This window comes from Ensifer sp. Root127, from assembly GCF_001425225.1.
GTDB classification, from domain to species: Bacteria; Pseudomonadota; Alphaproteobacteria; order Rhizobiales; family Rhizobiaceae; genus Ensifer; species Ensifer canadensis.
This window is the reverse complement of the sequence record NZ_LMDX01000006.1, coordinates 1-56,404: the sequence shown is the minus strand read 5'-3', so window position 1 is coordinate 56,404 and position 56,404 is coordinate 1. Positions and strand designations below refer to the sequence as shown.

Below are 56,404 nucleotides of genomic sequence, written 5' to 3'. Positions count from 1 at the left end.
CGGTCACGGCCGCTTTCGACCAGCTCGTCTCCGAGGGCTACGTGATCAGCCACCAGGGCTCGGCGTCGATCGTCTCGGATATGGCCGGGCCAGGAACGCGACACAGCCGACAGGCTGAGCATCGCCTGGAATGGCCGATGTCGGACTATGCTGCCCGGCTGATGGAGCTTCCGATCCACTATGCTGAGAGGCGGCCGGCACTGGAGTTCGATTTTCGCTATGGCGATATTGCCGCCGCCGACTTTCCGACGCTGCTGTGGCGGCGGGCGATGAATGCGGCGCTGCTGCGCCGCCGTGATAGCCTTTCCTACGAGCATCCGGCCGGCTCCGCCGCCCTGAAACAACAACTTCAGGGCTATCTCTGGCGTGTGCGTGGCATCCGCTGCGACGCCGATCAGATCGTCGTCGTTTCCGGCTCGCAACAGGCGCTGGATCTCTGCGCCCGCGTTCTCGTCGATCGCGGCGACCGCGTCATTGTTGAGGAACCGTGTTATGCCATGGCGCGCAACGTCATGGTCGCCGCCGGCGCTGAAATCGTTGCCGCTCCCTGCGACCATGCCGGCCTTGTCGTGGGGCACCTGCCGTCCCGTGGAAAATCAGCGCTCGCCTACGTGACGCCGAGCCACCAGTTTCCGCTCGGTGGCGTCCTGCCGCAGAGCCGACGGGACGCGTTGCTCCAATGGGCCTATGCGGTCGGAGCCTATATCATCGAGGACGACTACGACGGCGAGTACCGCTATGACGTGAAGCCGATACCGCCGCTGTTTCAAGCGGATCGTGACCGGGTCATTTATGTCGGCACAGTCTCGAAGACGCTCTCGCCGGCCCTCAGGCTGGGCTATCTCGTGGTTCCCCGGCCGTTGATCGAGGTCTTCACGCGATGCAAGCAGATCGCCGACCGGCATAGCCCGAGCCTTGAGCAGGAGGCGCTCGCAATCCTACTGGAAGCAGGCTCATACGAACGGCATGTCCGTAGGATGCGCCGGTCCAATGCCGAGCGTCGCGCCGCCCTGATCTCGGCACTGACATCATGCTTTGGCGAACAGTTAGAGATCGTCGGCACATCGGCCGGGCTGCATGTCGTCGTCTGGTTCCGTGAGATCAGCGCACAGCATGAGACGCGGCTGATCGAAACCGCGGGGGCTGCCGGGATTGGCATCTACCCCGTGTCGCCGCTCTATCTCGAACGCAAACCGGACCGGGCCGGCATGGTGCTCGGCTATGCCTCGCTGACACCGGACGAATTGCGCCGGGGAACGGAAAAGCTGGCATCCGTCGTTTACGGATTAGGCGAGCTGTCCTACGGCCCAAACGACGGTTGAGTTGCCCACAGGCCTAGATTTCTGCCACCAGCTTCCCCAGCGCTAGGGATGCGGTGAGGCCGGGCGACTCGATGCCGAACAGATTGATCAGTCCGGGCACGCCGTGCACGCTTGGTCCTTGCACGACGAAGTCCTGGCTTGCCACCTCCGGCGGCACGATCTTTGGCCGGATACCGGAATAGGCCGGCACGAGCGCGCCGTCCTTCAGGCCAGGAAAATAGCGGCGAACACCGGCGTAGAATGATGCGGCCTTCGCCGGATCGACGTCATAGCTCAATGTATCGACCCACTCGATATCGGGGCCGAAACGGGCCTGGCCGGCCATATCGATGGTTAGATGGATGCCGAGTCCACCCTTGACCGGCACGGGATAGATTAACCGTGAGAACGGCGCCCTGCCGACATGGGAGAAATAGTCGCCCTTGGCATAGTACTCTTTCGGCACGAGCCCGAGAGGCATGCCCTCAAGCTGGCGCGCCAGCATCGGTGCGCCGAGGCCGGCGGCGTTGACGAACAGCCGGCAGGCAAGGCTCATGGGTTCGGCGCCGCCGACGTCGATGACGATACCGCCATCGGTCACCTTGCCTCGCTCGACGGGGCTGTTGAGCGCCAAGACCGCGCCGGCATTCTCGGCATCGCCAAGCAGCGACATCATGTACGCGTGGCTGTCGATGATGCCGGTTACCGGCGACAGCAGCGCGCCGGTGGTGGCAAGCGCCGGTTCGAGGACGCGCGCATCCGCGGCCGAGATTTGCCGGAGATCCGGCACGCCATTTTGCGCCGCGCGCACCGCGATATCGGGGAGCTGCTCGAGCTCCAAGGCCGAGGTCGCCACGATCAGCTTTCCGCATTGCCGATGGGGGATGCCGCGTTCGCGGCAATAGGCATAGAGCAGGGCCCGGCCTTCGACGCACAAGCGCGCCATCAGGCTGCCCGCCGGATAGTAGATCCCGGCGTGGATCACTTCGCTGTTGCGCGACGACGTTACGCTGCCGATACGATCGGCCGCTTCGACGATGATCACCTCACGGCCGGCTTGAGCAAGCGCGCGAGCGACGGCCAACCCGATGACGCCGGCTCCCGCGACAATGCATTCCACTTGCTCATGGGACATAGCGGACCTCAACAGCGTCGCGCGTCAAATGGGACGCCAAGGGCGCTGCAAGACGATGCAGTAGCACAGCATGACGGGATACGTCAGGCAGCACAGGAACGGATGATCTGAACCATCGATATCCCCTGCTGCCTGACGTCATATGCTGCGGACCCGCTTTCAGGCTGCCCGTGCACCGGCGGCGAGCGGGATCTCGATGTCGACTTCCAGCGTCGTCACGTGTTCGCCGCGGTCCATCTTGACTGTGACCTTGTCGTCGTCGATCTGAACGTGCTTGGAGATGACCGCAAGAATCTCCTCCCGCAGCAGCGCAACGAGATCCGATTGGCCGACGGAGGCGCGCTCATGTGCCAGCAGGACCTGCAGGCGCTCGCGCGCCGTCGGGGCCGAGCTCTGCTTTTTGAAGAAACTGAAAATGCTCATGCTGCCCTCCGTCCGAAGATCTTGCCAAACAGACCGCGTTTTTCACCCGGGATGGTCATCGGCACGGTTTCGCCTGCAAGCCGGCGAGCGGCGTCGAGATAGGCAAGCGCCGGCGCAGACTTGCTGTCGGCGAGCGTCACCGGGGCGCCGATGTTGGATGCCCTGAGCACGTCCATGCTCTCGGGAACGATGCCGAGCAGCGGAATCGACAGGATCTCCAGGACATCGTCGACCTTCAGCATGTCGCCACGTTCGGCGCGCAGCGCATCGTAGCGGGTCAGGAGCAGGTGCTTCTCGACCCGTTCTCCCCGCTCGGCCTTCTCTGTCTTGGCGTCGAGCAGGCCGATGATCCGGTCGGAGTCGCGAACCGAGGAAACTTCCGGATTGGTCACGATCACGGCCATGTCGGCATGGCGCATGGCAAGCGTTGCACCGCGCTCGATCCCGGCAGGGCTGTCGCAGATGATCCAGTCGAAATGCTTCTTCAGGTCGTTAATGACACGTTCCACGCCTTCCGGCGTCAGGCTGTCCTTGTCACGGGTCTGCGATGCCGGCAGCAGGAAGAGCGTCTCCAGGCGCTTGTCGCGGATCAGCGCCTGCGGCAGCTTGGCGTCACCCTGAATGACGTTGACCATGTCATAGACGACACGGCGCTCGGCACCCATGACGAGGTCGAGATTGCGCAGGCCGACATCGAAATCCACGACGACGGTCTTCTCGTTGCGCTGCGCGAGCGCTGCGCCGAGAGCAGCGGTCGACGTCGTCTTGCCGACGCCGCCTTTGCCCGATGTAACAACAACTACTTTCGCCATCTTCCGCTCCTGTTTCCTGGCCGGCACCGGCTCAGTTAAGTCTCTCTGCCATGATCGAGTCGTCTTCGAGCCAAAGCTGCACCGATTGTCCACGAAGCTCGGACGCCATGTCGTCGGCGGTCTTGTAGACACCGTCGATGGCCAGCAGTTCTGCCTCCAGCCGGCGGCAGAAGATCCGCGCCGAGGTGTTACCTACGGAACCCGCCAGCGCCCGCCCCCGGAGCGCTCCGTAAATATGGATCGAACCGCCGGCGATGATTTCGGCGCCGGATGCGACCGACCCGATCACGGTGACATCGCCTTCCGGAAAGATCACCGATTGTCCGGAACGAACCGGCTCCCTGACGATGATCGACGCGCTCGCTCTGGCCGCCGGCGTTTCCTGGCCGATGACGGAGACAGCCTCAGGTGCCTTCGGCTCACCGGCGATCAACTCGCCCGCTGCCGCCTCGAATTCCGGCGCCGGCCGCCCGCCTCTCATTGAGGGTGGCATGCCCGGCTCGAACAGCGAGGGACGTCCGCCCTCGATGCCCAGGACGCGGACGTTCCTGCTGGCGAGTTCTTCGAGCAGGCCCTTCAGCTGCGGCCGGTCGATTTCGAGGTCGACGATATCAAGCACTACCGGTCGGCCGAGAAAAAAACCCGCCGAGCGAGCGGCCAGATCGTCGAGCCGCGTCAGCCACGAATCGAGTGGAAGCTCGGGCGACAGCGCGAGGCTCAGGAACGAGCGGCCCTTGATACGGATCGAACGAGCGTCTGTTAGCACTTTGATCATCTTCGTTAATTTTTCGTTGCCGTGATCTAGGCGACGGATGGTTAACAATTGGTTAACAGGCGGCTGCCGCTTCTCGCAGGCGGGCTTTTCGAACGGCTTGCCTCGACACAACTTCGGCAAGCAATCCCTTGTACGCTCCATCGCGAATGATCTGCCATCGGGTGCACCACGGCCGATTGAACCGGGCACGCCGGTGCCCTATTGGTGCCGACGGCGGCTTCTCGAAAGCAGCATGAATGAAGCACTTTGTCATCGATTGTCAGGGGATTGCGACCGATGCGGATCTCTGGCGCCGCTACCTTGCCGTGACGAATCCTGCGGCTGGTCGAGACTTTGGCTGCAACCTCGACGCGTTCTGGGACGCGGTCGAGGGCGGCGGGCCGGGCTATCCCGGGCGATGCAAACTGACGTTCAAAAATGCAGCAACGCTCAGCCACATCAAGACCGGTAGTGGCGTATCCCTGTTGGATGCCTTGCAGAATATCGCGCGGGCCGCGACCGTCGTCGTGATTGAGTTCAAGTAGTCGAAATCATCAAAGGCGAGCACTGGAACAGTGCTGCATCTCACCTCTCACGCGAGACCCTTGTTGCGGGGTTCGGCATCGATCAGCGACACGCTCAGCGCCGCAAGCAGTAGCAGGCCCGAAATGACGCCGAGCGCGGTCGTGAAACTGGTCGCCATGATCGGGGCAACCATCGACGGCGCAAGCAACCCGCCGACACGGGCGATTGCGCCGGCCGTGCCCATGCCGCTTGCGCGCAGGCTCGTCGGATAGATTTCCGGCGTCAACGCATAGATCGCACCCCACGTGCCCAAAAGGGCAAAATTCATCAACAGCGTGGCCGCAACGACAAGCTCCGTGCTCTGCCCAAGAGCATAGGCCAGGGAGCCGGCCGCGCTGAGGAGGAGAAAGCCGATCAATGTTGCCTTCCGCCCCCAGCGTTCCACGCCATAGGCAGCCAACGCGTAACCGGGCAGCTGGGCGATCGCCAGAACGACGAGAAAAACCTCGCCGCGTATGAAACCGAAGCCCTCGCCGGCAAGCTTGACCGGCAAGTAAACGAAGATGCCGTAGTAGGATATGGAAATGAGCAGCCACGCCAACATCAGAAAGATCGTCCGGCGGCGAAGCGCAGGCGAGAGAAGTGCTGTGATCGATTTGCGCTCGGCAGCCTGAGGGACGATCGGCGGGATCGTCACATCCCGTCCGTTCGCCCCGGCGATGCGCTGCAACACGCTGCGGGCCTCGGTCGAATGTCCCTGCCGGTTCAGGTAAAAGGGCGATTCCGGGACGTAGAAGCGCAGGACGACACCGATCAACGCCGGAATGCCTGTGATGAAAAAGATGGTCCGCCAAGCCTCGCTGCCATGACTGCCAGCCACAAGCGCCAGGATTGCCAGTGCAACGGTCCCAATGGCCCAGAACCCCTCCAACAGCACCAGCCAGCGCCCCCGTCGGTTGGCCGGCAGAAATTCAGCCATCATGGCGTAATCGACCGGCAGCGTGCCGCCAACCCCAAGCCCGGTGAGGAAACGGGCCACGAATAGCCAGGTAAGGTCGGGTGCAAAGGCCGACGCGATGCCGAAAATTGCGTCGATGATGATCGCGATGAACAGCACCGGTCGCCTGCCGATGCGATCGGCGAGCCGCCCGAAAACAAAGGCACCGACGAGCATGCCGAGAAAGAAGAACGTGCCCGACTGCAGAGCCTGCGGGATGGTGACGCCGAACGTCGCAGCAATTGACGGCGCGCTGAAACCGATTGCCAGCACCTGCATAGCATCTGCCGCCCAGACAAGGCCGAAGATGACGAAGAGGCGACGCTGGAACAGCCCGACGCCGGCGGCCTCGATGCCCTGTTCGATGCTGACTGACTGCATGGGAGGCCTTTGTGCTTATCGTTAATCGGTGGCGCGGCTGTTCGGGCGAGGATGCATCTGCGGTATCGCACCCGAGAGATGTCCGTCTTTCGTGAAACCTATCCGCGCCGACGCACAATCGCCAAGCCTTCAGCCCGCCCGCGAGCGATAAACGACAACGATGCCCGCCGCACTCAGCAGTGCCAGCACATACCAGGTTACCGCATAAACGAGATGACTGTTGCGGAAGCTGACTACCGTCAGCCCGCCGACAGGGAGACCACCCGCATTGGGCGTGGCGTCGGCATCGATGAAATAAGGTGCGATATTCGCCAGGTCCTCGGCCCTGGCGATCGCAACGACGTCACGCGAATACCAGCGATCGGCTGTCGGGTCGTTGGAACGCAGGAAGCCGCCACCCGGTTCCGGCATTCGCAAGAGGCCGATAACCTCGACAACACCGGAAGTCCGGCTCTGGGAGCGGGCGGCAGCATCGCGCCGATCGAGCGGAACAAAGCCACGGTTGATCAGGATGGTCGACCGGTCGTCCTGGACGATCGGCGTCATCACCCAGAAGCCGGCGCCACGCTCGGTGACCGCCTGGACCAGCACTTCCTTCTCGTGCTCGAAGACGCCGGTCGTGGTCACGCGACGGTATTCGTCCTTTTCCGCGCTGATACCGGGCCATTCGGCCGGGGGCGGAGCCGGAACAGGTTCGGCGTGAACCCGGGCATCGACGCGGGCAATCAGCTCGAGCTTCCAGAAGAGCCTCTGCACCTGCCAGGAGCCGAGGGCGAAGAAAGCCACCATCAGCACCGACAGGGCGACGGTGAAAATGGTGCGAGCGCGGACAGGCTCTGCCCCCACTTCGATCTTCGCCGCTCCCCCATTCATCGCCATGCCGTCAACGGGCCGTCATGGCATGTTCTTCATCATTTCGTGCGTCATCGGCATCATGTTGACGTTCAGATGGTGCATGACCCACAGCGAGCCGGCGAGCGCGATGCCGACGATAATGAGCGTGAAGATCAGCGCCATCATCGTCCAGCCGCCTTCCGAACGCGGGTTCATGTGCAGGAAAAAGGTCATGTGCACGACGATCTGGATGGCCCCGAGGCCCATGACGAAGACGGCCGTCGTCAGCTTGCTATCGAACACGCCGCCTATGACCAACCAGAAGGGAATGGCGGTCAGGACGACGGAAAGCGCGAAGCCGATCATGTAGCTTCTGAACGAGCCGTGGCCGGCTTGGTGGCCGTGGCTGTGGCCGTGATGGGCCTGGCCGGCATCTTCATGGGTGAGGCTGTTTGGCTGTGAGCTCATCCGATGGCTCCGATCAGATAGACGAAGGAGAAGACGCCAATCCAGATGACGTCGAGGAAGTGCCAGAACATCGACAGGCACATCAGGCGGCGACGGTTCTCGGGGATTAGACCATGCATCTTGACCTGCACCATCATCGTCACGATCCAGATGATGCCGAAGGTGACGTGCAGGCCGTGGGTGCCGACGAGCGTGAAGAACGACGACAGGAACGCGCTGCGTGTCGGGCCTGCCCCCTCAAGGATCAGGTGATAGAACTCGTAGAGTTCCAGCCCGAGGAACGCCAGGCCGAACACGGCGGTCACGCCAAGCCAGAAGATCGTCTCCATCTTGGCGTTGCGCTCCATCTGGAGCATGGCAAAACCATAGGTGATCGAGGAGAACAGCAGCATTGCCGTGTTGATGGCAACAAGCGGCAGATCGAACAGATCGGCCGGCGACGGACCGGCCGCATAGTTCCGCCCGAGCACGCCATGGGTGGCGAAGAGGACGGCGAAGATGAGGCAGTCGCTCATCAGGTAGATCCAGAAGCCCAGCATGGTGCTGCCTTCCGGATGGTGCTCTTCCTCCAGATAGAACTGCGGCGCTTCGGTTGCTTCGACTTGGGTCTTGTTCGCCATCTCAGGTGCGCTCCGCCAGAAGTTCGGACCGGGCGTCCTCGGTTGCGGTGACGGTCTCGGAAGGGATGTAGAAATCCCGCTTGTAGTTGAATGTGTGGCCGATTGACACGACCAGCATGGCAACGAACGAGACGATCGCCAGCCACCATATGTACCAGATCAGCGCGAAGGCGAGGACGACGCTGAGACCCGCGAGGATGACGCCGGTTCCGGTATTCCTTGGCATATGGATCGGCTTGAAGCCGCCGAGCGGACGCTCGTAGCCGCGAGTCTTCATGTCGTACCAGCTGTCGTGATCGTGCACGACGGGCGTGAAGGCGAAGTTGTAATCCGGCGGCGGCGAGGAGGTCGACCACTCCAGCGTCCGGGCGTTCCACGGATCGCCCGTCGTGTCGCGCAGCTGATCGCGCCGGAGGTAGCTGACGACGAGCTGGACGATGAAGGAGGCGATGCCGAGCGCGATCAGCACGGCGCCGAAGGCGGCGATGACGAACCAGATCTGCAGCGACGGATCCTCGAACTGCGACACGCGGCGGGTAACGCCCATCAGGCCGAGCACGTAGAGCGGCATGAAGGCGAAGAAGAAGCCGATCTGCCAGAACCAGAAGCTCATCCTGCCCCAGAACGGATCGAGCTTGTAGCCGAAGGCCTTCGGCCACCAGTAGACGAGGCCGGCCATCAGGCCGAACACGACGCCGCCGATGATGACGTTGTGGAAGTGCGCGATCAGGAACAGCGAGTTGTGCAGCACGAAGTCTGCCGGCGGGATGGCCAGCATGACCCCGGTCATGCCGCCGATGACGAAGGTGACCATGAAGCCGACGGTCCACAGCATCGGCACCTCGTAGCGGATGCGGCCGCGATACATGGTGAAGAGCCAGTTGAACATCTTCGCCCCCGTCGGGATCGAGATGATCATCGTGGTGATGCCGAAGAAGGCGTTGACCGATGCCCCGGACCCCATGGTGAAGAAGTGGTGCAGCCAGACGAGATAGGACAGGATCATGATCACGCAGGTCGCATAGACCATGGAGGCGTAACCGAAGAGCCGCTTGCCACAGAAGGTGGCAACGACTTCCGAGAAGATGCCGAAGGCCGGCAGAATGAGGATGTAGACTTCCGGGTGGCCCCAGATCCAGATGAGGTTCACATACATCATCGGGTTGCCACCAAGGTCATTGGTGAAGAAGTTGGTGCCGGCGTAGCGGTCGAGCGACAACAGCGCCAGCGTCGCGGTCAGGATCGGGAAGGTGGCGACGATCAGGATGTTGGTGCAGAGCGACGTCCAGGTGAAGACGGGCATCTTCATCAGCGTCATGCCCGGCGCACGCAATTTGACGATGGTCGCGATCAGGTTGATGCCCGATAGTGTCGTTCCGACACCCGCGACCTGCAGGCCCCAGATGTAATAGTCGACGCCGACGCCGGGACTATAATCGGCGCCCGACAGCGGCGGATAGGCAAGCCATCCGGTGCGCGCGAATTCGCCGACGAACAGCGACATCATGATGATCACGGCACCGGCCGTCGTCATCCAGAACGAGAAATTGTTGAGGAACGGAAAGGAGACGTCGCGCGCGCCGATCTGCAGCGGCACGACATAGTTCATCAGGCCGGTGACGAAGGGCATGGCCATGAAGAAGATCATGATCACGCCGTGGGCAGTGAAGATCTGATCGTAGTGATGCGGATTGAGATAGCCCTCGTTGCCGTTGAAGGCGATCGCCTGCTGCAGGCGCATCATGATCGCGTCGGCAAAGCCGCGCAGCAGCATGATGAGCGCCAGGATCACGTACATGACGCCGATCTTCTTGTGATCGACACTGGTAAACCACTCGGTCCAGAGGTAGCCCCAGAGCCTGTATTTCGTGATCAGCGCCAGGACGGCGATGCCGCCGATCGCCACAGCGATGAACGTCGCGACCAGGATCGGCTCGTGATAGGGGATCGCTTCCCAGGTGAGCCGCCCGAAGATGAATTGTGTGAGGTTGGTGTTACCAAACATAGGGCTATCCAAATTCTCTTGAAATGCGGGCCTCAGGGCTTCGTGGTGCCGGCGTTGTTCAACTGTGCAGGCGCCGGGCCGGCTTGGTTCCCGGCAGGCGCTGCGTGGTCGCCGTGCGTGTTGTGCATGTCGTGGTTCATCGACTGCGGCTCTTTGTCGATACCTTCGGCCGGCCCTTCGCTCTTCGAAGGATTGCCCGTCGCCGGGAAGGTGGCGCCGGGTGCGGCTTCGCCCGCATGGCCCGTTTCCCCGGCATGACGGTTGTCGTGCTCGAGCTTGGCGCGGTTCTCATGACTTTCGACGCCGGCACCGCCCATCATGTCGATGTGCATCATGTCGTTCATGCACATCTGGCCCGTGCGCACGCACATGTTCAGCACCGCTTCGTAAAGCCCGTTCTCGACGCCAGCATAGTAGCGGACCGGTTCCTTCGTGCTCGGCTTTTCGAGCTTCAGGTAGGCGTCGCGATTGAGCATGGTGCCGTTCTGCTTGACCCTTGCGACCCACTGATCGAAGCCCGCCTGGTCCAACCCATGGAACTTGAAGCGCATGTGCGAGAAGCCGTCGCCGCTATAGTTGGACGACAGGCCTTCATACTCACCCGGCTTGTTGATAACGGCGTGCAGCTTGGTCTGCATGCCCGGCATTGCATAGATCATGCCGGCAAGGGCGGGGACGTAGAAGGAGTTCATCACCGAGGATGCGGTGATCTTGAAATTGATTGGCACGTCCACCGGTGCTGCCATCTCGTTAACGGTGGCGATTCCGTAGTCCGGATAGAAGAACAGCCATTTCCAATCGAGCGCCACGACCTCGACGGTCAAAGGCTTCGTCTCGGCGGGAACAGGCCGATTGGCGTCAAGCCGGTCGAGCGGCCTGTAGGGATCGAGCTTGTGGGTGCTGATCCAGGTGACGGCCCCGAGCGCAATGATGATCGCCAGCGGCGCTGACCAGATGACGACTTCCAGCCCGGTGGAGTGATGCCATTCCGGATCGTACTTGGCGGCCGTGTTGGACTGGCGGTAGCGCCAGGCGAAGAACAGCGTCAGGAAAAGCACCGGCACGATGATGATCAGCATGAGGATCGTCGAAACGACGATCAGATCTCTCTGCTGTGCCGCAATGTCGCCGGAGGGCGACATCACGACCAGGTCGCACCCGGCAAGGGCCAGGGTCGATAGAAGAACGGCCGATCGTCCGGCGAGCTTCAATGGAGTGGGCATTTCGGGCTCCATTTGCGTTTTGTCTAGTCGGCACTAATCGCGTATCGGGCTCGGCGGAATGAGGTCGTTCGTCGCACTGCAGCATTCTGTCGCATCGCAACAGAATGGACAGCGACGTCCGCAAGTGCCCAATCTAGTGCATCCTCGCCGGCTGACCATTGGGAAGATGCCGACGAGTTTACGTTTTTTTTCGCCGCTTCCTTGATCTCGGGCGTTGATTGATCAACATTTCGACGAGGCGGCACAAATCGCCGGGAGGAATTCATGAGCTCGGTCGTCAATCCTACGTCTTCAGGCCTTGAGCGGGACGCCCGCCGCATCCATGACGACAAGCCACTGTCGCCAGGCAGCATCGCCATTGGCGTGGTCATCGGCCGCATGTCGGAGTTCTTCGACTTCTTCGTCTACGGCCTCGGCTCGATCCTGGTCTTCCCGAAGCTCATCTTCCCGTTCGCTCCCAGTCCGGTCGCAGCCACGCTGATGTCGTTTGCGATCTTTCCGCTGGCCTTTATCGCGCGCCCGGTCGGCTCCCTCGTCTTCATGTGGATCGACCGCAACTACGGCCGCGGCACCAAGCTGACCATCGCCCTTGTCATCCTCGGAGGCTCGACGGCATCGATTGCCTTTCTGCCCGGCTATGAGACGATCGGTTACTGGGCGGTGGCACTGCTGGCGCTTTTCCGACTTGGACAGGGTTTTGCTCTCGGCGGCGCATGGGACGGACTTGCGTCCCTGCTCAACCTTAACGCGCCCCCGAACCACCGCGGCTGGTATGCGATGATCCCGCAACTCGGGGCACCCATCGGCTTTGCGCTCGCCAGCATCATCTTCTGCTATTTCGTTGCCAATCTTTCCGAGGAGGATTTCCTCTCCTGGGGCTGGCGCTATCCCTTCTTCGTCGCCTTCGCGATCAACGTCGTGGCGTTGTTTGCCCGGCTGCGCATCGTCGCCAGCAAGGAATTCGGCGCGGCGATGGACGCACAGGAGCTGCAAGCCCGGCCGGTGTTCGAAATGCTGAGCAAGCACGCTCTGGACGTGGTGCTCGGCGCCTTCGTGCCTTTGGCGAGCTTTGCGATGTTCCATCTGGTGACGATCTTCCCGCTGAGCTGGGTCATCCTGAATGGCGGACAGTCGGCTGCCCGGTTCCTGCTGGTCCAGGTCGCAGGCGCAGCCGTCGGCGTGATCGGCATTATCGTGTCGGGCCTGATCGCCGACCGCGTCGGCCGCCGCAACGAGCTGATGATCGGCGCGACACTGATCGCCATCTTCAGTTTCTCCGCACCCTTCCTTCTTGACGCCGGCGGAGCCGGACAGGACGCCTATATCCTGATCGGCTTTGGCGTCCTCGGCCTCACCTTTGGCCAGGCCTCCGGCGCTGTTTCCTCGCGCTTCACCCAGTACTACCGCTACACCGGAGCGGCACTCACCTCCGACCTGGCTTGGCTCGTCGGCGCGGCGTTCGCACCGCTGGTGGCGCTTGGACTTGCGACCAGCTTCGGCATCGTCTTCATCGGCGGCTATCTGATCTCCGGTGCAATCTGCACGCTGGTAGCGCTCAGCCTCACCCGGGCGCTCGACCAGAACTGAACCGCCCTTGGGGGCGGCTCGACCCCGCATCTGACGCTGCCGTCCAGCCTGCCTTTGCGTTCTTCTGAATGAACGGGGAATAATCCCCGACGCCGACCGTTCTTCCGCCCATCCGAACGGAGAACGAGCATGTTGCACTTTTGGAAGAAAGAACCGCCACGCATCCAATTCCTCTGCCAGCCGGAAGACCTGGGTGTCATCGCCCCGCCCGTGGCTGCCAAAACCAGTCTGCCGGAATGGTATCGCAGGCTGCCCGCAGTTGACCCGCAGCACCTTTCCGCCAGAGACAACGGCCTGACCATCAAGCGCTGTCTGCCATTCCTGGACGCGATGACATCAGGCTGGATCCTGCCATTGGCCGCCACGGTGCGTCTCGAAATCCGCGACGACGGGCGAAACGTCGAGGCTGGCTGGGAATTCGACAAGGTGATGGTCAGCAATCACGGCGCGCACCAGGTTGCCGGCAACCCGAAGGAACCGAGCCCGCCCTGCAAGTTTCACAACTACTGGTCCATCCGCACCCCTCCCGGCTGGAGCCGCCTGTTCGTGCCACCGTTGAACCGACCGGCGCAGCCATTCGAGTGCGTGGCCGGTGTCGTCGATACGGATACCTATTCCGCCAACATCCACTTCCCGTTCTTCGCGACCGCACCGGACGGTGTCCACGTGATCGAGAAGGGCACGCCGCTCGTTCAGATCATTCCTTTTCGTCGGGATGATGCCGCGATCAAGGCAGACATTCGGGCTGAAACGAACGAAGAAGCGGCGATCCGCAACGCGGTCTACCGAAACACGATCGCCTGTCCTGGCTGGTATCGAAAGATGGCACGGGCCACGCGCTGACCTGTTGCCAACGTCAAAAAGCGGGGACCGGTCCACCGGTCCCCGCTCAATTTTTTTGATCGTCTGTCAGCGCGTATGCCACAGCTTGCCGGAGCGATACGTGCGGTCTGAGCCGTTCGAACTGGAGTTCGACGAGCTGTTCGATGAGGAATTGGAGCTCGAATTTGACGAACTGTTCGATGATGAATTCGAGCTGGAGTTGCTCGACGAGTTGGAGGAGCTGTTGCCAGCAACGATGATCGTGCTGTCGTTGTGGCCGCCCGCCTGCCTGCCGACGGATTGCACCGGCGCGGTGCTCTGCTTTGCCTGCGCCTCAGTGCCGGCAAGGGCGGTTACGCAGGCGATAAGGGCGGCGCTCAGTTTCCAGTGGTTCTTCATGCCCGTGACTCCTTCTTGAAAAAACGAACCGGTATCCCCGGTCCGAAGGAATAACGGGCGTCACGAAGCTCTATTCCATCGTGAAACACATTCCTCGCTCGAACTCAGGCGTCGACGATCAATCACGAAACCGCCGACACCCCTGCCCGGCGCTCGCGGCTTGCCATCAGCCCTCCAACCGCGGTGACGATGATGACGGCGGCGTAGATGTCGGTGGTCGTTTGATAGCCCAGTGTCTTGGCGAGAAACCCAGCGGCCATCGCCGGCAGGCTGAAGGCAAGATAGCTCTGGATGTAGAAGGCGGAAAGCAGCCCGGCGCGCTCATCCGCCTTGGCGAGCGGCATGATCGATCCCATGATGCCGAGGAAGCTGGTGCCGAAACCGGCTCCGGTCAGCAAGGTGCCAAGGATCATGACCGGCACATTTGCGAGGTGCGTGCCGGCAACCACGATGAGCATGCCGGCGGTCGTGGCCGAGACGCCGAAGGCCACGTTTGCCCGGGGACTGCATGCACGGCGTAGAAAGACACTGACGGCACCGGCTGCCATCAACGTGGCGACAACGGCTCCACCGGTCAGCGGCGCCCGGCTGCCGGTGACGGACGCGACGAGCGAGGGCATCAGCGAGAGATAGAAGCCCCCAAGCGCCCAGTTGGCGATGTTGATCGGCGTCACCAGTGCCAGCGGTCGCTTGATCTGAAGCGGAATGGCGATCGTCGGCTTCAGTGAAGACAGCGCGCCGCTGCGTCTGCCGCCCGTCTCCGGCGTCAGCCATATCGCCGCTGCCTGCACTGCAAAGCCGATCAGGAGCAGGCCATAAACGAGGTGAAGCGGAAACGGCCCGTATTGAATGAGCGCGCTGGTGCCCAATGCGCCAACGGCCATGCCGATCAGCGGCGCGAGCGAATTGACGAGCTGGCCCCTGCCGCGATCGACGTCGACCAGCGACGCACCGATCGAGGCGCCGGCGATGCCGGTCGCAAACCCCTGGACGATACGCGCGGCGATCAGCCAGGACGGTCCGTCTGCGAGAACGAAGAGCGCCATCGCCACGATTTCGAGAAGCAGCGCGGCGAAAATCACCGGCTTCCTGCCGAGATGGTCGGATATCGAGCCGGCGATCAGCAGCGCGGACAGAAGCGCGAAGGCATAGACCGCGAAGATGCCGGTCATCATCACAGGCGAGGCAGCAAAGCTCTCCTGGTAGATGCGGTAAAGCGGTGTCGGTGCCGCCGACGCGCCGAAGAACGTGGCAAGCGTGACCGCGTGGAAGGCGATGGGGTTGGCGGTCGGACCGTCACTCTCACTGGATTTGGCAGAGGAGAACATCTATATAACCCTTAACGCTAAATCGTTGCGTTTAGGCGATGTAGGGACGAACGCCCATAAAAGCAAATAATTTGCGTTTATGGTGCAGTGAAAGTTTCTGATCCATGCGCAGCACACCGAAGGAAGGGTCGAAATGGCAGGCAGGGAAGGTCCCCGTCCGGGCGGGCGAAGCGCCAGGGTGCAGGCATCGGTGCACGGGGCCGCGCAGGCCCTTATGACACGAATGGAGCGCACGGAGATCACCATTCCGATGATCGCCGTCGAAGCGGGCGTCACGCCCTCGACCATCTATCGCCGTTGGGGCGACATCCAGGAACTCCTGGCGGATGTCGCTGTCGAACGGCTGAAGCCCGACATGGAACCCGTCGATACCGGAAGCGGTGGCGAAGATCTCCTCGCCTGGGCCGTCCAATATGCCGAGGAGATGTCCTCGAAACCCGGGCGCGAGATGATACGCGACGTGCTGGCGGCGCAGGACGGGAGCGGCGCCTATCAGTGCTGCAACTTCACCAAGCAGCAGATCGAGGTGATCGCAGCACGCGCTGCGGACCGTGGCGAAGCATTTCCTGAGGTCGACGCCGTCATGGACCGCGTCGTCTCACCGATCATGTACCGCATCCTTTTCGGCGAGGCGCCGGATACGGCACATGTCGCGCGTCTGGTCTCGGGCGCAATGGGACTGGTTTCGAAAGCGCCCGCTTCCGTCTGATCAAAGCGCGTATGCACCGACGTGACGGCGGTGCCGGAAGCGGCCGAGCATTGCGATGGCCAACACGAGGACCGCACCCAGCGCATAGGCGAGCACATCCCACCAGTCCGGCGTGGCTCCAAGCACGATCCTCAAGACGGGATTGGAAATGCGGATATCGAAACTGGCCGCCAGATACTGCGCAAGCTCGATCGCCACGCCTAGCAGGAAGGCGATACCGGCGAGCAGCTGGGGTCGAGCTTTCACCGCCGATGCAAGCGTGCAGTACACCCACATCACGGCAAGGACATCGCCGGAAAAACTGCGGACCCAACCCCATCCGGCCCCACGCGTCGCCAGCACGACGAGGACGACGAAAAGAAGGATGGAAAACAAGAAGGCGGTGCGGTCGAAGCGGAGTTCCATGGCGAGCGATGTAACGGGATGCGACCCGCCTGTCGAGCGGTGAGGCTCGGCAAATGGCGCGATGGCCAAACCGAGGATCACCGTATCCATCAACGAACCTTCGTGCCGGCCAACCCCTATTTCAAATATACGTAAAGTCACATTCTCGTACCGTTAGCCTGTTTTTAACAAGCAGGGTCGGCAGCGCCTGCGGGCGTTGGCTGGGCGCAAAAGGCTGGTGTCTGAAAGTCGCGGCCAGGCGGCGTTGCTCTTTCGATGAGGGCATCGGCCTGAAACGCCTATGCCTCTCTTCAGACTGTCGAAACCACAGAATGGGGAATTGGAGAACCCGGCACGCCTCAGCGACGACCCTGCCGCCCGAGGTGCCACTCAGCCAGTGACCGCCCCTTCATTGGCCGGGCGGGCCAGTGCGGCAAACTTTGCCAGCACACCGCGTTTGTAGCGCGGTTCCGGCTGCCGCCACTGGGTGCGCCTTCTTGCCAGCTCTTCCGGATCCACTTCGAGTTCCAGCAACTGCCGATGGGCATCGATGACGATCCGGTCGCCCTCCTCCACCAGCGCAATCGTGCCGCCTTCGAAGGCCTCCGGCGTGACGTGGCCGACGACCATGCCCCAGGTTCCGCCCGAGAAGCGGCCGTCGGTGATGAGACCGACGCTGTCGCCAAGGCCCCTGCCGATGATCGCCGAGGTCGGTGCGAGCATCTCCGGCATTCCCGGGCCACCTTTCGGCCCGAGATATCGCAACACCAGGATGTCGCCGGGCCTGATCCTGTCCGACAATATGGCGTCCATTGCCGATTGTTCGTCCTCGAACACACGCGCAGGGCCGCTCATGACAGGGCTCTTCAACCCGCTGATCTTGGCGACAGCACCGCCTTCGGCAAGATTTCCCTTCAACACGGCGAGATGCCCCTCGCGATAGAGCGGTCTTTCATAGGGCCGGATAACCTCCTGGTCTGAGCGGGGCTGGTCCGGAACATCTGCAAGTTCCTCACCGATCGTCCTGCCGGTGATCGTCAGGCAGTCGCCGTGCAGAAGGCCGGCATTCAAAAGGATCTTCAACACCTGCGGCACGCCGCCCGCCCGGTGCAGGTCGACGGCCATGTATCTACCCGACGGTTTGAGGTCGCAGAGGACGGGCACGTTGCAGCGAACGCGTTCGAAGTCGTCGAGTGTCCACTCGACCTCTGCCGCATGCGCGATGGCGAGGTAGTGCAGCACGGCATTGGTCGATCCGCCCGTCGCCATGATCAAGGCAACGGCATTTTCGATCGACTTGCGCGTGACGATGTCCCTGGGCTTGATGCCCTTCTTGACCGCTTCGACCAGGACTTGAGCCGACTGAGCGGCACTGTCCGTCTTCTCCCGGTCGGGATTGGCCATGTTGGAGGAATAGAGAAGCGACATGCCGAGCGCCTCGAAGGACGAACTCATCGTGTTGGCGGTGTACATGCCGCCGCAGGAGCCGGTCGACGGACAGGCATTGCGTTCGATGCCGTCGAAATCCTCTTGGCTCATCTTGCCCGCCATGAAGGCGCCGACGGCTTCGAAGGCGGAGACGATCGAAAGGCTCTGCCCCTTCCAGTGGCCAGGCTTGATCGTGCCGCCATAGACATAGATCGCCGGAACATTGGCGCGGAGGATGCCGATCATGCCGCCCGGCATGTTCTTGTCGCAGCCGCCGAGCACGAGCACGCCATCCATCCACTGCCCCTGCACCGAGGTTTCGACGCAGTCGGCGATGACCTCGCGGGACACGAGCGAATATTTCATGCCTTCGGTGCCCATCGACATGCCGTCGGAAATCGTCGGCGTGCCGAAGATCTGCGGATTTGCACCGGCAGCCTTGATGGCAGCGACAGCGGCGTCGGCCAACGGCTGCAGCCCGGCATTGCAGGGCGTGATCGTCGAATGACCGTTGGCAATACCGATCATCGGTTTGTCGAAATCGGCTTTCTCGTAGCCGAGCGCATAATACATCGCCCGGTTGGGGGATCGCGCGACACCTTGCGTGATGTGTTTCGAGCGCTCGTTGTAGGCCATGATTTGCTCCCTCGGTTCATTCAAGGTCGAGTTTACTGGCGTTCAGCAGGCCTGTGAAATATACTTTTTTCGCACAAATAAGTCGTAGAACATATCAATCGGAATGCATCATGGATTTGAGGCAACTTCGCCAATTCGTCGCCGTCGCCGAAGAGCTGCATTTCGGCCATGCGGCCGCTCGCCTCAACATGACCCAGCCGCCGCTCAGCCAATCGATACAGGCACTGGAGGGGGAGCTGAAGGTACAGCTGTTCAAGCGCACCAAGCGGAACGTGGAACTGACATCCGTCGGCAGGCAATGGCTCGCCCATGTCCGCCAGGTGCTTGACGGGGCGAACGGCCTTGCCGACACCGCAAAAAGGCTGTCACGCGGCGAGATCGGCCACCTGCGTTTGTCCTTCGTCAGCACAGCCGACTATAGCGTTCTGCCCGACATGGTCAGCCGCTATCGCGCGGCCTATCCGCATGTGGAACTGACGATGCGCGAAGCCACCAGCGATATCCAAATCGAGGCGTTGCTCGACGAAGAAATCGATGTCGGGCTGATCATTGCCCCCAGCCAAGCGTCGCTTCATCCTGCCCTTTCCTACCAGGCTTTGCTGCGGGAACCGCTGGTTGCCGCGGTGCCGACGGCCTGGATCAACGAAGGACGAAAGGGGTTTGCTGGAAAAATCCTGGAGCCAGCCGACTTCTTCAAGGCGCCATTCATCGTTTTTCCACGGCGGGCGGCACCGGCTTTTCACGATATCGTCTCGGGATATTTCGCCGAACATGGGCTGGCGTTCACCGCCTATCAGGAAGCCATCCAGATGCAGACGATCGTCGGTCTGGTCGCATCCGGGCTGGGGGTGGCGCTGGTGCCGCAATCGATGACCAATCTTCAGCGGCGCGGGGCAACCTATCTGCCGCTGGCCGGCAGCGTACCGGAGGTGGAAACCGGCCTTGCGTGGCGCAGTTCGGACCAGAATCCGGCACTCGACACCTTCCTTGCCGCGGCGGTACCGGCCGATAACAGGTGACCGCGCGTTGTCGGCTGGTAGGGCGCGCAGCGCAACGGCATCCCTGGAACATCAACTGCACGCTACCGCATCAGGCCGCGCAGGTCGGGCATGCGGTTGCTGATGATGGTTTCCATCGAAAAGAAGCCGGTGACCGTCATCAGGTCGAAATCGGTGATGAGCTTCTGGTAGAAGGCGTCATAGCCAGCCATGCCACGCGTCACCACCTTGATCAGATAGTCCCAGTCGCCGCCGATCCGGTAGAGGTCCGTCACCTCCGGCAGACGCTCGACATGCTTGCGGAAGTTGTCGGCCCATTCCTTGGAATGATGGCGGGTGCGGATCATCACGAACACGGTAAGGTCGAAGCCGAGCGCTGCGACGTCGATTGCGGCATGGGTACCAAGCACAAGCCCGCTGGCGTTCAACCGTTGCAGGCGCCGCCAGCAGGCGTTCTGCGACAGTCCGACTCGGTCGGCCAGATCACGCTGCGAAATCGTGCCGTCCTTTTGCAGGCAGGACAGGATCCGCATATCAATTTCGTCAATCTTTTCCATTTCAGCGATCACATGACCCGATTTTGACTCGCAGAAGCATAAGAATGATGAAGTTTGCATGCAACCGATCGATTAGACTTATCGTCTGTCCGACTCCGGGAGGAAACGATGACGACGCCGTGCCCACGCCAGCCCTATCTTACCGGCCCGCTCGAAGCATTTCGGGAAAGCCTCGCCGGCGACAACGCAATCGCTGACCTGCGGGCTGGGCTCGTCGGCAAGACTGCAAAGATCGACGGTCCCTTCGGCGTCAAGAACCTCGTCTATGCCGACTATGTCGCATCGGGCCGGGCATTGATGCAGATCGAGCATTTCATCCTCGAACAGGTCCTGCCCTATTATGCCAACAGCCACACCGAGGCGTCCTACTGCGGCGGCTCGATGACCAGGCTCCGCCGCGATGCGCGCGCTGTGATCGCCGCCTGCTGCGGCGCCGGACCTGAGCATGCCGTCATTTTCGCCGGCTCCGGCGCCACCGCCGGCATCAATCGGCTGGTGAGCCTGCTGGGTGTTACCGAGGCGGTCGCCACCGGTCGGCGCGTGCGCATCCTGATCGGGCCCTATGAGCACCACTCCAATATCCTGCCCTGGCGCGAAAGCGGCGCCGAGGTGGTCGAGATCGCCGAGTGCCCTGCCGGCGGGCCGGATCTCGTCGCACTCGACGACGCGCTGAAGCAACCGGCCGATCTCGTCGTCTGCGCCTTCTCCGCCGCCTCCAACGTCACGGGCATCGTCACCGATGTTGCGGCCGTCACCCGGATCGCGAAGGCGGCAGGCGCAAAGATGGTGTGGGACTATGCCGGTGCTGGGCCCTACCTGCCGATCGACATGTCGCCCGACGGCGCTGCCGCGATCGACGCCGTGGTCATCTCGCCGCACAAGTTCATCGGTGGTCCCGGCACGTCAGGCATTCTGATCCTGCGGCGTGACGCGGCCGTCACCGCCAAGCCATCCTGGCCCGGCGGCGGCACCGTCAAGTTCGTTTCGCCCACCGGCCATGACTATAGCCAAAGCCTGGAAGCGCGCGAGGAGGCCGGCACGCCGAACGTCGTCGGCGATATCCGCGCCGCACTCGCTTTCCTCGTCAAGGAAGCGATCGGTGCCGAGGCAATGCAGGCCAGAAACGCCGAGCTGACCCGTCGCGCTATCGCCGCATGGCAAGGCATCGAGCGGCTGGATTTGCTCGGTCCTCTCGGGCCACAGCGGCTGCCGATCTTTTCCTTCCGCGTCAAGGACGGCAAGGGCGGCCATGTCCACCAGCAGCTCGTCACCCGCATGCTCAGCGATCGCTTCGGCATTCAGGCGCGCGGTGGCTGCGCCTGTGCCGGTCCCTATGTGCACCGGCTGCTCGGCATCGATGACGAGGAATCGCAACGCCTGCGCGACGCCATCCTTGCCGGACAGGAAATGCTGAAGCCGGGTTTTGTCCGGTTGAACTTCAGCGTCCTGCTCGCCGACGAAGAGGTGGCGTTCATCCTCGACGCCGTCGCCAAGCTCGCCGCCGACGCAGCCAGCTACGAGCAACACTACGATTTCGACCCGGCGCGCGCCATCTTCTTCCCGCGTGCAGCGCTTGCAGCGGAGGCCTGAGGCATGGCGAGGCCTGACATTGCGGCTTTCTTCGACCCGCGAACCTGGTCCGTACAATATGTGGTCAGCGACCCGAAAACGCGGGCCTGTGCGATCATCGATCCGGTGCTCGACTTCGACGAGAAATCCGGCGCGATAGCGACAGGCAATGCCGACCGGCTGCTCGACTTCGCGCGAGCGCAGGACCTGGACGTCCAGTGGATCCTGGATACCCATCCGCATGCCGACCACTTTTCCGCCGCCGCCTATCTGAAGGCCAAAACCGGCGCGCCCACGGCCATCGGCACGCAGATCGTCAAGGTCCAGAAATTATGGGCCGACATCTACAATTGGCCAGGCCTGAAAACGGACGGATCGCAATGGGACCGGCTGTTTGATCGTGGCGATACGTTTCGGATCGGCAGTCTCGAGGCCGGGGTGATGTTTTCGCCGGGACACACGCTGGCATCGATCACTTACCTCATCGGGGACGCTGCCTTCGTGCACGACACGGTGTTCATGCCGGACAGCGGAACCGCGCGCACCGATTTCCCCGGCGGCAGCGCCAACGCGCTGTGGGCGAGCATCCGCGACATCATGGCCCTGCCGGACGATACCCGTATCTTCGTCGGCCATGACTATCAGCCTGGTGGACGCGAACCGCGCTGGGAAAGCACTGTTGCACTGCAGAAGGCGGACAACATCCATTTGACACGCTATGTCTGCGAAAGCGAGTTCGTCGCGTTCCGCGAGGGACGGGACCGAACGCTGCCGATGCCCAAGCTCATCCTCCATGCCCTGCAGGTCAATATCAACGGCGGCCGGCTTCCGGAGCCGGAGGAAAACGGCCGGCGCTACCTGAAATTCCCCATCGACGCCCTGCAAGGTGCCGCATGGTCCTGACGGCGCCCCGTTCGCGGGCACGTTCCGTGTCCCGGCCATCTTCCGGCTTCGGTGCATCTCGGGCGACAGCGTTCGCCCCCCAGCCCGGCGCCGAATGATGACGCTAGACCTCGTCCAATACATTCTGGCAGCCTTGAGTGGCGGTCTCGTCGGCTTCAGCCTCGGACTGTTCGGCGGCGGCGGCTCCATTCTCGCCGTGCCCCTCCTCGTCCAAGTCGTCGGGGTGAGCAACGTGCACGTGGCGATCGGCACGAGCGCCGTCGCAGTCGCAGCCAATGCGCTTTCGGGACTGGCAATGCATGCGCGGCACGGGACGGTGAAATGGCGCTGCGCGGCAATGTACTGCGTCACCGGCATCGGCGGCGCCTGGATCGGCGCAGCACTCGGCAAGGCGCTGGATGGCCAGCGGCTCTTGCTGTTGTTCGCGGCACTGATGGCCGTCGTCAGCGTGACCATGTTGCGGCGGCGCCACATGGTTGGCGATCCGGCGTCGAGCTGCACACCAAGAAACGCACCGAAGGTGCTCTCCTTTGGCGCCGGAACCGGCATCATCTCAGGCTTCTTCGGGATCGGCGGCGGGTTCCTGATCGTTCCGGGCCTGATGGTTTCAACCGGCATGCCGACGATCAACGCAATCGCCACGTCGCTGGTTGCCATTACCGCTTTCGGCCTTACAACCGGGGCAAGCTACACCTTCTCCGGTCTGGTCGACTGGCCACTCGCTCTCTCCTTCATCGGCGGCGGAGCCCTTGGCGCGCTTACGGGCTGTCGCGCCGCCCACAGTTTCAGCAAGTACCAATCGACGCTGAACCTGTTGTTTGCAGCCCTCACCTTCGCCGTCGCCATTGGTCTGGCGTTCTACGCATGGTGATAGGGCCGTCGGCGCGGCGCGTATGGCTCTTCGACGACACGCGGACCGAACAACCTGTTTGCCGGAAATTCTCTATCCTCGGCTTCATGTTCGGCCACAAATGTAGCTAATCTACATTTCTTTTGACATATGTAGATTTGTTCATTATCACGATGAGGACGCACGGCGAGTGAGACCACGAAGGCCCAGGCAGGGTTCTCGGGAGAGGCCGATGCGATCGTCTGGAGGAAATCAATATGTCACGCCGTTTCGCGCTGGCTTCAGCGCTTGTCTCCCTACGCTCAGTTTTCTCGACCGGCAGTGCCTATGCTGCCGGAATGACCGTCTATTGCCCGATGTCGGAAGACGATTGCGCCTCCGTGCTGAAGGCATTCAAGGACGATAGCGGCATCGAAGCACCGTTCGTGCGCATCGGCGCCGGCGAAATCCTCGCCCGCATCCGCGCGGAAAAGAGCAATCCCCAGGCTGGGCTGTGGCTGGCAGGTGCGGCCGACAACTTTATCCAGGCCGCCAACGAGGGCCTGCTCGCGCCGCACAAGAACGCCGGCATCGACAAGGTAGACCAGCGCTACACCGACAAGGAAGGCCGCTGGACCCCCATCTCGATCTCGCCGATCGTCTTTGCCTACAGCCAGGCGGTTCTCGACGAGACCGGCGCCAAGCCGCCGACAAGCTGGAAATCCTTTGCCGACCCGGCCTTCAAGCAGAGCGTCGCCCTTGCCCACCCCGCATCCTCGGGAACGGCCTACGTGGCTCTTGCCTCGATGGTCCAGCTTTTCGGCGAGGAGCCGGCCTTCGAGCTGATGAAGAAGATCGACGAAAACGTGGTTCAGTACACGCGCTCCGGCGTCGCGCCATCCCGCATGGTCGCCAACAACGAGATCGCGCTTGCCATGGCCTATACTCAGGATATCGAGGCCGCACTCGCGCAGGGTTATCCCGTCGGCTACGCGTTTCCCGAAGAGGGCACCGGCTTCGAGGTGAATGCGGCAGCGGCAATCGCCAACGCATCCGAGGAGCAGTCGAAGGCCGCCGCCAGCTTCCTCGACTGGGTGCTCACCGAGAAGGGCCAGGCCGCCATCGGCGCAACGTTCCGCGGGCCGATCGTGCCGGGCTACAAGAATCCTGAAGCCAAGATCGACCTCTCCAACGTGAAGATGATCGACTACAACTTCAGCTGGGCCGGCGAAAATCGCGCTCGCCTCCTGGAGCGCTATGAAAACGACGTGCGCCACAAGGCTGACGCCAAGTAACGCCGGCAAGGAGCCCCGCCATGACCCTCGTCTCGCAAGCGACCCCGTCCGGGCGGACGGGGGCATCGCCGGCCTTCCTGCGCAAGATCGTCGTCGATCCCTGGCTGTTCGGCATTTTCGCCGTCGTCACGCTCTCGGTGCTCGTCTTCGCCGCCTTGCCGATCTTCACCGTTCTGAAGCAGGCTGTGATCACCGACCGCGGCTTCGATCTCGCCGCCCTCGCCGACGTCCTGTCGAAATCCTTTGTCTGGGAATCGTTGTTCAACACGCTGCTGCTCGGCGCGACTTCAGCAGTGATCGCCACCGTGATCGGCTTCGTGCTTGCCTTCTCGGCAACACGCACGACCATGCCCGGCAAGACCTTCGTGCACGGCGTGGCGCTGCTGCCGATCATCTCTCCACCCTTCGTCATGGCGCTCGCCGTGGTGATCCTGTTCGGGCGCTCGGGCCTCATCACCCGCGAACTGCTCGGCATACGCAACGCAAACGTCTACGGCTTTCACAGTCTGGTTCTGATCCAGTCGCTCGCCTTCACGCCGATCGCCTATCTCAACATCCGCAGCATGCTGCAATCGATCGACAGCGCGCTTGAAGATGCTTCCGCCACGCTCGGCGCCTCACGCTGGATCACCTTTTCACGGGTGACGCTGCCGCTCGTCACGCCGGCGATCCTGAGCTCGGGATTGCTGGTCTTCGTCAAATCGGTCGAGGATTTCGGCAACCCGATGCTGATCGGCGGCAACTTCAACACACTCGCGGTCGAAGCCTATTCGCAGATGGTCGGCTACTTCGACCTGCATTCCGGCGCGCTGCTCGCAAGCCTCATGCTGGTTCCCTCGATCACAGCCTTCCTTATCCACCGCTACTGGGTCAGCAAGCGAAGCTACGTGACCGTAACCGGAAAGCCGACGGCTCAGACGATCCGCATTTCCGGCATGGCCGTGGTGCTGCCGCTTTCGATCCTCTGCTACGCTATCGTCTTTGCCATCCTGCTGTTCTATCTGACGGTCATCTACGTCTCCTTCACCCGCCTGCCGGGCATCGACAACACGCTGACGACCGACCACTACGCAACGGTGTTCACCGCTGGCTTCCAGACGCTCGCCAACTCCTTGCTGCTGGCCGGCGTCGCCACGCCTGTGACGGCCATTGCAGGCATGCTGATCGCCTATCTGCTGGTCAGGAAGGCGTTTCCCGGCAGCTTCCTGCTGCGCTGGGGCACGCTCCTTTCCTTCGCCGCACCGGGCACCATCCTCGGTATCGGCTATGTCAGCACCTTCAACGCGCCGCCGCTGCTCCTGACAGGAACCGCCTTCATCGTGGTTGCCGCCATGGTGGTGAAGAACCTTCAGGTCGGTATCGAGGCAGGCTCGAACCAGCTTCGCCAGATCGACAAGTCGATCGAGGAAGCCTCGATGACGCTCGGCGCGTCCAATACGCGGACCTTCTTCCAGATCACGTTGCCACTGCTCAAGCCGGCGCTGTTCACGTCACTTTCCTATGCCTTCACGCGGTCGCTGACGACACTGAGCGCGGTGATCTTCCTGGTTTCGGCCAACTGGACGCTGATCACGGTCACGATCCTGTCGCAGGTGGAAACGCTCAAGATCGGCGTCGCAGCGGCTTACTGCAGCATCCTCGTCTTCGTCGTGCTCGCCATCCTGGCGCTCATGCAGCTTCTCCTGTCGTCGACATCGCCCAAGAGGTAATCCCATGTCGAAAGTCATCTTCTCCAATATTTCCAAGCGTTTCCCCGGTGCTTCCGGTACGGCCGCGGGCCTTGCGGTCGACCGTCTCAACCTCGTCATCGAAGAAGGTACGCTGGTGACGTTGCTCGGCCCCTCGGGCTGCGGCAAGACGACGACTCTTCGCACGCTTGCCGGTTTCGAGACGCCCTCGGAGGGCACCATCACCATCGGCGGACGCGACGTCACCAATGTCCCCGTCAACGCGCGCAATGTCGGCATGGTGTTCCAGAGCTACGCCCTCTTCCCGCATATGACGGTACGCGAAAACGTCGAATACGGCGTGCGTCTTCTCAACCTGCCGCGGCATGAGATGAAGGATCGCGTCTCCTCCGTTCTTGCGACGATGGCGCTCGAAACCTACGCCGACCGCTCGCCGTCACGTCTCTCGGGCGGCCAGCAGCAGCGCGTGGCGCTTGCGCGTGCCGTCGTGACCCAGCCGAAAGTGCTGTTGTTCGACGAACCGCTCTCCAACCTCGACGCGCAGCTTCGCGAACGCATGCGCGACGAATTGCGCGCCATCCAGCTTCGCCTCGGCATCACCAGCCTCTACGTCACCCACGACCAGAGCGAGGCCATGGCGATTTCGGACCGGGTCGTGGTGATGCGCAACGGCGTCATCGAACAGGACGACACCCCGCTCAACGTCTATTCGCGTCCCGGCACCGGCTTCGTCGCCGAATTCATGGGAAAAGCAAACATCCTGATAGGCAGCGTCGAAACGACGGATGAATCCACGGTGTCGATCCGCATTGCCTCCACGGTCGCCTTCACGCTGCCGCGCGGCAACCGTGCCTTCAAGCCGGGCGAACAGGTGCGCTGCGTCGTGCGACCGGAACATATCCGTGTCGACGCCAAGGGCGCGACGCAGGCAAAGGTGCGCCGCGTGGTGTTCCAGGGCGCATATGTCGAATACCTGACCGATCTGGAGGGCGGCCAGGAATGCGTCTTCCTCGACAGCAATTATTACCGCACGGGCGTGGCCGAAGTCGGCCAGATGCTGGGCCTGTCGGTCGACACTCGGCCGGTCTGGATCCTGCCGAACAATGAAGCCGCCGAATTGGGAAAAGCTGCATGACCATCAATCAACCCATCCTCCGCGATCTCCACGAGACGATCGTAAGCGTTGCCAGGGAGGCCGCGCTTGCAGCAGGTGCCGTGGCGCGCAAGGGCTTCATCGAAGCAAGCCCCGAGAACCTGCAGACCGAGCAGAAGGCAGGCTTCTTCGACATCGTGACGGCCTGCGACAAGGCGGCGGAGGCGGCGGCCTGCGACATCATCTGGTCGCGTCTGCCGCAATCGCGCATCCTCGGCGAGGAAAGCGGCTGGCAAGGTGAAAGCGAGACGACCTGGATCATCGACCCGATCGACGGCACCAGCAATTTCGCTTCCGGCCTGCCGTTCTTCTGTGTCTCGATCGCCGCCTACCATGCCGGTGAGCCGGTCTGCGGTATCGTCTACGATCCGATGCGGGAAGAGCTGTTCATGGCGAATGCCGGGCGTCTGACGCTGAACGGCGACATCGTCTCGCCCTTCTCGCGCGCAAGTAGCGACCGTCACGTCGAACTGCTGAGCAACGCCCCCTATGAGGGCGAGCGGCCCGATCTGGCGGCACTCGAGGCCTATGCCGATCTCGTCACCTCGTTTCGCGCCGTTCGGCGGCTGGGTTCCTGCGCGCTCCACCTCGCCTATGTAGCGGTCGGGCGGGTCGCCATCGCCTATGAGTCCAAGTTCAGCGCCTGGGACATTGCAGCCGGCCTTCAGCTGGTTGCCGCAGCCTCCGGCCAGATTATCGCTCAAGACGCAAACGGGCAGCGTATCGAGCCGAGCGAACAAGCGCTTGGAGCGGTGAAAAGGCTCGTTGTCGCGCAGGCCGGTTTTGACTATCAATCGTCCTGCCTGTCGAAGCTGATGGCAGATGGCAAGTTGTAGTCCAATTGCGAAAGACGCTTTATGACACGTGCACTCAAGCTGCCAATACGATGGGTCCCATGCTGGATCTGATCAGGCAATCCCTGTCCCAGTTCACGCCCGCCGAGCGCAGGATCGCGGAAGCGATCCTCGACACGCCGAGCACGGCGATCACCTGGTCGATAACGGATGCGGCGCGCGTCGCCAAGGTCAGCGAGCCGTCGATCATCCGCTTCTGCCGCAGGCTCGATTGCGATGGCTTTCCGGATTTCCGTCTGAAGCTCGCCCAGCAGCTTGCCGTTCGCCAGTCCACGGCAGCCGTGGCCGAAAGCGGGACCGATCCATTCTCCGGTATGGTGGACGACATATTCAACCGCGCAGCAGAAGCCTTGCGCGAGGCGCGGCATGACCTCGACCTCGATTCCCTGCGTCGCGCCGTGGACCTTCTGGCGAAGGCGCGCCGGATCGACGTCTATGGCTATGGTGGATCCGGCTTTCTGGCAGGCGAAGCGCAGCATCGCATGGCCTCTCTCGGGATCGCGAGCGTCGCCTATTCCGATCCGACCTTGCAGATGGTCTCGGCTGCGCGCCTCTCCCCCTCAGATGTGCTGTTCGTCCTCTCCTTCTCAGGCCGCACGAGCTACCTGATTTCCAACATCGAGATCGCCAAGAAGTCGGGCGCCCGCGTCGTCGCCATCTCTCCCGGCGGCTCCATCGTCGCCTCGCTTGCTGACGAAAACATCAATCTCAATGCCTATCGCACATCCGCGGGCCCCCTCATCGTGCCCACCGGCCGCGCGCCGATGTATGTGATGCTGGATGTGCTCTTTGCGCTGCTGGCACCTGAACTCGACAAGGCCGATTGAACCGCGCCGGGTGAGGCGCTCCGGTCGCCGTCGTGATGCCCGGCACGACGGCGACCGGAATGCCGTCATACTTGTTACTCCCATCGTTTCGGCTTCGGTGCGAAACTACCTCCTGAGCAACAGCGCACAATCTTGGGCGAAGTCGCCCGTGCCAACGAGGAGGTTTCAAGCGCCATGACGACATCAGCGGAAAAAGGCGGACACCCCGCCATGCAGACACCACCGGTCGTATCTCCACAAGCCTGGGAAGAAGCCCGCCAGCAACTGCTGGTGAAGGAGAAAGCCCAGACCCGCGCCCGCGACGCACTGGCCGCCGAGCGTCGGCGAATGCCATGGATGGCCGTTGAAAAGGCCTATGCCTTCGACGGCCCTGCGGGCAGAGCCAGCCTGACCGACCTGTTTGCCGGCCGGCGCCAGTTGATCGTCTATCGCGCCTTCTTCGAACCGGGCGTGTTCGGCTGGCCCGATCATGGCTGCAGAGGTTGCTCCATGGTCGCCGACCAGGTTGCCCACGTCGCCCACCTCAACGCCCGCGACACCACGCTCGTCTTCGTTTCGCGCGCGCCGCAGGCGGACATCGCGCGGCTCAAGGCGCGCATGGGCTGGGAGATACCGTGGTTCACCATCACCGACGATTTCGATGCCGACTTCGGCGTGGCCGAATGGCACGGTACCAACGTGTTCTATCGCGACGGCGAGCGCGTGTTCCGCACCTACTTCATCAACAACCGCGGCGACGAACAGATGGGGAGCACCTGGAACTACCTCGACATCACACCGTTGGGCCGGCAGGAGGTCTGGGAGGATTCACCGCAAGGCTATCCGCAGACGCCAACCTACAAGTGGTGGAACTGGAACGACAGTTACGTCGCAGATGCCGCGCCCGACAAGAAATGGGTCGAAGTGTCGGACGCGGGCGAAGCGGCGTTCCGCGACCGACAGGCGGGCAACAAGCCTTGAGCTTTAGCATCGTAGACAAGGCGAAACTGGCGGCAAGGGTCGTGGGGCGTCGCCTTCGTTTCGCTAATTGCTGGGAACGATTGTCGGGCTCGGGGGCGGAGCGACGTCGGCGCCCGGCCTGATGGCGAGAATGCTCAGCGCGATTGCGACGAGCACGCAGATAAGGATGAGGAAGGCGATACCGGTTTTGTCCATCGCCTTACATCAAGCCTTCAATGTGGGGAAATCGAGACGAGAGAAATGTTCCTCTCCCAATTGGTTAGGCAGCGACCGTAGGACATGTTCCGCACCCGAACCGTTCTGCACCTGTTCGGGGGATGTTTAGAATTTGCTATTTCCCGGCGCGGAACGGCCGGCCTCATCGGCATGCCCTGCAGCGGAGCGCTCTCTTCAGGCCTGGACAAGCATTGCGGCATCGATACTCGCCCGCCCCCTCCACGAGAAACGGGCGAAGGGAAGCGGACAAGGTAGGGTGCTACAGCACTTCCAGGAAAAAGTGCGAAGCGGCTCTTAGACAGGAACGTCTAAGAACAAGGAGGTAGAGCGTTTCTGCCACTCAGTCTAAACTGGAGACATTCTGCAGCGCCGCGCGTCTTTTTAAACGTGCAAAGGTCGCTGTAGGACTTTGAATTGTTCCATGTTTTTATCCTTAAAGCGAATACGATTTAACGAAACATGCGGTAGTAGCCGGCTAGTCGGCGTCCATGGTTTCATCGCCGGTGCCGGTAGGATCGATATCGGGGTCGACCCCTTGTGATTGCGCGTAGGTCGTGTTGCCGGAGCCACTGGTCGCGCATCCTGAGATCGCCAGAAGCGCCGTGACTGCAATCGCCGTAAGAAATCTGGTGGGCATGGTTTTCTCCACTTGGGGGCTGCCGTTGCAGCCTGGGGTATCCGGCAGCGACCTAAGCCTGTTTTGTCCTGATCCGGAGATTCTCCTACGCTGACGGGAAACGCAAGTGGTATTCGCGCAGGATCACAGCTGTCGCGAGCGCCAGGTCGACTGACCGGAACCCTTTGCACTCTTTGCCGAATCGCCCGCACACCGCTACAGCATACTTCCTGCGTGCAAAGGGCGCGCGAAGGATGCTGTAGGGCTTTACCCTTGCCGCGCAAGACCAGTCGGGACACCACGTTGAAGACCATCGCCATTGATTTCGAAACCGCCAACGAGCAGCGCGGCAGCGCCTGTTCGGTCGGTCTGGCCTGGGTCGAGGATGGCCGGGTCGTGCGGATCGAGGAGCGGCTCATCCGTCCGAAGACCATGCGCTTCTCCTCCTTCAACATCGCAATCCACGGCATCCGCCCGGAGCATGTGGAGGACGCAGGCGAGTTTCCCGAAGTCATGGACGAATTCGCCGACGACTTTCGCGGCGCCACCATGATCGCCCACAATGCGGCCTTCGACTTCAGCGTCTGGCGCTCCTGTCTCGATCTCTACCGGCAGGATTATCCGGAACTGTCCTATCTCTGCTCGGTGAAGATGGCGCAAAAGGTCTGGCCGCATCTCGGATCGCACAAGTTAAACATCCTGGCCGGTCATCTCGGCTTGACCTTCGCACATCACAACGCTGCCGAGGACGCGGCGATCTGTGCCGAGGCAGCGATTGCGATTGCCGGGTCTCTGGGCATTTCGCAGGTCCGCGACATTCCGACCATGATCGGCATGCGGGCCGGACGGCTGTTTGCCAACGGCTACGACCCTTGCACCTGCCGGAAAAAATAAGCCCGCTGGGCAGGCATGCCCGGAGTGGTTCAGCCCGATACACCAGATCGCCCGCGAGATATGGCTTCACCCCATGATGGCTTCACCCCATGGGTGCGGCCTCGACCGAGATCCGGTAGCGCGTGACGAACGGCTGATCGGGATAGAAGGGCAGTGACGTGGGCGCGGCTGGCGATGCCAAGGGGTTGTCGGCTGACGAGACCGCCGGGCCGAAATCGAAGGCCGAGCAAACCGGCTCAACGCCAAGGGCGAGATGTTTCCCATCCCATGGATAGGCCTTCCGGCCGCGATTGCTGTACCAGAGCAACAGGCTTGGGAAATGCTCTTTCTGCCATTCAAGGCGGGCACGAAACCCCTCGTCACGGTAGTGCAAGGCGATCGCGCCATCGATGCCGACCAGCTGCAGCAGTTCCTCGGCATTCTGGTCAAGCGGAACGGACGCCGCATCGATGGTGGCGCCATCGCGGGCGTCGACGCTCTCAAGCTTCGACCATCGTCCGCCCGGCGCAAACAGCGTCGCCACCGGCTCCACGTCGCCGGGAAAACTGCGAACCTCGCCATAGGCTCCGGGCTCGAGCCTGACCGATCCGGGCCGGGGTGACAGGCGGAAGGTGGGGTGCAGGCCGATCGGCAGCCTGCAGGGTCGCCGCACCTCGATCTCGAGCGTGATGTCGACGGCGGCGGCCCGCGGGTCCGGCACGATGCGCCGGCGCAATTGGCGCACGGGATGGCCGTCCGGATAGCTGCACGTCAGGACGATCTGCCGCTCGTCGCAGTCGCCCCAACTCCAATGTGCGTTCGAGCCGTGGCCGTGCGGCACATCCGCTCCAGCGAAGGTCTCGCCAGCGTCCGACCAGCCTTTCGGCAGCGGGCGCGAGCCGTCGCTGCCGAAGGGCACGCAGGGCCATTCGCCGCGCAATTCCTGCAGGATCGGCGGCAGCGTCGTTCTGTCGGGATCCGAACCCCAGGGTGCGACATGCAGCGGGCTTACCTGTCGTCCATCAGGCAAAAGGAAAGTGACCGGCCCCAGCATGCCGCCCAGGGATTGCACCGCCAGGCATCCATGCGCCCAGGCCAGGCCGCGCCTTGTCGTCTCAGTCATCTCGATGCCGCCCCGCCAAAACGGTTCTCCGCCAGTCCGGGGGTGTCGACCGTCAGGGCATAAAGGCTGCCGGCGAGCCGTTCCCCGGGCTTTGAGAGGATACTGGCCGTCGTGACATAGAGCGTCTTCAGGTCGGCACCGCCGAAGGTGCAGGTCGTGATATTGGTGACCGGCATTTCGATGATCTCCGCCACGGAACCCTCAGGCGATATGCGCGCGATGCAGCCGCCGCCGAAACGGCAGTTCCAGAGATAGCCATCGCTATCGATCGCCGAGCCGTCAGGTGAACCGCGGGAGAAGTCAGCAAGGAATGTCCGTTCGTTCGAGATCGAACAGTCCGCTATTGCGTAATCGAAGGCGTAGATCTCGTTGGCGAGCGTATCACCGAAATAGAAGGTGCTGCCATCGGGACTCCAGCAAAGCGTGTTGGAGATGCCGAGCCCATGCCGCCACTCGCTCACCGTTCCATCAGGCGCGATGCGGTAGAGGATGCCCTCGCCTTCTGCCGTCTCGCCAAGCTCGCCGTCGGGCAGAACATTGTTCTTCATCGACCCGACCCAGAAGTTTCCCGCCGGGTCGGGACGACCGTCGTTCAGGCGCACGCGCGGATATCCGGGCAAGCGGAAGCCGTGATCCTCGCGCCGGTCGGTTTCCGGCCACCACCAGACGAGTTTTGAGGCTAGCGCCAGAAGCAACCGCCCTGGCTCGTCGGTGAGGGAGACCGCCACCACCGGCTCGTCGAATATCCAAAAGCGGACCGAACCGCTCGCCTCATCATACCGATGGACGAGAAATCGATTGACGTCGCTCCAGTAGAGCGCCTGCTCGGATGCCGACCAGACGGCGCCCTCGCCGCATTTGTCGCCGACCGGGGCAACACAGGTAACCGACCTCACCATCCGCGCCTCCTATTCAGCCGCGAGATCGTGGACAAGCGACCGCGACGGTCCGAGGGCATGGGCGTTCTGCACCAACGCGCGCATGTACCCAAGCGCAAAGGCCTTGCCCGCATGCCAAGAGGCAGCACAGGTCATTGCCGGCGTATGGTCGGGGATCATCACGCCCTGATAGTTTTCATCGCGCAGGATGCGCACGATTTCGGCCATGTCGATATCGCCTTCGTCGACGAAGGTTTCGACGTAGCGCGGCATCTTGCCCTTCACATTGCGGAAGTGGATGTAGCCGATGCGCCCTGATCGCGCGAAACGGCGGACATGTTCGTAGATATCGCCGCCGGGCATTTCCTGAAGCGAGCCCAGGCACAACTCCAGCCCGTTCGACGGGGAATCGACGATCGACATCAACCGATCGTACTTTTCCGGCCGGTTGACGAGCCGGGCCGTGCCACGCAGCGCCTCGGCCGGCGGATCGTCGGGATGAGCACCGAGCATGACACCGGCTTCCTCGGCGACCGGAACCACATCCTTCAGAAAACGCGAGAGGCGATCCCAGATCTCGGCGTTGCTGACCGATACCGGTTTGGCGCCGGGCACGGCGCGGCGATACCGCATGTTCCAGACCATGCCGTCGGGGATGGGCGCGTCCGGATCGGGCACGGCGCCCGGCGCATCTTCGACGCCGAAGCCGACGGATTCAGCACCGCCGCGCGCATAGGGGCCACGGGTCCAGCCATAGACGCCGGCGAGCGAGAAATTGTAGCCGATGCAGGGAACGCCTGCGCGCCCGGCATCGCGGATCAGTTGCTTCAGCGCGTCGATCTGCGCATCGCGCTCCGGTCCGTCGAGCAGGATGTCGTGCCAGAAGCGCGGCGAAAAATTCTCGATGGCGGCAAGTTCGAGCCCGCCTGCCCGCACGTCCCGAACCAGAGCCGACAGCTCCTCATAGGTCCAAATGCGGTCGGTGGAGCAATCGCCCCATCCACCATTGTCGCCGCTGTCGATCTTCGGATCCTTGCCGGCGAAATAGTTGGTCAGATGCGCGACGATGTGGGTTGCGCCGGACTGGAGCGCGAAGCGGTAGTTGTCGGGCGTGAGCTGTTCACGATAGAGGCCAAGGCCGATTTTCATCTTGTTCTTTCCCTGTGCGATTATTTCACGCCGATGCCGGCGGTGAGCCCGCCGTCGATGCGGAAGTCCGATCCGGTGATAAAACCGGCACGATCGGATGCGAGATAGGCGACGAGGTCCGCGACTTCCTCCGGCTCGCCGATGCGGCCAATCGGATGGGCGGCGCCGAAGCGGGCGAAGGCTTCCTCCTCGCTGACGCCCTCGCCGCCATAGGTGCGCGCGGCCAGCGACAGGAGCGGAGTGCGGACGGAACCGGGGCTGACTGAATTCACCCGCACCTTGAGGTCGGCATGATCGAGCGCCATCGCGCGGGTCAGCGCATGGATGGCGCCCTTGGTGGCGACATAGGCGGCGACATTCTGCTGACAGCTATGGCCCTGGACCGAGGAAATGTTGACGATCGCCCCACCGCCGCGCTTGGTCATCTCGGGGATGGCGAAGCGCCCCGTCAGGTAGATCGAACCGACATTGACGGACAAGCACCGGTTCCAAGTCTCGAAGCTGGTGTCGAGCACGGTGCCGAAGGGATGAACGGCGGCGGCGTTGACGACGATATCAAGACCACCATCGCGCGACACAACCGCCGCGACGGCAGCCGCCACATCTGCCTCGACCGACACATCGACCAATCGTGAGGCCATTGCCAGGCCACGCTCCTGTGCGATCCGGTCGAACGTCTGGTTGGCCGCGGCATCGTTGCCGCAAGCCAAGACCTTGGCGCCGGCCGTGGCAAGCCTTATGGCCGATGCCAGCCCGATACCGGAGGTTCCGGTAACCAGCGCCACTTTTCCTGCAAATTCAGTCATGATCGGCTCCGAACTCCCTAACGCACACGTTCCAGGACTTGATTGAGAAGCACGGCGCCAAGGATGATCCCGCCACGCACGACGTACTGCCAGTACTCGCTGACGTTCATCAGGGTCATGCCGTTGGAGATGCAGCCGAGAAACAGCACCCCGATCAGGGTTCCCCAAATGCGGCCCTTGCCGCCGAACAGCGAGGTGCCGCCGATGATGACGGCCGCAATTACGTCAAGCTCCATGCCGGTGGCGGTCGTGCCGGTACCGGCTCCGATCTGCGAGGCGATCAGCGTGCCCGAAATCGCCGTCAGTGCGCCGGTGAGGCCGAGCGTCAGCGCCTTGACCTTCCAGATGTCGATACCCGAGAGCCGAGCCGCCTCCATGTTGCCACCGACGGCATAAACCTCGCGGCCGAAGCTGGTGTATTTCATCAGGAAGTGCATGGCCGCGAAGGTGAGCACGAAAATATAGACCGGGAAGGGAATGCCGAAGAGGTAGCCGCCACCGAGGAAATCGAAGCCGGTCGGAAACGTCGACAGCGGAAATCCACCGGTGATGAGGTTCGCAACACCGCGAAGGGCGGCAAACAAAGCGAGCGTGGTAATGAAAGTCGGGACGTTGAACCACTGCCGGAAGCGGCCGGTGAGGTAACCAAGCGAAAAGCCGACGGTAAGCGCGACGGCAAAGCCGAGGATAACGGCGTTCCAGCCGCCGATTGCGTCCGTGTAGGCGTCGGCGAACCAGGCAACGATGCATCCCGCCAGTGCGACCCCGGCGCCAACAGAAAGATCGATCTCGCCCGAAATGATCACGGCCGTCATGCCGAAGGCGATGATCCCCAGCATCGCCACGGTTCGCAGCACGTTGAGGATATTGGCGGTCGAGGCAAAGCCCGGCGCCATCAGGATGAGGAACAGGACCAGACCCGCGAGGATAATCTCCATCGGATAGGTCTTGAGGAGACGCAGCGAGACGTTCTGTCCGCCGCCTTCAGCTGTTTGTTGGCTGACAAGTGTCATTGGGAGGCCCCTTCCATGCATAGGCCGTAGAGTTGGGTAAGATCGGTCCTAGTGGGATCCACCTCCGCCACCACATTACCGTGGTGCATCACGAGAATGCGGTCTGCCACTTCGAGGACCTCCTCGAGTTCGGTCGAAACGAAGATGCTTGCCAGGCCGTCCGAGGCTTTTTGCCAGATGATGTCGAAGATCTGTCGCTTGGCCTGGACGTCGACGCCGCGGCTCGGCTCATCGAAGAACATCACCGAGGGAGCCCTGTTCAGCCACTTGCCGATCACCACCTTCTGCTGGTTGCCGCCCGACAGGGAAGACACCGGCAATTCCGGATCGCCGCACTTGATATGCAAATCGGCGATCTGCCGATCGACATGTGGCTGTTCGCGGCGACGGGAGATCAGTCCGTTTCGCGCAATGGGGCCGAGACTTGCCATGCAGAGATTGTCGGCCGTCGGCAGCGATTGCACGAGACCGACCTCCTTGCGGTTCTCCGGCGTATAGCCAAGACCGGCGGCGCGCATCTGGCGCGGCGTGGCGCCCGTCATCGATTGCCCGGCAAGGTGCACCGTGCCGGCGTCTGTCCGGTCGGCGCCGAAGATCGCGCGCATCAACTCGGTCCTGCCCGAGCCTAGCAGGCCAGCGATCCCGAGAATCTCGCCGCGATAAAGGTCGAAGGAGACGTCGTTGAAGTGTCCTGCACGGGTCAGGCCGCGCACTTCGAGCAGCGGCTTGAGCCTGTCGATCACCTGGCGCGGCGGCCGTTTCGTGCGGGCGGCGTCGCCAAACATCATGCCGACGATCTCGGCGGGCGAGGTCACGGACATCTCGACGGCACCGATATAGTGGCCGTCGCGAATGACGGTGCAGGTGTCGGCGATCTCGAAAAGCTCGCTCATGCGGTGCGTGATGTAGATCATCGTCACGCCGCGTGCCCGCAATCGCTCGATCAGCGCGAAAAGCTGCTTGACCTCTTTCGAGGCGAGCGCCGATGTCGGTTCGTCGAGCAGCAGGATCGATGGGTTGAAGGACATCGCCTTGACGATCTCGACGACCTGCTGTTGCCCGACGCTGAGGCCCGAGACCGGCTGGCGGGAATCGATCGAGAGCCCCATGTCGGACAGAAGCTCGGTCGCGCGCTTGTGCAAACCCTTCCAATCGACGACACGCAAGCCCGCGCGCCTGGTGTGCGGCAGGCGACCGAGAAAAATGTTCTCGCCGACGGACAGTTCGGGAACCAGCGAGAGTTCCTGGTGCACCGTGACAATGCCGGCATCAAACGCGTCGTGCGGCGAAGTAAAGCTCTGGTCTCTTCCGTTGACGCTGATCGTGCCGGAGGTGGGCTCGGTCACGCCGGCAAGAAGCTTGATCAGGGTCGATTTGCCGGAGCCGTTCTTTCCCATCAGGGCATGAACGCGCCCTGGGGTAAAATCATGGGTAAACTCCGACAGGGCAACCGTCGGGCCGTAACGCTTTGTGACGGATCGGAACTCGAGCCGCCCTTGGGCGGTATCTGTCCGGGGCTGAGAGTAGGTCATCGGTGGTTCCCGGTTGGCGCAGAAAATGGTGGCAGGGCCGAGTGGCCCTGCCACGCAACCTTACTTCAGAGCCTTCAGGCCTTCCTTGTAGGCGGCGACCCCGTCGGCATTCGCGCGCGTCAAGGGAAGGACGGGAACATTGACCTTGGTCTCGAACGTCTTGCCTTCGAGCAGTTTCTGCGCTGCCTCGATCGCCTGCTTGCCGACCTCTAGAGGCTGCTGCGCCGTCGTTGCCTGGAGCACGTTGTCCTTGTCGAGAAGCATGTTGGCGAGCTGCTCGGAGCCATCGGTGCCGAAGACGAACACTTTGCCCTCAAGCCCGGCCTTCTTCACCGCCTGGACCGCGCCGATCGTGCCGCCTTCGTTGGCGGCATAGATCACCTTGATATCCGGATTGGCGGTCAGCATGTCGCTGGCAACAGCCAAGGCCTTCTCGGCGAGCCAGGCATCCTGCTGCGCGACGATCTCGACCTGAGAGGACACCACGTGAAGGAAGCCGTCGACACGAGCGTTCGACTGTTCCGGCAGGAGCGCCTTGAAGGCGAGCGTACCGATCTTGACCTTCTCGCCATTCCCGAGGGTTTTCAGAAACGGGGCGGCCGCCTCGCCGGTGCCGATGCCGATATCGCGGTCCGAACTGGTCACCGTCGCCTGGGCAACGTCACCATTGGCAGACGTGCCGTAGGTGACCACGGTGATGCCGGCATCGCGTGCCTTCTTGAGCGCGGGAACCGACGCGTCGGCCGACAGCGGCGCGACCACGATCGAGTTGACGCCGCGGGCGATATAGGTGTCGATCAGCTGCGCTTCCTTTTCGAGCTTGCTGTCGCTGTTTCCGGCGAGAAGTTCGTCGCCGGCGGCTTCCGCCGCCTTCTCCATCCCGATCTGAATGCCGCGGAAATACTGGTCCTGCTGGAAGACGATGCCGGCGATGGCCTTGCCGTCGGCAAGAACCGCGCTCGGCGCGAAGCTGACACTCACCAGAAGTGTTGCGAGCGTCAGGACGTGGCGTTTTGTTTTGATCATAACGGGTCTCCTCCCCTATGCCCTTGATCGTGTTGCCGGCCCGCGGGCTAAGGGGCCGGTTCTGACTGAATGCGGAACACGATGCCGTCGCAGCCTCAAGTCTTGGTCGCGGCGGACTGTCCACTGGTCGGCGCGCCGACGAATTTGAGGCCGAATTCGAGATGGCGGCTCATGAGATAGGCATAGGCAATTCGGTCGCGCGCCCTCAGCGCGCCGATGATTTCGGCATGGGCCTCGTAGGTCGCCGACTGGACCGGCCGCTCCGCCTTGCCGAGGCGCATGACTTCCTCGATGACGGTGCGCATCATCCGGTAGGCAGCAAGGGTTGTCCTGTTGCCTGACAGTTCGACGATGGCCTCGTGGAATTCGTAATCGTAGCGGGCCGCTTCCTCGACGCTCTCAGCCGTCCGGATGCGAGCATTGGCCGCCTCCAGCCTGTCGAGGTCGGCTTCGCTTGCATGAAGAATGATGTGGTCGCCGACGCCGGTCTCGATGATGCGGCGGAAACCCTGAAGATCGCGGAAGGAATCGGGCGATATGCCGTTGTGAAAGGCAAAAAGCCGGCGGATCGCCTCGCCATGACCACCGCTGATGACGGCACCGACTTTGGGCCGCGTTTCGACGAGGCCATAGGCGCGCAGCACCTGCAGCGCCTCGCGAACCGTATTCCGTCCGGCCTGAAACTGCTCACCAAGATCGCGCTCGGTCGGCAGCGCATCGCCAATCCCGAGGCCGCGTTCGGCAATCAGATCCCTGATCTGTTCGACGAGCCTGTCGACCGCCGACGTCTTGCCGACCTCAGCTGGCTCGACACCTGTCGAATGCTCCGGTTTTGCCAAATTGTGCGCCACGCTCTCCTCCTGTGTGCGGTTCTATTTGTTGGTCCAGATTGAATGATAAGTCAAGGGTAGCGTCAGAATTTTCGCCATCCTTTCAGAAAAACGACGATGTAAGCGTATTTTCGCTTGAATTTGCGCCCACGCCGACCCTTAATGCATTATCTGGTCCAACAATAGAGATCATCCCGAGATCGCAGGAGTTTAAGAGATGAGGCCGATGGAAGAGTGCTTTCGCTGGTATGGCCCGGATGACCCGGTGCCGCTCAGCCACATCAGGCAGGCAGGGGCGACAGGCATCGTCTCAGCGCTTCATCACGTCTATGACGGCTCGCCCTGGTCAGACGATCAGATCCTGAAGCACAAGGGCTTGATCGAGGCTGCGGGTCTGCGCTGGAGCGTGGTCGAGAGCATTCCGGTGCACAATTCGATCAAGCTGGCATCGTCAGACAGCGCACGCTACATCGGCTGGTACAAGGACACGATGCGCGCGCTGGCGCGCTGCGGCATTGGCACGGTCTGCTACAATTTCATGCCGGTGGTTGACTGGACCCGCACTGAACTCATGCATCCGCTGCCGACCGGCGGATATGCGCTGCGCTTCGATGCTATCGATTTCGCCGCCTACGATCTCTTTGTGCTGAAACGGCCGCGCGTCGAGCAGAGCTATTCGCCCGCCCAGATCGACACGGCACAAGCTCGCTTTGCAACAATGGATGCTGCAAAGGTCGACCGGATCGAACGCAATCTGATTACCGGCTTGCCGGCGTCCGAGCGCAAGTTCGATCGCGCCGGCTTTCTTGGAGCGCTCGCGGAGTACGATGGCGTCAGCGCCGAGGACCTGCATAAAAACCTCGCACGCTTCCTGCGCGAGATCGTGCCGGTCGCCGAGGAGGTCGGGGTGAAGCTCTGCATTCATCCTGATGATCCGGCCTTCCCGCTCTACGGCTTGCCGCGGATCGTATCCACTGCGGATGACGCGCGCCGCATCCTGGCAGCCGCCGACAGTCCCGCCAATGGCCTGACCTTCTGCACCGGATCCTACGGCACCCGCGCCGAAAACGACCTGCCGGCCATGGTGCGTGAGTTCGGCTCCCGCATCCATTTCGCCCATCTGCGCAACGTTCAGCGCGAAGCTGACGGGTCGTTTCATGAAGCCGACCATCTTGGTGGCTCGAGCGATATTCCGGCCGTCATTCTCGCCCTTCTCGAGGAGCAAGAGCGCCGGCGTACCGAGGGGCGCGACGATTGGCAGATCCCCGTTCGTCCAGACCATGGGCATCTGCTTGCCGACGACATCGGCAAGGAACGGATCAATCCCGGCTACTCGCTCATCGGCCGACTGAAGGGGCTCGCCGAGATCCGCGGCGTGATGCACGGCATTTCAGCGGTCGAGGCCGCACGGAACAAACAGGTGACACGATGAAGACTTTTGAAGACGATGCCGACTTGTTCGCGGCGATGCGAAGCCGGCTCTTCACCGCCGTTGTCGGCGATATTCTTGATACGATGGGGCTGCAGCATCAGTTCCTGCCGCCGAAGATCCGGGCCCTGCGCGACGACATGGTGACAGTCGGCCGTGCCATGCCGGTGCTTGAGGCGGATTTCTTTGCGACCGCGGGAGCCGGCGGCCACGCCGAGATCAGCTCCAAGCCCTTCGGCCTGATGTTCCATGCGCTCGACAGCCTGAAACCCAACGAAATCTACGTATGTTCAGGCGCCTCGCCGCGCTACGCTGTCTGGGGCGAGTTGATGTCGACACGCGCGATTCAGCTGAAAGCCGCAGGTGCGATCTGCGACGGATACTGCCGAGACAGCAGCGGCATCCTCGCCCTCGATTTCCCGACCTTCTGCTACGGATCCTATGCTCAGGATCAGGGACCGCGCGGCAAGGTCGTCGACTATGCGGTTCCGATCGAGATCGGCGGCATCCGCATTCGGCCCGGCGACATGCTGTTCGGCGACCGCGACGGCGTTCTGGTCATTCCGCGCGAGGCGGAACGGGAAGCGATCGCGCTGGCGTTCGAAAAGGCAGAAACTGAAAACAAGGTTCGCCTTGCCATCGAGGCCGGCATGTCCACGGTCGAGGCATTCGAACGCTTCGGCGTCATGTAGCCGCTCAGTGGCGGGACGACGTCGTCATCGTCCTTACGAGCGGTAAATCTATGGCACGAACGCGTCCATCTCTCTGCGAGGTGACGCCCGTTGGGTTGGGCGCGCCGTGGATTACGGCGCGGCTGGATGTCGGTTGCAAACACCCATTCCCGGAGGCCGGAGGTCACACCGAAATTGCCCTCCGGCGTCACGTGGTGGTGCAGCGCATGGCGTCGCTTGAGCGTGAAAAACAGCGATCCTTGGCGTCCCGGTCGATAATGCACGAGATGATGAACCGTGGCATAGCAGAGATAATCGAACAGGAAGCCCGCGCTGAGGCTGTGCAAATGCGGAGCCGCCGATCCACCACAACGGAGACATCAACAGAAGGAAATATGCGGGCACGCTGACAAATGTCGCCGACATCATCACCACCGGCGCACGAGCGGCATGTCGAACGCGCCGAAGGGTGGGGCACGGCCGGCAATGGTTTCACGCTTTCTTAACAACGAATTGTGAAAATGCGGCCCATCCGGTGGGCATGATGCCGACCGTTCGTTTGGGGTAATGAGTGCATGCGTAAGCCGCAAGATCAGGCGCTGTCCTCCGGCGCCACCAAACCGGAGTCCGGCTACTTCGTCTCCCGCCGCGCCGTGCTTTCGGGCCTCGGTGTCATGACACTGCTTGGCGCCTCCGGCTGCTCGCAGACGCTCGAATTCCCGGAGCTGGGATCAATCGAGCCGTCGGGTGGTATGCCGCCTGGGGGCGTTGACCGCATGCCGACCGGTTCGATCCCACCGCTCAGCGTCGACAGCAACATCACCGATAACGGCACGATGTATGCCTCGCTGATCGACAATGGCCTCGTGATCCCGGCAGTTCCATTCCAGAAGATCAGGCCGGAATTCCGCCGTCAGATCGTTATCGATCCGACCGGCGAGGCGCCGGGCACGATTGTGGTGCGGCTCAACGAGCGGCATCTCTATTGGGTGCAGGAAGGCGGCGAAGCGATCCGTTACGGCGTCGGCATCGGCAAGGCCGGCTTCGAATGGAGCGGCCGCGCCGAGATCCAGTACACCAAGGAATGGCCGACCTGGACGCCGCCCAAAGAGATGATCGCACGCAAGCCGGAGCTGGTGAAATGGACGGGCGGTCAGCCGGGTGGCCTCGACAACCCGCTCGGCGCCCGCGCACACTATATCTACAAGGACGGCCACGACACTGGCTATCGCGTGCACGGCTCACCCGAATGGTGGACCATCGGCACTCAGGCATCTTCCGGTTGCGTGCGCATGATCAACCAGGACGTCATCGACCTCTACAACCGGGTCAAGGCGTCGCCGACCAAAGTCCCGATTGTGGTGGCGTGAAAGGCGCTTCGCGCCGAGCGAGTAGGGAATCGAGAAGAGCCACGACAGTCCCTACCAAAAAAATTCAGTCGTTCAATCCTGCCGCACCCGTCTGCCCTTCGCGACAAGCTCTCTGACCGCGATCTTTAGAGGGAGGCGTGCCGGATCTCTCCTAGTGTCTGAGGACGCAACGCCTCTTGAGCCGCAAGAGCGAGGGGTCAAGCGTCGGTCCGTTGCAGGCGCGATGTCAGCCAACAACATGTTAACCCAACGCGGTAATCCGATGCGCCCGTCGAAAGCAGTGCTGCCGGAAAAACGAAATACATAGGCATGGGTTTCGATCCCATACGCAACAAGATGCAACGCCGACGTCAAACGACTGCCGGCGCTGCGTTGACGAGGATCTATTCGGCCTTTGCCTCGATATCGAGCCGCTCCAGGAAACCTGCCGGATCGTCGGAGGCTGTCATCAGTTCAATCGCACCAATGCCTGCGGCGTCCTTCGATTTGACAGACAGGGTGAATGTCCCCGCTCTTCCCAGGAAAGTTGAGGCTGCCCCGGCGACACTTTGAAGCTTCGGCTGATCGGCCACGAACTGCTGCAGCATGGTGGATCCGACCAGCACCAGCATGCCGCGCGCCTGCTCCGCCGTCATGTCGTTTTGCCGGGCATACAAAGTCAGCGCCTTGTCGAAGAGCCCTTTGTCCTCGATCCGGAGCTTCAATTCCCGTGCAGTAACGCCGAGTGCTGCGGTTTGCATGCGTATCGTGTCAGCAGAAAACAAATCGTTTGAGACGCCGGCCAAGACACCAGACAGCGAAACACTGCCCATCCCTTCGCCCCCAAGGGAGATATCCTTGATGACGAAGCTTTTGCCCGCTTCGTCCCAATGTCCCTCAACCCCTGCCGACAAGGTGAGCTTGTCGTAGCCGAGCTTTCGCAATTGCTCAAACGTCTCGTCCTTGGCGTCTGGCGGCATCGGGACACTCAAGTCCTCGTAGACAATACGAATATCGGTAGGGATTCCGTTGTACGGTTTGCCGAGCGCCGCTTCATAAGATTTCAGCGAAAATTTCACGCGCTGCGGAACGAGCGATGCGATGTCCGACGACATTGTTTCAGAGGCTTCAACTTCACCTGCATCATCGTTGAGCGCAGTCTGAGGAAGGGCATCGTCACCGGCACCATCCACAGGATCAGGATCTCTCGCCTGATCGGCAGCATCGTCCGCAATTTCAGCAGCGGCCACATCTGCCGCAGCGTCTGCGCCATCATCGATGGCCGAACCGTCCTTGTCCGCGTCAACCGGTACAGCTGAGACTTCGGGCCCGGCGTCCGCGCCCTCAACGGCGACATCGCTGCCTTGGCTGCTATCGCTGGGATCGGGCGCGTCGATTGCCGGTGCAGCGGTTGCAGCATCCAGACGATCGTCAGACGTCGTCTCGCTCGGCGCCGTCGCCTCGTCATCGACCGCTGCGATCTCTTCAACGTCGGCCGGCCCGCTCGGCAGATCGACATCGAGACCGGCAAGCCGGAATGTCCCGAACTCGGGCAGCAATGTGGAATAGGCAAATTCTTGAGCCTGATCTTCGTTCAAAACAAGGAGTTGTTTCAACGCCTCCATTGTCGGGTGCCAGGAAAAACCGCTGACGCTGGCTTCAGCGAGCCGGAAATGATCATCGCCTTCTTCCATCGAGATCCCGTTGAGGCTCGCGTTCACTTCGCGCCCGTTCAGGTGAAGCGACGTGCGTTCGACATCAAGGCTGATCTGCTTGCCAATGTCCTTGCCCGGGGATTTGACCTTGAGTCCAAGCAATTGGATATCGCCCTGGCCAATCATATCGGGCAGGGAGAGAACCTTCATGTAAAAGGCGTTTCGTTCGGCAGCAGGCAATTCGTCGGGGGCTTTGACCGAACGCAGCATGCCCAGCGTGTCCAAAAGCGGCTCAGCCGGCATACGAATGCTAAGACCATTGCTGCGCAACTCACCATATTGGAAGCTGCCCTCGCCTATTGTCTGAGTGACGTCCTTGATCGACAAGGGGCCGTAAAGGGCCTTGGCCTGCTTGTCCTGTGGCCCGGCCACTTGCGTATACAGACGTGCCGCATAGGCCACGTCCAGGTCCTTGCCGGTCATCGCCCCAAATGAGCCGTTCATGCGCGCGTTTTTCGTCTTCCCGTCTTCAGTCGCCTCAGCCACATGCATGTCCAGGCTGGCATTGGATGAGCTGTAGCGTGCTACGCGGCCATCCCTGATATCCTCGAGCGCGATGTTTTTGTAGACGATCCTGTCTTCATCCCCCTCAACGATCTTGGTCATCGCGACCTCGGGCAGAAAGATGCGATTGGCCTGGAAGCGCTGGATACGCTCCGGCAATGACAGACCGCTCTTGTTTGCGAATATCTCGGCGACCGTCTGACGGTCGAAATTTGGCTGCTCGACACTCGCGCGCGGCACAGCGATTTTGTAACCCGCAAGCTCGGCGCTCAGGTTGGCGATCTCGAGCTCGGCATTCAGGAAGAGAAATTTTGGGCGACCGTCGATGCCGGCGATCTTTGCGCTAAGGCCGTCCTTTAGCGGCAGCATCACGTCACGCAGATGAAATCGGCCGAGATAATCCACATGGACGGAGCCGACTGTTCCCCCGCGCGCTGTGATATGCTGCTTGACGCCGCGCTCCAGCGTGATCTTGTAACCCGTCGCCCCGGCAGCCAGCACCGCCACAAACGCGGCGCTCAACCACAGCGCCTTGCGCCGACCTTTTCCTGTGACCGATTTTACCTGTTCCAAATCATCCATCCTTTCACCGCCTCCCTGTGTGACGGCGACTTTGCGACCGACATCACGACGGTCCATTGCAATCACTGCGAAACGATTGCCTTTCGACATCAGACCGTCCCGAAATGTTTCGTTGAAACCGCTGCAACCGCGACGTCGCCTAGATGCGCGCTAGGCCACTAACCGGAATGAAGGCAGATGAACTGGCAATCATGCTACGGCGCCCGTCGACCAGTCCAACAGGCGTAGCGACCAGCGAGAGTGAAGTTCCTCTAAGTCGGTCTTGGCGCTCTGCCTATCTTCAAGGGCGGCACATCGTCGATTGATGTTTTGAGCGCCCGGCTGAAGACAGTTTCGCCTAGCGCAATAATGCAGCCGGAGATTGCGATCAAGACCATTAATGTACCCCAGATCGCCGTGAGGGCCAGGTTTCTTTGAGCATTGACCCGGATGTGCCATTCATGAGCCTACGTAGGCTGCCGCATCGTCGGGCCTGGAGAAACATCTGCCATGCGGGTCAGGCCGAGATTGATGCCATCGCCAAGATGGCGGTGAGCAGCGCAAGCCTGTTGTCGGGCGGACCGGCCCGTGCGCAGGTGGGTGAACGCGTTCGCGATCGTGCTAACCTATGTTGGCCCCGCAGCTGATCCCGAGATCGCAGCGCGTGTCAGGCGACACTCTTTGAAGGCGAGTGGAAGATCGTTGGCTTGATATGCTGCGATCCCTGCACTGAAATCGGCAACTGCTTTTGGATCGTCCTTGGCTTGGGACAGACACTCTGAATGATTTCATGGTGACACGACCTGATGGGTACCTGTCTAACTGAAAGACTTCGCGATCGGACCGGCGGAGCGCTTGCAACCTGCCCCAAAGCAAATTCCATCAGGTCGCAAATCACTGCAGCGATTATCGCCTGGGTGAGGGCGTGGCGCTGCTCGCTCTTGTTAAGGCTGGCCTGACAGCGTCGCCGGCGTGATGGGTTCACTATTCAGTACCTGGACTGTTCAAAACGTTGTGACCTGCGCTTGCTAGTGATTTCCGTCTCGCGAAGCGCAGGACCACACCCAGCGAAGCCGCAATAGGTATCGCCAGCAAGACACCGATGAAGCCGAATAACCACCCGAAGGCGAATAGCGCAAACATCATCCAGACTGGATTGAGGTTGACGCGCCGACCGATGAGGCGCGGAGACAGAACATAGTCGGCAAGCATTTCACCGACAATGAAGATGCCCCCCACAACAGCGACAGGTGCCCAAGTGGGCCAGAACTGGTCCACCGCAACGCATACCGATATCAAGATACCGGTGGCTGCCCCAAGGTAGGGAACGAAACTGATGAGGCCTGCAGCTATACCAATCAAAATGGCATGGTTGAGTCCGGTCAGCTTCAACGCTGCCGTATAAAGCACGGCAAGAATGAGACAGATGGCAACCTGACCGCGCACGAAGCCGGCAACAGTATCGTGGATTTCGCGCCCGAGCGCCCGACCATCATCGCGGTACTCCGGAGCGAGCCAGCCATCAATTGTCGCAATCATTCGGTGCCAGTCAATGGCGAGATAGATGGCGATGATTGGAGTGACAACGAGGAGCGAAAGAAGGGAAATCAATGCTCGTCCGCTCGACCACAGCGAACTGAGGAAACCGTCGAGCCATTTGCTGCCCATCGCCCTCACGACATCGACGGAAGATTGCTCGATGTGAAGATTCTCACCCATGATGTCATGCATCCAGGGTCCGCTTGCTTCAGTCATAAGGGACTGCAGACGCGTGATGTAGCGGGGAAATTCATCAATAAAAAATCTGAGCTCACCAATGATAACCGGGAACATAACCAGCATGACCGCGATAATACCCACGATCAGCGGCAAGATGACGGCTAGTGCCGCAAAGCTTCGATTGATCCCGAACCGCTCTAACCTGTCGACTGCGGGAACGAGAAGATAGGCGAGCAATGCGCCAACAACAAATGGCAGCAGGATTTCGCGCAAAAGCACTAGTGCAACCAAGGCGACTGCGGAAACCGCAATCCAGAATGTAGCTGGTTGCACAATTCTCATGGGACCCCTGCGCAGTCTTGTTTCGAGTTCTGCCGGACTTTGCTGATCTCAGCGCATCGATCCTCGGATCCAAGGAGGGTAGAGACGGTAAGGATCCTCCTTGTCAATTATCCATCAAGCTGGCGAAGGCGATCTCACCATCGGTAATGTAATGGTTGACCTTTCCGGTCTGTAGACGTGAGCCGGATTGATGCAAGACGACATCCCCGATCACCCGCTTTGACTTCAACTGGGTGACTATGTGATCTCGTTCAGCATTCGTATCTGAATCGGTAGCGTGTGTCACTTGGAGCGTCAGTTTGGTCAGCGATAATCCAGTATCCCTGGTGCCCGCCCCAACCCACAAGACGCGCTGATCAGTCGATGGCCTATCCGTATTCAGCCAGAAGCTTGCTGCTGTGATATCGTCGCCCGTATGAGCGGGGCTCAGCGCCCAGAAGCGGATATGGTGGCGCTTGCGCGGACTGTTGTCGATGGGCTGCTGGAAACCTATGTCCTGCTTTCGTCCGAAGAGATAGAGCGTGCTGAAAGGAGCCGTCGGATACGGAGTGTTGAGCAGAAACGCTCGTACCATTCGCCACGAGCTTGCAACCCCCAAACTGTCGGCTGTTGACCAGCCCGCTGTTGCAAACGCATCGCAAAGTTGTTGAAGAGTGCCTATCAGCACGAGATTCACTGGATCCCCGGGCAAGCCGTCGCCAGTGATGGTGTATCTAGGGATGAGTCTCCGGTGGAGAATCTTTAAGCCCATTCGGACCACGTTTGGCAAAATGACGTAGGCAGCAAGCCCATAGGTAAGACCTACCGCCAGGATCCAGGGAAGTCTGTGGTCCGCAGTGTCAAAAACGACAAAGACGATCAGCCAAACGCTAACTGCCCCCAGACAGAAGATGAGAAACCTTTGGAAAAGGCGCGTAAGCATTCTCAAAATTTCTTATCCCGTGCAGGACCTTGGTTCGCTATCGACTTCGCTGCTCGTACCTTGTCCCGCCGGCCGAACAGAGACGCTGTAGGCTAAGTTCTACGCCACATGTCGTCGAAACGATATTGTTCTTTGGGGAAGCGCGGGTCTCGTTGAGCGAGGATGCACCGCCCGGCAGCGTCGAGCCGCCGCCGGTCTGGGCCTGAGCAACCTCGAACCGTTGCGGGGCCGGATCGCTGATCCGGCCCGTCGTCGATCCGGCCTGCGTTGGATTGAAGACCGCAACGCCCGGCTCGGCATAGAGCGCCACGCCCGCGCCGAGCAGGAGTGTTGCGACCGTGGAGAGGCCGAAGATTCGTTTCTGGCTCATCATGCGAGCACCTATCGTTCGTTATCGTGCTGCGCGTTGAGGTCGAGCAGAGCCTGGAAGCTCTGCAAGGAAGCGAGATGTTTAGTCCCGGCATTTGATGGAGCAAAGCGTCGCTGACGTCTGCTCGAGGTTCATGGAATGAGCCGTCACAGCAGATCTTGTCGCAGCGCGAGAGCTGATGTCGAGACTGGAGCAGCGATAACCGGAGCGCAGTTCGTATGTGTGCCACTTACTGAGACATCCGCCATACAACTTCGGACGGCTCGCCGATGCAAGCGCTGCAACGCCGCCAGCGTGCGGGTGGATGCCCCGTTTGACGTCGGAACACTGTGATAAAATGGGTCTGTGAACGAAAGCCGACATCAATCGCAATTTCGTCGATGCTCAGGTCTTCGCTCAACAATTTCGTTTTCGCGCGCTCTATTCGACGGTCGCGCAGATAGGCATGCGGGCTCCGGCCTGTCGCGAACCGGAAGCCGGCAGCGAAATGCATGGGGCTGAGGCCCGCGGCGCGCGCGATGTCTACGAGTTGAAGCGGGGTCGCTAGGTTCCTTTCGATGAACTCTACGGCGCGCTTGAGCCGCCATGGTGCGAGCACGACGGAGTTTGTCTTGCGATCCTTCATCTTTGCTCGTCTCCACCGGTCGCCGCAATAAGCCGGGACTGGATCCGCTCTAGGGTTCGTTCGAAGACTTCCGGTTCGTCGAGCGCCCTGGCGAGCACCAAGGCCCCCTGGACGGCAACTACTGTCTCCTCGGCAAGCGCAAGGGCGTCACGTTCAGGGCATCCGGCCCTCTCGAGAGCAGAGGCGAGCGCACCACGCCACTCGGCGAAGTAATCCCTGACCCGATCGCTGAAGCGGTTCCGGACGTTGTCCAGTGCAAACGCGCCAATGAGGCACACACGGCGGCCGGAGCGAAAGTAGCCGGCAACCGAGCTACACATGCTGGTGATTGCGGAACGCGGATCATCCGCGCTCCGTAGCGGTTCGAAGACCTGCGTCGCGAACCATTCGTCGATCTCGCCGAGCACGGCTGCGGCCATCTCTTCCTTCCCACCGGGAAAGAAGTGATAAAGGCTTCCCTTTCCGAGGCCGGTCTTTTCGGTGATGGTCGATAGGCTTGCACCGTCGAAGCCATACTCCCGAAAGATCTCGGCGAGGGATGGGATTACGTCCGAGCGCTCGGCGACGATCTTTGGCATGTGCTACAGTCCCAATTCGGAAAGTCCCGGGTGGTCCGCTGGCCTGGGCCCAGACCGATCCCAGAAGAATTTGCGTTCAGATTCTTCGATCGGCAGATCATTGATGCAGGCATAACGGTGGTGCATCAGCCCGTTTTCGTCGAACTCCCAGTTTTCGTTGCCGTATGCCCGGTACCAGTTCCCGGAGTCGTCGCGGTACTCGTAGGCGAAGCGCACCCCGATACGGTCGCCGTCATGAGCCCACAGCTCCTTGATCAGCCGGTATTCGAGTTCTTTTGTCCACTTCCTCGCCAGGAACTCGACGATACGCTCGCGTCCTTGGACAAATTCCGCGCGGTTACGCCAATAGCTGTCGACGCTGTAGGCGAGGGACACGCGGTGCGGATCGCAACTGTTCCATCCGTCCTCTGCAGCTCGGACTTTGGCCGCTGCCGTTTCGCGGGTGAAAGGGGGCAGTGGTGGGCGTTGTTCAGTCATGTTCATGATCTCCAGATCCTTTTCACTGTACCGATCGGTAAACAGTGTGTCAATCGGTACATGTGGCTGAGTGCAGCGTCAACGGTCAACGCTGGGCGCTGGCCGTTTTTGCCGTGCGAATTGAAAGGTTGCGCCGTAGTCCGCCGAGTCCGCGTCACGCCGAGAGCTGCGATCTTAGCTGTTGTGGCTAGGCCGGTTGCTAGATGTTTGTCCGCTCAGTGCATGAGTTCACGAAAGACCGTCTCAAGCTCGACGTCTGAGGCCGCCACCACCGCGTAATAAAGCATCTTTGTCTCGCTCTCGGTGGTCTCGGCTGGCCAAAGAACTCGCTCGGCGATCGACCGCTTTCGCTTCATGAGACGCTGCAGCAGACAATCGAAGGATCCAGCGCCAAGCCGTGTGTGCGACAGATCGGGGATAGCGACATCAGTTCAAAAACAGGTAGGCACAGATTTCGGACGAGCCCGGAGACATACCTCCTGTCCCGCGCGTCGTCGCCTCTCATCACCGCCCTGCGCTATATCACTGCTGGTCAGTGGGCGGTCGCTTACGCGCAGCTCAGAAGGATCGTGCGTATCAGCTCTCCGCATCCGAAGATGACATCCAGGGGGCGACTGATGGCGATAAGGGTGCATGGCTTCGATAATCCGCTCACTGTCCGGGCGGAACATGCGACTATGGCTAGGGCGTGCCAGTCACCATCGCGAGCGAGCACGTGAACGTTGTCGCCAAGTACAAAACACCAAAGCGCGGCAATGTACTGTGGCGGGGAGGAACGTGCGTCTACATTGGGGAAAATGCGCCTCGTTTCTGGCAGCGGAGGTTCCGCTGCCAAAAACGTTTCAACCAGCGGCCTGCTTATTTTGCTGGGGGGCCATAGGAAGATGCGATTTTGCCCGCCTTCTCTTGGGCAGCTTTGAATTCCGCGCCCGTGTAGGCTCGCACGGTTTTTACATTCGATACAGCTCCCGATGCGCTGACAACGAGAAGTGCGGGGACCAAGTCAGCGCCATCGTCGAATTCCGTGATTGCCATCCAGTCGGTTTCGCCCGTCGTAACGTAGAAAGAATGCAGTTTCCCGCCCGCTGCTTCCATGATGCCACGGGCCGCCTTTTCTCGGTTCGATGGACTGTCAATCATTCCCTTCGCTGACGTGGTTGTATAGCACCCTGTGGTTATGAACAGTGGCATGACATCCTCCCTCAACTGGGCAGATCGGGTGACCTGCCATACTCAATATCTCAAAAAACTTGGCGTTAGACGAGCGTTGAGCTGCAGAGCGCTAGATTGGTCACGCACAATTCGGCGACGCACAGTGAGCATGATCGCCACCGCGGCGGGCCTTGAAATGACGGCACTACCAGCCGTCGCATCCGAAGCGGTTGCACGTTAAGGCTTTGGACCGTTTAGCAGGGATTCCCCTGGCATATAGCGTCCTGCCACCGAAGTTCCAAATCGAGCTAAGCGTGTTGTTCGAGGGCCTCATCGATCATCTCATCCGACAACTCTGCCAGGCAGTGAAACTTCTTTCCTTGCTGAGGGCGTAGCCTCGGGTCTGCTCCCAGGAACGAGCATGGGATAACGGCGCGCTTTCCCGCATTCAGTCGTTGAGACTTGGGGATGCTGCTGGCCTGCGGGCACACAAACGAACAACGCCTTTCTCCTTAGAGTTGATCGAATCCATGTTACCGTCATCCAGGACCAGGCAGATGGCGGCACCGCCAGCAGGTCCGCCTGAACGTTGATCCGAGGCCGTCGCGCTTCGATTCCTACGATGCCGTCTTGTTGGGAGGATGTGCCATGGCGGGGATACTTGACGTGGTTGTCGTCGGAGCGGGCTCGGCCGGGCTTGGGATCAGTTATTTACTCAAGCAGCAAGGTCGCGATCATCAGGTGCTTGAGCGAGGCTGCATCGGAGAAACCTGGCGGACCCAGCGCTGGGATTCCTTCCGTCTGAACTCGCCTAACATTCGCTCGCTGCTGCCCGGTGATTCCCATGACGTGCCTGATCCCTGGGGTGCCAGCACACAGCATCAATTTGTCGCTTATCTCGAGAAGTATGTTGAGCGGCACCAATTGCCGGTGATAACCGGGACTCCAGCAGAGGAACTGTCCAGAGATGACGAACTCTTTCTTGTGACGACACCGCGTGGTGTCTTTCAGGCCCGCAACGTCGTCGTCGCGAGCGGTAGCCTGAACTGTCCGAAACGATCGCCTGAGTCGGCGGAACTGCCGGCAACGGTCCGCCAACTCGATTCCTCGGCCTATCGCAATGCAGCCGAGTTGGAACAAGGTGCTGTTCTTGTAGTCGGCAGCGGTCAATCGGGCGGCCAGATTGCCGAGGACCTGGCACTCGCGGGACGCTCGGTCTTTCTGGCGACGAGCCGAGTCGGCCGTCTGGTCCGCTATTATCGCGGCGGCGACATCTTCAATTGGATGACCCTGTCCGGCTATTTCGACGTACCGCGCAGGGAAATCATCCTGCCATCGGGGAAGCTGCCGCCGCGAGGCTTGCTTGGTGCCACCCACACCATCAGCCTGCAATCGCTGAGCGCCCAGGGGGTCGTGTTGCTCGGTCGCTTCTTGGGTATGACGAATGGCAGCCTGGTATTCGGCGACAACCTGGATGAGCACATGCGTTTTGCCGACGAGAGCTCAGCCAACGTCAAGCGCCTTATTGACGCTTACATCGGGCGCGCCGGGCTGAACGCGCCGCCTGCCGAGGATGATCCTGCCGAGGTGATCGCCCCACGCCTCGCCGATCCACCGATCCGCTCAATCGAATTGGCGACGAGCGGCATAGCATCGGTAATCTGGTGCACAGGCTTCAGAGGCGATTTCCGGTGGATCAAAGTCCCGGACACCATCGACGACGACGGCCAGCCTATTCACGAGGAGGGGATCGGATTCGTTCCCGGACTGTATTTTTCCGGCCTCGATTTTGCCTCGACTCGGAAGTCGGGAGTTATACCGGGGGTTGCTGAGGAAGCAGCACGGCTGGTGAACCATCTCGCCAAGAGATCGGCGAGTTAATTCGATTGGTTAGCATCTGCATGGCAAGCGTCGTTACAGGGGCCCTTGTGAAGGGGTGGGCCCCTCCTCCGAACGCCGTGTTGGAGTTTCAGAACTCCGGCGAGACCGACCGAACCTCTCTCAAGTAGCGCTCGATGGGCGCGAGCCACCTGGCGATCGATGTATTGTTTGCCGGGACGTACATCATTGCGCTGCTGTCTATCAGCCCGTTTCTCACCGCAATTGTCCTGGTCATGTTGACCGCTCCAAAATGATCGCGGTCGGGGCAATGGGTCCCTTTGGCTGAGGGTCAGGATGTGCGCCTGACGGACGCCTGACCTCGGGATCAACATCGCAGTCATGGTTCAACACGCTGAATGAGGCGTATGTGAAAGCCCGCTACTCGGAACACTACGAGATCAGCGAGGAGGCAATGGCATGGCTGACCGCTCGAACTTCCGTTCTCTACGATCCGGTCAAAACAATCTGCGCGGAACACCTCGCTAAGCTCGAACGGGCGGACAATTCAACCTTGCTGCGACACTTGCCCTGACGCAGTATTTCCACTTGCTTTCCAGCGATGGTGACGACCCCAAGGCGCGAAAAGGGTAGTTCCTGAAACTCCGTCTCCGTCACCGCGATTTGCCCTCTCCTCCGTCACCGCGCGATAAAAGGTGATCCCTCGCGGCGGCTTCTAATTGAACTGGAGGAGAGCTTTTCATGGAGAGGCCAAAGTCGGAATGCCTGTCGTTGCGAACGACATACCCGCAATTCAATTCACCTGAGATCAGCGACCCGAAGGGCCGTAGCCGTCCAGATGCCAGCGACGTCGCGATAGGCCCTCGTCTTCAGGTTCCCCTCTGCCTGACAGGCCCGCTGCGTTGCGGAGCCGGCAGCAAACTACAGTGGGCCGCGCTCGACATCGAGGACGGCAAAGTCGTAGCGACCTATCTCGGCCATCGCGCCGTTAAAGTCGAAGATCTTGGTGAGCGGTCCCTGGATATTGGGCAATGGCTAGGTGTCGCCGCGAACCGCAATGCTACTCTCCTCTTGGCGGTCAGCTATCAGACTTGACCTGGACCTGACGAGCCGCAGCGAGATCATTTTGGTTCCCACCCCTCGGCATATGACCGAACATGTGCGGCTTGATCTGGTTGATCCAGGAAACGGCGGCCGGCTCCTTGCTCCATAGCGTTCTAGCGAAAGGCACAAGCTGCTCGCCAACGAGGATGCCAAGAAGGCCGACGAGAGCGACGACCGGCGGGGCCGGCGAACGCACGTTGAGGAGGCTATAGACAATGCCGACCAGCAAGCCGGCACCGATGGACATGAGATAGAGTTTCATGGAATTCGTCCTCGCTGAGATGAGATTGCCGCTCCGACGGGCTTGTCCTGTCGGAGCGGCTGTTCTTGCTGGGTTACTTTGCCGGGTTCGGGCCAATCCGCTTGCCGTGCGTGACGCGTTCAGCGGCCTTGTGGACCATGGTGTAGGCATAATCGATGCCCATGCCGTAGGCGCCGGAATGCTCCTTCACCAGCGTGGTGACGGCGTCATAGGTTTCCTTCCGCGCCCAGTCGCGCTGCCACTCAAGGAGGACCTGCTGCCAGGTCACCGGAATGACGCCGGCTTGAACCATGCGGTCCATTGCGTATTTGTGTGCGTC

56 protein-coding genes and 2 pseudogenes (1 of these 58 cut by a window edge) are annotated in these 56,404 nt (G+C 61.4%); 23 read left to right on the top strand and 35 right to left on the bottom strand.

From position 1 onward, the window contains the following. On the top strand, positions 1–1,322 hold the 3' portion of the coding sequence (locus tag ASD03_RS09975; protein WP_057213138.1) for a PLP-dependent aminotransferase family protein. 157 nt of this gene lie to the left of the window's left edge; the window shows 1,322 of its 1,479 coding nt (coding positions 158–1,479); its start codon lies beyond the left edge, outside the window; the stop codon is at positions 1,320–1,322. A gap of 13 nt (positions 1,323–1,335) precedes the next feature. Here ASD03_RS09975 and ASD03_RS09970 read toward each other — a convergent pair whose 3' ends face one another. From ASD03_RS09970 to minC, 4 genes are all read right to left on the bottom strand, one after another. Next, on the bottom strand, positions 1,336–2,436 hold the full coding sequence (locus tag ASD03_RS09970; RefSeq protein WP_057213136.1) for an NAD(P)/FAD-dependent oxidoreductase: 1,101 nt from the start codon (positions 2,434–2,436) through the stop codon (positions 1,336–1,338). Positions 2,437–2,595: 159 nt separating this feature from the next. Further along, positions 2,596–2,859, bottom strand: coding sequence for a cell division topological specificity factor MinE (minE, locus tag ASD03_RS09965; RefSeq protein WP_025429518.1), 264 nt, complete (start codon positions 2,857–2,859; stop codon positions 2,596–2,598). Further along, positions 2,856–3,671, bottom strand: a complete 816-nt coding sequence (minD, locus tag ASD03_RS09960; RefSeq protein WP_025429519.1) for a septum site-determining protein MinD — start codon at positions 3,669–3,671, stop codon at positions 2,856–2,858. Before minD ends, minE begins: the two co-directional genes overlap by 4 nt. Positions 3,672–3,702: 31 nt before the next feature. Beyond that, positions 3,703–4,446, bottom strand: a complete 744-nt coding sequence (minC, locus tag ASD03_RS09955) for a septum site-determining protein MinC (protein WP_057207625.1) — start codon at positions 4,444–4,446, stop codon at positions 3,703–3,705. 236 nt (positions 4,447–4,682) lie between these two features. Between minC and ASD03_RS09950 the strand changes: the two genes are divergently transcribed. Beyond that, on the top strand, positions 4,683–4,970 hold the full coding sequence (locus ASD03_RS09950; RefSeq protein ID WP_057213134.1) for a barstar family protein: 288 nt from the start codon (positions 4,683–4,685) through the stop codon (positions 4,968–4,970). Between the two features lie 47 nt (positions 4,971–5,017). Here ASD03_RS09950 and ASD03_RS09945 read toward each other — a convergent pair whose 3' ends face one another. The 6 genes from ASD03_RS09945 to cyoA all read right to left on the bottom strand — a co-directional run bounded on the left by ASD03_RS09945 (position 5,018) and on the right by cyoA (position 11,478). Next, positions 5,018–6,328, bottom strand: a complete 1,311-nt coding sequence (locus ASD03_RS09945; protein WP_057213132.1) for an MFS transporter — start codon at positions 6,326–6,328, stop codon at positions 5,018–5,020. A 129-nt stretch (positions 6,329–6,457) separates the two neighbouring features. Continuing rightward, the gene (locus ASD03_RS09940; RefSeq protein WP_057213130.1) at positions 6,458–7,207 is read right to left on the bottom strand and encodes an SURF1 family protein; all 750 of its coding nucleotides are present in this window, start codon (positions 7,205–7,207) and stop codon (positions 6,458–6,460) included. Between the two features lie 15 nt (positions 7,208–7,222). After that, positions 7,223–7,630, bottom strand: coding sequence for a cytochrome o ubiquinol oxidase subunit IV (gene cyoD, locus ASD03_RS09935; protein ID WP_057213128.1), 408 nt, complete (start codon positions 7,628–7,630; stop codon positions 7,223–7,225). Next, positions 7,627–8,250, bottom strand: a complete 624-nt coding sequence (gene cyoC / locus ASD03_RS09930) for a cytochrome o ubiquinol oxidase subunit III (protein WP_025429525.1) — start codon at positions 8,248–8,250, stop codon at positions 7,627–7,629. The genes cyoD and cyoC overlap by 4 nt, the downstream gene beginning before the upstream one ends. A 1-nt stretch (position 8,251) precedes the next feature. Beyond that, positions 8,252–10,255 (bottom strand): cytochrome o ubiquinol oxidase subunit I, encoded by a 2,004-nt coding sequence (gene cyoB, locus ASD03_RS09925; protein ID WP_057213126.1) that lies wholly within the window; start codon positions 10,253–10,255, stop codon positions 8,252–8,254. A gap of 32 nt (positions 10,256–10,287) precedes the next feature. Further along, positions 10,288–11,478, bottom strand: a complete 1,191-nt coding sequence (cyoA, locus tag ASD03_RS09920; protein WP_057213123.1) for a ubiquinol oxidase subunit II — start codon at positions 11,476–11,478, stop codon at positions 10,288–10,290. Positions 11,479–11,742: 264 nt separating this feature from the next. Here cyoA and ASD03_RS09915 point away from each other — a divergent pair, with 264 nt between their 5' ends. The 3 genes from ASD03_RS09915 (at position 11,743) to ASD03_RS38785 (ending at position 14,305) form a co-directional block, all read left to right on the top strand. After that, a complete protein-coding gene (locus ASD03_RS09915) occupies positions 11,743–13,065 on the top strand; it encodes an MFS transporter (protein ID WP_057213121.1) in 1,323 nt (440 codons plus the stop codon). 129 nt (positions 13,066–13,194) lie between these two features. Then, on the top strand, positions 13,195–13,908 hold the full coding sequence (locus ASD03_RS09910) for a DUF6065 family protein (RefSeq protein ID WP_057213119.1): 714 nt from the start codon (positions 13,195–13,197) through the stop codon (positions 13,906–13,908). A gap of 100 nt (positions 13,909–14,008) precedes the next feature. Further along, positions 14,009–14,305 (top strand): hypothetical protein, encoded by a 297-nt coding sequence (locus ASD03_RS38785; RefSeq protein ID WP_063978396.1) that lies wholly within the window; start codon positions 14,009–14,011, stop codon positions 14,303–14,305. A gap of 103 nt (positions 14,306–14,408) precedes the next feature. Here ASD03_RS38785 and ASD03_RS09900 read toward each other — a convergent pair whose 3' ends face one another. Then, the gene (locus tag ASD03_RS09900) at positions 14,409–15,614 is read right to left on the bottom strand and encodes an MFS transporter (protein WP_057213118.1); all 1,206 of its coding nucleotides are present in this window, start codon (positions 15,612–15,614) and stop codon (positions 14,409–14,411) included. Between the two features lie 133 nt (positions 15,615–15,747). Between ASD03_RS09900 and ASD03_RS09895 the strand changes: the two genes are divergently transcribed. Beyond that, the gene (locus ASD03_RS09895) at positions 15,748–16,323 is read left to right on the top strand and encodes a TetR/AcrR family transcriptional regulator (protein WP_057213116.1); all 576 of its coding nucleotides are present in this window, start codon (positions 15,748–15,750) and stop codon (positions 16,321–16,323) included. Here the strand turns inward: ASD03_RS09895 and ASD03_RS09890 are convergent, their stop codons facing one another. Both ASD03_RS09890 and ilvD read right to left on the bottom strand, forming a co-directional pair. Continuing rightward, on the bottom strand, positions 16,324–16,818 hold the full coding sequence (locus ASD03_RS09890) for a DUF2809 domain-containing protein (RefSeq protein ID WP_234907849.1): 495 nt from the start codon (positions 16,816–16,818) through the stop codon (positions 16,324–16,326). Between the two features lie 279 nt (positions 16,819–17,097). Further along, the gene (gene ilvD / locus ASD03_RS09885; protein ID WP_057213114.1) at positions 17,098–18,771 is read right to left on the bottom strand and encodes a dihydroxy-acid dehydratase; all 1,674 of its coding nucleotides are present in this window, start codon (positions 18,769–18,771) and stop codon (positions 17,098–17,100) included. Positions 18,772–18,881: 110 nt separating this feature from the next. Between ilvD and ASD03_RS09880 the strand changes: the two genes are divergently transcribed. Continuing rightward, positions 18,882–19,790 (top strand): LysR family transcriptional regulator, encoded by a 909-nt coding sequence (locus ASD03_RS09880; protein WP_057213112.1) that lies wholly within the window; start codon positions 18,882–18,884, stop codon positions 19,788–19,790. Between the two features lie 62 nt (positions 19,791–19,852). On the opposite strand, the gene ASD03_RS09875 is transcribed toward ASD03_RS09880, so the two are convergent. Then, a complete protein-coding gene (locus ASD03_RS09875) occupies positions 19,853–20,326 on the bottom strand; it encodes an Lrp/AsnC family transcriptional regulator (protein WP_038577978.1) in 474 nt (157 codons plus the stop codon). 108 nt (positions 20,327–20,434) lie between these two features. Between ASD03_RS09875 and ASD03_RS09870 the strand changes: the two genes are divergently transcribed. From ASD03_RS09870 to ASD03_RS09830, 9 genes are all read left to right on the top strand, one after another. Beyond that, a complete protein-coding gene (locus ASD03_RS09870; protein WP_057213110.1) occupies positions 20,435–21,916 on the top strand; it encodes an aminotransferase class V-fold PLP-dependent enzyme in 1,482 nt (493 codons plus the stop codon). Positions 21,917–21,976: 60 nt separating this feature from the next. After that, positions 21,977–22,798 (top strand): MBL fold metallo-hydrolase, encoded by an 822-nt coding sequence (locus ASD03_RS09865; RefSeq protein ID WP_244494231.1) that lies wholly within the window; start codon positions 21,977–21,979, stop codon positions 22,796–22,798. Positions 22,799–22,895: 97 nt separating this feature from the next. Continuing rightward, positions 22,896–23,669, top strand: a complete 774-nt coding sequence (locus ASD03_RS09860; protein ID WP_025429540.1) for a sulfite exporter TauE/SafE family protein — start codon at positions 22,896–22,898, stop codon at positions 23,667–23,669. Positions 23,670–23,905: 236 nt separating this feature from the next. After that, complete coding sequence (locus tag ASD03_RS09855) at positions 23,906–24,922, top strand: ABC transporter substrate-binding protein (RefSeq protein WP_057213106.1); 1,017 nt, start codon at positions 23,906–23,908, stop codon at positions 24,920–24,922. Positions 24,923–24,942: 20 nt separating this feature from the next. Continuing rightward, positions 24,943–26,631: an iron ABC transporter permease gene (locus ASD03_RS09850; protein WP_063997071.1), complete on the top strand. Its 1,689-nt coding sequence runs from the start codon at positions 24,943–24,945 to the stop codon at positions 26,629–26,631. A 4-nt stretch (positions 26,632–26,635) separates the two neighbouring features. Then, positions 26,636–27,745 carry an ABC transporter ATP-binding protein gene (locus tag ASD03_RS09845; RefSeq protein ID WP_057213104.1) on the top strand — a complete coding sequence of 370 codons (1,110 nt, stop codon included), beginning with the start codon at positions 26,636–26,638 and terminating at the stop codon, positions 27,743–27,745. Further along, positions 27,742–28,599: an inositol monophosphatase gene (locus tag ASD03_RS09840; protein ID WP_057213102.1), complete on the top strand. Its 858-nt coding sequence runs from the start codon at positions 27,742–27,744 to the stop codon at positions 28,597–28,599. The genes ASD03_RS09845 and ASD03_RS09840 overlap by 4 nt, the downstream gene beginning before the upstream one ends. 59 nt (positions 28,600–28,658) lie before the next feature. Beyond that, complete coding sequence (locus tag ASD03_RS09835) at positions 28,659–29,444, top strand: MurR/RpiR family transcriptional regulator (RefSeq protein ID WP_057207641.1); 786 nt, start codon at positions 28,659–28,661, stop codon at positions 29,442–29,444. A gap of 174 nt (positions 29,445–29,618) precedes the next feature. Further along, complete coding sequence (locus ASD03_RS09830) at positions 29,619–30,404, top strand: DUF899 domain-containing protein (RefSeq protein WP_057213202.1); 786 nt, start codon at positions 29,619–29,621, stop codon at positions 30,402–30,404. Positions 30,405–30,467: 63 nt separating this feature from the next. Here the strand turns inward: ASD03_RS09830 and ASD03_RS41085 are convergent, their stop codons facing one another. Beyond that, the gene (locus tag ASD03_RS41085; RefSeq protein ID WP_272953725.1) at positions 30,468–30,599 is read right to left on the bottom strand and encodes a hypothetical protein; all 132 of its coding nucleotides are present in this window, start codon (positions 30,597–30,599) and stop codon (positions 30,468–30,470) included. A 496-nt stretch (positions 30,600–31,095) separates the two neighbouring features. Then, positions 31,096–31,257: a hypothetical protein gene (locus tag ASD03_RS39925; RefSeq protein WP_164474919.1), complete on the bottom strand. Its 162-nt coding sequence runs from the start codon at positions 31,255–31,257 to the stop codon at positions 31,096–31,098. Positions 31,258–31,539: 282 nt separating this feature from the next. Between ASD03_RS39925 and ASD03_RS09825 the strand changes: the two genes are divergently transcribed. After that, positions 31,540–32,130 carry a 3'-5' exonuclease gene (locus tag ASD03_RS09825; RefSeq protein ID WP_057207667.1) on the top strand — a complete coding sequence of 197 codons (591 nt, stop codon included), beginning with the start codon at positions 31,540–31,542 and terminating at the stop codon, positions 32,128–32,130. 82 nt (positions 32,131–32,212) lie between these two features. On the opposite strand, the gene ASD03_RS09820 is transcribed toward ASD03_RS09825, so the two are convergent. The 8 genes from ASD03_RS09820 to ASD03_RS09785 all read right to left on the bottom strand — a co-directional run bounded on the left by ASD03_RS09820 (position 32,213) and on the right by ASD03_RS09785 (position 40,487). Further along, the gene (locus ASD03_RS09820) at positions 32,213–33,232 is read right to left on the bottom strand and encodes a hypothetical protein (RefSeq protein ID WP_057213100.1); all 1,020 of its coding nucleotides are present in this window, start codon (positions 33,230–33,232) and stop codon (positions 32,213–32,215) included. Continuing rightward, on the bottom strand, positions 33,229–34,131 hold the full coding sequence (locus ASD03_RS09815) for an SMP-30/gluconolactonase/LRE family protein (RefSeq protein ID WP_057207643.1): 903 nt from the start codon (positions 34,129–34,131) through the stop codon (positions 33,229–33,231). Before ASD03_RS09815 ends, ASD03_RS09820 begins: the two co-directional genes overlap by 4 nt. Before the next feature lie 9 nt (positions 34,132–34,140). Then, positions 34,141–35,259, bottom strand: a complete 1,119-nt coding sequence (locus ASD03_RS09810) for a mannonate dehydratase (RefSeq protein WP_057213098.1) — start codon at positions 35,257–35,259, stop codon at positions 34,141–34,143. Between the two features lie 20 nt (positions 35,260–35,279). Continuing rightward, on the bottom strand, positions 35,280–36,065 hold the full coding sequence (locus tag ASD03_RS09805; protein ID WP_057213096.1) for an SDR family oxidoreductase: 786 nt from the start codon (positions 36,063–36,065) through the stop codon (positions 35,280–35,282). Positions 36,066–36,082: 17 nt separating this feature from the next. Beyond that, positions 36,083–37,078, bottom strand: a complete 996-nt coding sequence (locus ASD03_RS09800; RefSeq protein WP_057213094.1) for an ABC transporter permease — start codon at positions 37,076–37,078, stop codon at positions 36,083–36,085. Then, positions 37,075–38,610, bottom strand: a complete 1,536-nt coding sequence (locus ASD03_RS09795) for a sugar ABC transporter ATP-binding protein (protein ID WP_057213092.1) — start codon at positions 38,608–38,610, stop codon at positions 37,075–37,077. Before ASD03_RS09795 ends, ASD03_RS09800 begins: the two co-directional genes overlap by 4 nt. A gap of 60 nt (positions 38,611–38,670) precedes the next feature. After that, positions 38,671–39,636 carry a substrate-binding domain-containing protein gene (locus tag ASD03_RS09790; RefSeq protein ID WP_025429553.1) on the bottom strand — a complete coding sequence of 322 codons (966 nt, stop codon included), beginning with the start codon at positions 39,634–39,636 and terminating at the stop codon, positions 38,671–38,673. Between the two features lie 95 nt (positions 39,637–39,731). Next, positions 39,732–40,487 carry a FadR/GntR family transcriptional regulator gene (locus ASD03_RS09785; RefSeq protein ID WP_244494230.1) on the bottom strand — a complete coding sequence of 252 codons (756 nt, stop codon included), beginning with the start codon at positions 40,485–40,487 and terminating at the stop codon, positions 39,732–39,734. A gap of 205 nt (positions 40,488–40,692) precedes the next feature. On the opposite strand from ASD03_RS09785, the gene uxuA reads away from it, so the two are divergent. The 3 genes from uxuA (at position 40,693) to ASD03_RS09770 (ending at position 43,936) form a co-directional block, all read left to right on the top strand. Beyond that, on the top strand, positions 40,693–41,898 hold the full coding sequence (gene uxuA, locus ASD03_RS09780; RefSeq protein ID WP_057213198.1) for a mannonate dehydratase: 1,206 nt from the start codon (positions 40,693–40,695) through the stop codon (positions 41,896–41,898). After that, positions 41,895–42,587 carry an RraA family protein gene (locus tag ASD03_RS09775; RefSeq protein ID WP_057213090.1) on the top strand — a complete coding sequence of 231 codons (693 nt, stop codon included), beginning with the start codon at positions 41,895–41,897 and terminating at the stop codon, positions 42,585–42,587. The genes uxuA and ASD03_RS09775 overlap by 4 nt, the downstream gene beginning before the upstream one ends. Before the next feature lie 554 nt (positions 42,588–43,141). After that, positions 43,142–43,936 carry a L,D-transpeptidase gene (locus ASD03_RS09770; protein ID WP_057213088.1) on the top strand — a complete coding sequence of 265 codons (795 nt, stop codon included), beginning with the start codon at positions 43,142–43,144 and terminating at the stop codon, positions 43,934–43,936. A 383-nt stretch (positions 43,937–44,319) separates the two neighbouring features. On the opposite strand, the gene ASD03_RS09765 is transcribed toward ASD03_RS09770, so the two are convergent. The 8 genes from ASD03_RS09765 to ASD03_RS09730 all read right to left on the bottom strand — a co-directional run bounded on the left by ASD03_RS09765 (position 44,320) and on the right by ASD03_RS09730 (position 52,919). Continuing rightward, the gene (locus ASD03_RS09765) at positions 44,320–46,806 is read right to left on the bottom strand and encodes a hypothetical protein (RefSeq protein ID WP_057213085.1); all 2,487 of its coding nucleotides are present in this window, start codon (positions 46,804–46,806) and stop codon (positions 44,320–44,322) included. A gap of 873 nt (positions 46,807–47,679) precedes the next feature. Continuing rightward, complete coding sequence (locus tag ASD03_RS09760) at positions 47,680–48,756, bottom strand: AI-2E family transporter (RefSeq protein WP_057213083.1); 1,077 nt, start codon at positions 48,754–48,756, stop codon at positions 47,680–47,682. 103 nt (positions 48,757–48,859) lie between these two features. After that, a complete protein-coding gene (locus ASD03_RS09755; protein WP_025429584.1) occupies positions 48,860–49,684 on the bottom strand; it encodes an LssY C-terminal domain-containing protein in 825 nt (274 codons plus the stop codon). A 31-nt stretch (positions 49,685–49,715) separates the two neighbouring features. Next, a complete protein-coding gene (locus ASD03_RS09750; RefSeq protein ID WP_156407923.1) occupies positions 49,716–50,048 on the bottom strand; it encodes a hypothetical protein in 333 nt (110 codons plus the stop codon). Between the two features lie 229 nt (positions 50,049–50,277). Further along, positions 50,278–50,673: an AraC family transcriptional regulator gene (locus ASD03_RS09745; protein WP_057213079.1), complete on the bottom strand. Its 396-nt coding sequence runs from the start codon at positions 50,671–50,673 to the stop codon at positions 50,278–50,280. Then, positions 50,670–51,251 (bottom strand): TetR/AcrR family transcriptional regulator, encoded by a 582-nt coding sequence (locus tag ASD03_RS09740; RefSeq protein ID WP_025429587.1) that lies wholly within the window; start codon positions 51,249–51,251, stop codon positions 50,670–50,672. Before ASD03_RS09740 ends, ASD03_RS09745 begins: the two co-directional genes overlap by 4 nt. A gap of 3 nt (positions 51,252–51,254) precedes the next feature. Continuing rightward, on the bottom strand, positions 51,255–51,728 hold the full coding sequence (locus ASD03_RS09735; protein ID WP_057213196.1) for a nuclear transport factor 2 family protein: 474 nt from the start codon (positions 51,726–51,728) through the stop codon (positions 51,255–51,257). Positions 51,729–52,586: 858 nt separating this feature from the next. Beyond that, the gene (locus tag ASD03_RS09730) at positions 52,587–52,919 is read right to left on the bottom strand and encodes a GYD domain-containing protein (protein WP_025429589.1); all 333 of its coding nucleotides are present in this window, start codon (positions 52,917–52,919) and stop codon (positions 52,587–52,589) included. A gap of 609 nt (positions 52,920–53,528) precedes the next feature. On the opposite strand from ASD03_RS09730, the gene ASD03_RS09725 reads away from it, so the two are divergent. Continuing rightward, positions 53,529–54,761 (top strand): NAD(P)/FAD-dependent oxidoreductase, encoded by a 1,233-nt coding sequence (locus ASD03_RS09725; protein WP_025429591.1) that lies wholly within the window; start codon positions 53,529–53,531, stop codon positions 54,759–54,761. 88 nt (positions 54,762–54,849) lie between these two features. On the opposite strand, the gene ASD03_RS38775 is transcribed toward ASD03_RS09725, so the two are convergent. Beyond that, the gene (locus tag ASD03_RS38775) at positions 54,850–54,996 is read right to left on the bottom strand and encodes a hypothetical protein (protein ID WP_156407922.1); all 147 of its coding nucleotides are present in this window, start codon (positions 54,994–54,996) and stop codon (positions 54,850–54,852) included. 43 nt (positions 54,997–55,039) lie between these two features. Here ASD03_RS38775 and ASD03_RS40360 point away from each other — a divergent pair. Beyond that, a pseudogene (locus tag ASD03_RS40360) lies at positions 55,040–55,293 on the top strand (nucleotidyltransferase); the annotation flags it as partial. A gap of 167 nt (positions 55,294–55,460) precedes the next feature. Then, a complete protein-coding gene (locus ASD03_RS38765; protein WP_156407920.1) occupies positions 55,461–55,814 on the top strand; it encodes a hypothetical protein in 354 nt (117 codons plus the stop codon). Here ASD03_RS38765 and ASD03_RS09720 read toward each other — a convergent pair. Further along, positions 55,798–56,085: a XapX domain-containing protein gene (locus tag ASD03_RS09720; protein WP_025429592.1), complete on the bottom strand. Its 288-nt coding sequence runs from the start codon at positions 56,083–56,085 to the stop codon at positions 55,798–55,800. The two genes, ASD03_RS38765 and ASD03_RS09720, sit on opposite strands and share 17 nt — an antisense overlap. Before the next feature lie 73 nt (positions 56,086–56,158). Then, a pseudogene (locus ASD03_RS09715) lies at positions 56,159–56,404 on the bottom strand (hydrolase); the annotation flags it as partial.

Coding starts and splice junctions, on each gene's coding strand:
- ASD03_RS09970 (WP_057213136.1), bottom strand. CDS start 2,436: ATGTCCCATGAGCAAGTGGAATGCATTGTCGCGGGAGCCGGCGTCATC.
- minE (WP_025429518.1), bottom strand. CDS start 2,859: ATGAGCATTTTCAGTTTCTTCAAAAAGCAGAGCTCGGCCCCGACGGCG.
- minD (WP_025429519.1), bottom strand. CDS start 3,671: ATGGCGAAAGTAGTTGTTGTTACATCGGGCAAAGGCGGCGTCGGCAAG.
- minC (WP_057207625.1), bottom strand. CDS start 4,446: ATGATCAAAGTGCTAACAGACGCTCGTTCGATCCGTATCAAGGGCCGC.
- ASD03_RS09950 (WP_057213134.1), top strand. CDS start 4,683: ATGAAGCACTTTGTCATCGATTGTCAGGGGATTGCGACCGATGCGGAT.
- ASD03_RS09945 (WP_057213132.1), bottom strand. CDS start 6,328: ATGCAGTCAGTCAGCATCGAACAGGGCATCGAGGCCGCCGGCGTCGGG.
- ASD03_RS09940 (WP_057213130.1), bottom strand. CDS start 7,207: ATGGCGATGAATGGGGGAGCGGCGAAGATCGAAGTGGGGGCAGAGCCT.
- cyoD (WP_057213128.1), bottom strand. CDS start 7,630: ATGAGCTCACAGCCAAACAGCCTCACCCATGAAGATGCCGGCCAGGCC.
- cyoC (WP_025429525.1), bottom strand. CDS start 8,250: ATGGCGAACAAGACCCAAGTCGAAGCAACCGAAGCGCCGCAGTTCTAT.
- cyoB (WP_057213126.1), bottom strand. CDS start 10,255: ATGTTTGGTAACACCAACCTCACACAATTCATCTTCGGGCGGCTCACC.
- cyoA (WP_057213123.1), bottom strand. CDS start 11,478: ATGCCCACTCCATTGAAGCTCGCCGGACGATCGGCCGTTCTTCTATCG.
- ASD03_RS09915 (WP_057213121.1), top strand. CDS start 11,743: ATGAGCTCGGTCGTCAATCCTACGTCTTCAGGCCTTGAGCGGGACGCC.
- ASD03_RS09910 (WP_057213119.1), top strand. CDS start 13,195: ATGTTGCACTTTTGGAAGAAAGAACCGCCACGCATCCAATTCCTCTGC.
- ASD03_RS09900 (WP_057213118.1), bottom strand. CDS start 15,614: ATGTTCTCCTCTGCCAAATCCAGTGAGAGTGACGGTCCGACCGCCAAC.
- ASD03_RS09895 (WP_057213116.1), top strand. CDS start 15,748: ATGGCAGGCAGGGAAGGTCCCCGTCCGGGCGGGCGAAGCGCCAGGGTG.
- ASD03_RS09890 (WP_234907849.1), bottom strand. CDS start 16,818: ATGGATACGGTGATCCTCGGTTTGGCCATCGCGCCATTTGCCGAGCCT.
- ilvD (WP_057213114.1), bottom strand. CDS start 18,771: ATGGCCTACAACGAGCGCTCGAAACACATCACGCAAGGTGTCGCGCGA.
- ASD03_RS09880 (WP_057213112.1), top strand. CDS start 18,882: ATGGATTTGAGGCAACTTCGCCAATTCGTCGCCGTCGCCGAAGAGCTG.
- ASD03_RS09875 (WP_038577978.1), bottom strand. CDS start 20,326: ATGGAAAAGATTGACGAAATTGATATGCGGATCCTGTCCTGCCTGCAA.
- ASD03_RS09870 (WP_057213110.1), top strand. CDS start 20,435: ATGACGACGCCGTGCCCACGCCAGCCCTATCTTACCGGCCCGCTCGAA.
- ASD03_RS09860 (WP_025429540.1), top strand. CDS start 22,896: ATGACGCTAGACCTCGTCCAATACATTCTGGCAGCCTTGAGTGGCGGT.
- ASD03_RS09855 (WP_057213106.1), top strand. CDS start 23,906: ATGTCACGCCGTTTCGCGCTGGCTTCAGCGCTTGTCTCCCTACGCTCA.
- ASD03_RS09850 (WP_063997071.1), top strand. CDS start 24,943: ATGACCCTCGTCTCGCAAGCGACCCCGTCCGGGCGGACGGGGGCATCG.
- ASD03_RS09845 (WP_057213104.1), top strand. CDS start 26,636: ATGTCGAAAGTCATCTTCTCCAATATTTCCAAGCGTTTCCCCGGTGCT.
- ASD03_RS09840 (WP_057213102.1), top strand. CDS start 27,742: ATGACCATCAATCAACCCATCCTCCGCGATCTCCACGAGACGATCGTA.
- ASD03_RS09835 (WP_057207641.1), top strand. CDS start 28,659: ATGCTGGATCTGATCAGGCAATCCCTGTCCCAGTTCACGCCCGCCGAG.
- ASD03_RS09830 (WP_057213202.1), top strand. CDS start 29,619: ATGACGACATCAGCGGAAAAAGGCGGACACCCCGCCATGCAGACACCA.
- ASD03_RS41085 (WP_272953725.1), bottom strand. CDS start 30,599: ATGGACAAAACCGGTATCGCCTTCCTCATCCTTATCTGCGTGCTCGTC.
- ASD03_RS39925 (WP_164474919.1), bottom strand. CDS start 31,257: ATGCCCACCAGATTTCTTACGGCGATTGCAGTCACGGCGCTTCTGGCG.
- ASD03_RS09820 (WP_057213100.1), bottom strand. CDS start 33,232: ATGACTGAGACGACAAGGCGCGGCCTGGCCTGGGCGCATGGATGCCTG.
- ASD03_RS09815 (WP_057207643.1), bottom strand. CDS start 34,131: ATGGTGAGGTCGGTTACCTGTGTTGCCCCGGTCGGCGACAAATGCGGC.
- ASD03_RS09810 (WP_057213098.1), bottom strand. CDS start 35,259: ATGAAAATCGGCCTTGGCCTCTATCGTGAACAGCTCACGCCCGACAAC.
- ASD03_RS09805 (WP_057213096.1), bottom strand. CDS start 36,065: ATGACTGAATTTGCAGGAAAAGTGGCGCTGGTTACCGGAACCTCCGGT.
- ASD03_RS09800 (WP_057213094.1), bottom strand. CDS start 37,078: ATGACACTTGTCAGCCAACAAACAGCTGAAGGCGGCGGACAGAACGTC.
- ASD03_RS09795 (WP_057213092.1), bottom strand. CDS start 38,610: ATGACCTACTCTCAGCCCCGGACAGATACCGCCCAAGGGCGGCTCGAG.
- ASD03_RS09790 (WP_025429553.1), bottom strand. CDS start 39,636: ATGATCAAAACAAAACGCCACGTCCTGACGCTCGCAACACTTCTGGTG.
- uxuA (WP_057213198.1), top strand. CDS start 40,693: ATGGAAGAGTGCTTTCGCTGGTATGGCCCGGATGACCCGGTGCCGCTC.
- ASD03_RS09775 (WP_057213090.1), top strand. CDS start 41,895: ATGAAGACTTTTGAAGACGATGCCGACTTGTTCGCGGCGATGCGAAGC.
- ASD03_RS09770 (WP_057213088.1), top strand. CDS start 43,142: ATGCGTAAGCCGCAAGATCAGGCGCTGTCCTCCGGCGCCACCAAACCG.
- ASD03_RS09765 (WP_057213085.1), bottom strand. CDS start 46,806: ATGTCGAAAGGCAATCGTTTCGCAGTGATTGCAATGGACCGTCGTGAT.
- ASD03_RS09760 (WP_057213083.1), bottom strand. CDS start 48,756: ATGAGAATTGTGCAACCAGCTACATTCTGGATTGCGGTTTCCGCAGTC.
- ASD03_RS09750 (WP_156407923.1), bottom strand. CDS start 50,048: ATGAGCCAGAAACGAATCTTCGGCCTCTCCACGGTCGCAACACTCCTG.
- ASD03_RS09745 (WP_057213079.1), bottom strand. CDS start 50,673: ATGAAGGATCGCAAGACAAACTCCGTCGTGCTCGCACCATGGCGGCTC.
- ASD03_RS09740 (WP_025429587.1), bottom strand. CDS start 51,251: ATGCCAAAGATCGTCGCCGAGCGCTCGGACGTAATCCCATCCCTCGCC.
- ASD03_RS09735 (WP_057213196.1), bottom strand. CDS start 51,728: ATGACTGAACAACGCCCACCACTGCCCCCTTTCACCCGCGAAACGGCA.
- ASD03_RS09730 (WP_025429589.1), bottom strand. CDS start 52,919: ATGCCACTGTTCATAACCACAGGGTGCTATACAACCACGTCAGCGAAG.
- ASD03_RS09725 (WP_025429591.1), top strand. CDS start 53,529: ATGGCGGGGATACTTGACGTGGTTGTCGTCGGAGCGGGCTCGGCCGGG.
- ASD03_RS38775 (WP_156407922.1), bottom strand. CDS start 54,996: ATGACCAGGACAATTGCGGTGAGAAACGGGCTGATAGACAGCAGCGCA.
- ASD03_RS38765 (WP_156407920.1), top strand. CDS start 55,461: ATGGAGAGGCCAAAGTCGGAATGCCTGTCGTTGCGAACGACATACCCG.
- ASD03_RS09720 (WP_025429592.1), bottom strand. CDS start 56,085: ATGAAACTCTATCTCATGTCCATCGGTGCCGGCTTGCTGGTCGGCATT.